The sequence below is a fragment of the Pseudomonas sp. AM4(2022) genome (genome assembly GCF_036346515.1).
In the GTDB taxonomy this organism is placed as follows: domain Bacteria; phylum Pseudomonadota; class Gammaproteobacteria; order Pseudomonadales; family Pseudomonadaceae; genus Aquipseudomonas; species Aquipseudomonas paracarnis.
On sequence record NZ_JAOTNW010000004.1, the window covers coordinates 1 to 56,806 of the forward strand.

Below are 56,806 nucleotides of genomic sequence, written 5' to 3' on the forward strand. Positions count from 1 at the left end.
CCTGTAGGAGCGAGCTTGCTCGCGAAGATCGTCAACGATAACGCAGCGCCATCAGGTGGGACCGTCGTCGCTTATACGTTTTTCGCGAGCAAGCTCGCTCCTACAAGCTCACGGTCCATTTGTGCAATGCACTCATCCATCTGCGTCTGACACGTCAGCAGTAACTGAGGGATGTCATCCACCGTCAATCCACAGGTAGGAATCGGCGGCAAAGATCGTATCAGCACACTGCCGCTGTCCCAACGATTGAGCTTCATCTGCGTCACGTAATTGCTGACACACACCTGCACGATAGGCACACCGGCCGCAATCGCCATATGGAACGCGCCTTTCTTGAACGGCAACAACCCTTTGCCCAGGTTGCGCGTGCCTTCTGGGAACACCCAGATCGACGTGTCCTCATGCTGCAAGGTATGCGTGGTGGTGAGCATCGCACGCCGGGCCTTGTGCGCATTGTCACGGTCGATCAGCACATTGCCCGCCAGCCAGAACAATTGGCCGAACAGTGGTACCCATTTCAGGCTTTTCTTGGCGATGCAGACCGTGCGATGGGGCACCACATTGCCGAACACAAACAGATCGTAGTTGGACTGATGATTAGCGATTACCACGCAGGTACCGGGCTTGTTGCGCAGCGAGTCGACGTCGGTCTTCACGTTCAAGCCCAGGATCCGCATGGCCGGCAACGCATACAGGCGAGCGCAGAGACGGCTGTTGTCCGGATTGAACGGCCGGCACACACCGACCAGCACACCCAGCACGCCAGCGATCATAAAATGCAGGCTCATCAACAACATACGCAACAGAAAAAGCATCGACACGGCCCATCGGGACAAAAGGTGGCGCAGTGTACGGATGTGCACTGTATTCGGCAATTGCCCCTACAGATGTAGGAGATAGCCGATGTTTAAGCGCATGTTTCCACATGGGCCGATACCGGCTAGCTAGAGCGGCTACGGACGTTTCACATTTATAGGTAAGAAAAAGCCCGACTCAAGGTCGGGCTCAGGCACAGCAGGTGTAGGATTTAGCTCAGGCTATGGCCCTGATCCTGGATGATTGCATCGTCCAGAGCTTCGAGCAGTGCGCGACGCACTTTCAACTTGGTGTGCTTGTGCGCGTTCATATTGATCTTCTTCAGCTGCCGTGCCGCTTCCAGTGCGGCGGCGTGCAGTTCTTCCGGTGCCACCACCTTGTCGAGGAAACCGGCGTGCAAGGCGCCTTGTGGATCAAACATCTCGGCATTGATCACCGAACGCTGAAACGCCGACTTACGCAGGCGGTCCCGCGCCAACTCGATACCGGCGTGGTGCATGGTCATGCCAATCGCCACTTCATTGAGGCCAATGCTGAACGGGCCTTCGACGCCAATCCGATAATCGGCCGACAACAACAGGAACGCGCCCTTGGCCACCGCATGCCCAGGGCAGGCCACGATCACCGGGAACGGATGCGCCAACATCCGCCGCGCCAGGGTCGAACCCGAGGTCACCAGGCTGATTGCCTCTTTAGGGCCGGCGGTCATCACCTTCAAATCATAACCACCCGACAAAATCCCCGGCGTACCCGTGATGATCACCACCGCCCGATCCTTCTCGGCTTGATCCAGCGCCGCATTAAACTCACTGACCACCGCCGGAGAAATGGCATTCACCTTGCCGTTGCTCAGGGTCAGGGTCGCGATACCGTCTTCGAAGTGGTAGGCAATCAACTCACTCATGACGCGGTTCCTTGTAGGGCTTGTTATAGAGATAGATGCGCAGACGTTACTCACCACGCCCGTGCGGGTAAAGCGCCGTGACTGACTACCCAGTCAGGCTTTTCCTCCATCCCCAAGGGTAGACGCCCCGGAGCAGGGCGCAGCAAGCGCTCCAGACGCGTGCCGCCGATGCCTGAGAATGGCACAATCACCACCCCTTGCCGGGCGGGGAATGGCATAACGGTCTAACCGCATGAAAATTCTGAAAAAAACCTTTGCCATCAGAAAGGCTTTCGACTACATTAGCGCGCCTCGACAGACTGAACTGGTTTGACGAGATACGGTGAAGTGTCCGAGTGGCTTAAGGAGCACGCCTGGAAAGTGTGTATACAAGAAATTGTATCGAGAGTTCGAATCTCTCCTTCACCGCCACATTAAGTAAACACAAACCCCTGATTTTCCTAGAGAAAGTCGGGGGTTTGTGGTTTCTGGTGTCTGAAAAAGGGCCGTATGGGAACAATTCTGGGAACAGTGGTGGAGGCAGGTGACTTGCAAACGAGCTCCTAAACTATTGATCATTGGGAGCGCCTAGGTCAGTTTGTAGGCCAGATCTGCACCTGAAGATGGTGGGTGCAGCTTGGTTGCTGGGAATTCACGCTCACATTTGAATTGCAAAAAAATGGCGCTTTGAGACCTTGCAAGGAGAGCCCGATGAACGTTGAGTCTATTGAGAAAGACTTTAGAACTTTAGTTGAGGGTGAAACCGATTTATTAAATTTGGTCGTAAAATTACACTTTTCGATAGATAAAGTTCTAGATAAAACTCTTTTTGAAGCTCTTCCTATGGCTAATGTAATGGAGCTAAGAAGAGTTTCTTTCTTGCTGAAGTTTGATTTTCTTTCTGCTTTAGGTGTTTTGAGTTCAGATGTGCGAAAGTTTTTTGACTATTGCAATGGTATAAGGAATACTTTTGCGCATAATCCATATGCGATTTTTTCGGATAAGGATGTAAGTAAAGCTAAAAGTTTATTGCTATCCCATCAGTGTTCGGTGGTGCCTAAATCTTTTCGAACGGAAAAGAATAGTGTTGAAGTGTTGAAGACACTTTTTACGGTTTGCTTTCTTCAAGTAGTGGTGTCTTACGAAGATCTATGCAGGAAGAAGGTTCTTAATCTGATAACTAGCGAGATGACATACGAAGCGGCCGTGGGTAAAGAGAGAAAATTTCAGGGGAAGAAATCGGTGCACGAAGAATTTGAGCACAGATGTGTTGAGCGCTTAGGTGTACTTTATCCTGCAATTAAGTCAGGAGAATATTACAACAAAGCGATCTTTAAGTAATTTCCACAGCGCTTTCGAGTCTCTCCTTCACCGCCAAATTCGATGTAAACAAAACCCCTGGTTTCGAGAGAAACTAGGGGTTTTGTGATTTCTGGGGTTTGAAAAGGCTAGCGTTGTCAGGTCACGCGCTTGGCATATCCATTCGCCTTCTCATGACGTCCAGCAAATCGCAGCCGTCGCGCAAAGGGATTGAACAAAGCAACTCAAAATCACTGAGTACAATCGCATCACTACTGATCTCACTACGTAGTGCGAGGTTCTCAAGGACTTGTGTAACGGCACAAAGCCTGCGTTTGTAGGCGTATGCCCGATCTTAAGTAGTCTATTTCCGAAACATTAACAGAGCTCAAGCGCGCGTCTTACTGCGGTTGTAACGCCTTCTTATAGTCCTGCACCTCAGTCACTTGGAGGTGTGTGCATGCAGGGACCCTATGCATTTATCAATGAGCAACCGCAGCCTTATCCATTGCTCAAAATCAGCCTGAAGCTTGATCCGCATTCACAGACCAAATTCGACATCCTCAACTCGCACATCCGCAACACAGTGGTGTTGCCTGGGCATTTAGTCATCATCGGGGATAGCCGAACCGCATCGTGCACCGCTGAGGAGGCACGGTTGATGCGCTCGGCGCAGAACATAAAACTTGCCCTGCTGGCGCACTCCGCAGCGGACCAGTTCCTGATCAAAAACTATGATCAGCTACAGGCGATCTTGTCTTACACCTCCCTCGGCATGGGGAGCGCGAGCAGTGCCTGGAACAAACATCTGGAGCAAATCGAGAAGACGCTTATGGACATTGAGGATTTGCATAAGCAGTACTTGAGAAAGGGCTCCGTGGAGGCGAAGCAGGCGTTCCTGGTCAAGCGAGCAGCGCTGTTTACACGGCTGGATACCCAACTTTCCGGAGTGGCGCGCTTTGGGACAGGTATGAAAAAGGAAGGGTCAATAAAAAAAATGCTGGGGATTTCCAGTAAAAGCTATTGGCACCATGGAGAAATTCCTGGGTATGAGCAGCGGGTTAAGCGAGTAGCCAAGGCTTCGCAGATTTTGAAGAAGGGTACTTATATTGGTATAGCGCTGGATGTTGGGGCGACGGCTCTGGAGATAACGGAGGCGTGCTCCTCGGGGCGTGAGCAAGCGTGCACGCAGGCGAAGTATGTGGAAGGAGGTAAGTCAGTGCTGGGGGTGGGTGGTGCATTGCTAGGTGGGAGTATGGGGGCCGCTGTAGGAACAGGTGCCTGCATGATTGTTTTTGGCATACCTACAGCAGGCGCCGGAGCCTTGGCATGTGCCATCGTTGGCGGTGCCACAGGTGGGCTCGTTTTAGGCAAAGCCGGAAGCTCTTTCGGAGAAAATATAGGAAAAGTGCTCTATGAGACTGTGAGGGGTTAAATGGTCTTCGAATACATCGGCATGTGCGCGGGCGTCATCATGCTATTTAGCATTCCTCTCACTTTTTGTGCCATGTTCAAAAAACTCGATGCGGCGGAGCGCTTTGTGGAGCACAGCGACTATGTAAACATGCACCGGCGTATTTTTCGTAATACTCCATTTGAAGGCCGGCAGGTGCGCGTATTCGCCATGGCTATCATCATTCTTATGCCTAAAGTGCTCCAATGGAGACGTTTAGTACGGGTTGAGGACGTGGAAAAAATCCCACGACATCTCAAGTACTGGATGGTCATTCCTACACTGATTGCTTTCACATCCGCTACCGTCATGTGTATCAGCTGGCTCTTTATAGAAAACTAATCCGTTCCTTTGACACGGGCGACGCGCTGCCCTCTCAATGCCTATGCCGATGATGCACATCCGGAAAATGCGCATGGCTATGCCTCATCACTCCATGTACATGCACATGGCTATGAGGCACCTTCGAATCCCACTCAAACCCATGCTCATGTTGATGATGCTCATCATGCACATGCCAATGCCCATGTTCCGTTGCCTCATGCACATGCTCATGGGCATGCCGCTCCGTCAGGTGCAGCCACACGCCCACGGCCATCAGCGCCGAGGCAATCCAGAACGCCACGGTCACCGATTCGCCAAATACCAGCAACGCCACTGCGGCACCGAGAAAAGGTGCCGTGGAGAAATAAGCGCCGGTGCGCGCGCTGCCCAGCCCGCGTAGGGCCAGCACGAACATCACCAGGCTGATGCCATAGCCGAGGAACCCAACCAGTAGAATCGGTGCCAATTGCGCCACGCCCGGAATCTGCGCCCCGAGGTAGAGCGCCAGGCTGCAATTGACCAGCCCCGCAATCAAGCCTTTGGCACCTGCGATAAACAATGCGTCAGACGCGGACACTTTGCGCGTGAGGTTGTTATCGATCCCCCAGCACAAACACGCCAGCGCAACGGCGAGCGGTCCGGTCCAGTCCTGGCGGTTGCCGTCAGCACCGGACCCTGACAACACCACGCCGCCCAGCACAATGGCGAGCATGCCGAGGACGATGCGTCGGTCGGCGTTTTCGCGGAACACGACCCAGGCGATCACGGCGGTCAGTACCGACTCAAGGTTGAGCATCAGGGAGGCGCTGGCGCTGGTGGTGCGGGTCAGGCCGAACATTAATGCAACGGGGCCGAGGAGGCCGCCGAAGGCGATGGCGCCAAGTAGCCAGGGCCATTCCGATGGGGTTAGCCCGGTAGGTTTCCAGCCGCGATCACGGATGACGCGCACACCGGCAAGGCCGATGCCGCTGCCCAGGTAGAGCAGCCCGGCGAGCAGGATGGGCGAGAGGCCCAGGCCAAGGCTTTTGGCCAGCGGGGTGCTGGCGCCGAACAGGGCGGCGGCCGCAAGGGCGTAAACGATACTGAGGTTCATGGGCCATCCTCGAAAGTCAGGCCCATGATACGTCGCTTGCCGGGTCAGCGCCCTGGCAGTTTCATACTTATTGCGCGGTTTTCAGCTTGATCACATCACCGGAGATCTTGGTGGTGTAGCCGTTCAATACCCAAGCCCAGAACCACTTTTCCTGTACTTGGGTGTTGATCAGCGCGTCGCCGCCCTTGGCCTTGATGGCTGCATCCTGGGCGCGCACGAAGCGGTTGTTCTGGCCGATGGGGATGACGCCCAACAGCATGATGCCGGTGGCGCTGGCTTCGCTGTGGCCCAGCACGGTGTATTGGCTGGCGTCGTATTGCTGGGTTTTCATGGCGGTGCCGGTGCAACCTGCCAGGGTGAAACCAAGTACGGCTGCTGCAACGACTTTACTGACGTATTTCACTTATAACTCCATAGATTCAATCTCGAGATTCAATTCTCGGGGCGACACTCTAAGCGCTCAGCTGGCAGATTGAAATCAATCAGCGAGGCTGGGATGCAGATGACTCAGTCTGGCGGGTACTGCGCGGTGATCCCATCGCAGCCTCGCTGGGGCTCGACAGCTCCCACATTTGCTCTCCGGCGTTTTCGTGGGGCTGGGGATTTCGAAGGCTTCGGACATGGGGCGACCGCGAACGGATTGAGCTGCGCTGATTCTTCACCAGCGCAGCTGTCTCAAGCCTGTACGTAACGGCGGATAACCCGCCCATACACCGCGAGGTTGATCACCACCACCACGGCTCCCAACAGCAATTGGATATTGGCAGTCAGCCCGGCGGGGTAGATCAGCGTCAGGATGTAGTGCTCGATAAACCCTCCGCCATAACCATCCTGCCCGGCCAAGTGGCGAAACAGGTTTTCCCAGCGGGTAAGCGGGCAGGGCAGGTGCAGCACCTCCACCGTGATGCCCCAGGCAACGGCGGGCAGGTGTAGCCACATTACCCGGGGCCACTTCAGGGTGAGCAGGCCGCCGAGCAGCACGAACAGGATAAAGGCCAGGTGGAACAGCACAAGGCCGTCGGCGGCTAGGCGGTAGAGCATGTTTGAGCTCGATGTGAGGTGAAGGGATACGTGAATTTTTGCAGCGTGCCGTTATAGCTCCAGTTGACTGGCATTGATACCGAACGCCTTCGCTATCTTTTCCCGCGTGGTGCGGCGGGGTTTGCTGACCGCTTCCTGCTGGGCAAATGCCGATTGTGAAATACCCAGGCGCTTGGCGACTTCTTCCTGGGTCAAGCTCAGGTGCTCGCGCCACGCGCGGATAGGTGTTGCGCCATCCACCAGGCGGCTGACTACCGCATGGGGGATCAGGTTTGGATCGTTTTGCTGCGCCACATAGTGTTCATAGGGAATCACCACATAGGCTGGCTTGCCCTGCGTATTGTGGATGATCTGTACGGCAGTAGGTTCGCTCGTCACGTTTTTTAACCTCTTGGATGCTGACGACCTGGAGGCTGCCGTCCCAGTCGAAAAGGACCCGGTAATGACCTACCCGCAAGCGATAGCTGTGAGGATGGTTAACCAGCGCCTTGACGTTGATTGCATCGGGCATGTGTTCAAGAGCGGACACGGCATCGCGTACCTGTTGCTGATGATACGAATGCAACCGAAGCAATTGTTTGACGGCTTTTCGCGTCCATTGGATTGAATTCATTGGAGATTAATAAGTCTTTTATAAGGTTTGCAATCAATATTTTCAGATCCGCGTCAACGGGTCATGACGTTTTCCTCTCAAACCCTAGACGGCCGCCGTCAGCGCCGACGGGTAAAACTGTTGCGTGGTATGAATCAACGGATGGTCCACGAAGGTTGCTTGCAGGCAACGAGGGCCGTTATTGTGCTGAATCCTTTTAGTCCTCGCCCCAAGGTTGTGTTGTGATGAATGCACCGCGTAACGCTGTCCCGATCAAGGCCGTGATTTTCGATATGGACGGGTTGTTGCTGGATACCGAAGGCATCTACACCGAAGTCACGCAGATCATTGCCGAACGCTATGGCCGTACCTACGACTGGGGCATCAAGCAGCACATCATCGGGCGGGGTGCCCAGGATTTGGCCGATTACGTGGTCAAGGCACTGGACCTGCCGATCACGCCCGCCGAGTTTCTGGAAATACGCGAACCGCTGATGAGCGAGCGTTTTCCCAAGGCTCTGGGCATGCCCGGCGCCGAGGCGTTGGTGCGGCACTTGAAGGCGCACAATATTCCGATTGCGGTGGGCACCAGTTCATCGCGTAACTCGTTTGGCCACAAGACCACCCTGCACCGTGAATGGTTTGGCCTGTTCGACACCATCGTCACCGCCGACGACCCGGAAGTCGGCGCCGCCAAGCCAGCGCCGGATATCTTCCTCACCGCCGCGCGCCGGTTGGGTGTAGCGCCTGAGGATTGCCTGGTGTTCGAAGACTCGCCGTTCGGCGTGACGGCCGCGAAGGCTGCGCACATGACCGCTATTGCGGTGCCCGATGAGGCCATGGCTGACAGCAAGTACCAGCATGCTGACCAGATTATTCGCAAGCTCGCCGACTTTGATTTGGCCGCCTACGGCTTGCCTCCCATGGCCTGAACCCGCGCGGTCAAAAATGTGGGAGCTGGCTTGCTCGCGAATGCAGGGTGTCAGTCAGTAGATTTATCAACTGACTCACCGTATTCGCGGGCAAGCCAGCTCCCACATTTGGGTTGCGGTTTTGCAAAATCAGGCGCTGAAACCACCATCGATGGTCAGGCTGGCGCCCGTGATATAGCCGGCTTCCGGCCCGGCCAGATAGGCCACAAAACTGGCAATCTCCTCCACATGCCCATACCGACCTACCGCCATCAACCCGATCAGACTTTCGGCAAAATCACTGTTCGCCGGGTTCATGTCGGTGTCCACCGGTCCAGGCTGCACGTTGTTGATGGTGATGCCCCGCGGCCCCAGATCCCGCGCCAATCCCTTGGTCAACCCCACCAGCGCCGCCTTGCTCATGGCGTAGGGCCCGCCACCGCCAAAGGGCATGCGTTCGGCGTTGGTGCTGCCGATATTGATCACCCGGCCACCTTCGCCCATATGCTTGGCGGCTTCCTGGGTGGCGATAAATACGCTGCGCACATTGATCGCCAAGGTCTGGTCGAAGTCTTCCAGCTTGAATGCTTCCAGCGGCGCGATGGCCAGCACGCCAGCGTTATTCACCAGGATATCCAGGCGTCCAAACGCCTCGACGGTGGCGTTGACCGCAGCGCGAATCGCCGCGGCATCGGCGCTGTCGGCGTGAATCGCCAGAGCCTGACCCCCTGCGCTGATCACCTCGTTCTGCAGTGTTTCAGCCTTGGCGGCCGAGCTGACGTAGGTAAAGGCAACCGCTGCCCCCTGGGCGGCGAGGCGCTTGACGATGGCGGCGCCGATACCGCGGGAACCGCCTTGAATCAAGGCGACTTTGCCGGTGAGGTTATGTGTGCTCATGTCGATCTCCGAGGTAGTTGATGGAGCGAGTATCGACCTCACCCGCGCAGCTCGGTAGCCCGTGGTTGCTATAGTCTGTGTAAACCAAAAGTTTAGAGTGGGGCGATATGGAAAGCTTTGGCAGTATCGAATGCTTTGTGCGCAGCGCCGAGGGTGGCAGCTTTGCCGAGGCTGCACGGCACCTGAGCCTCACTCCCGCCGCGGTGGGTAAAAGCGTTGCCAAGTTGGAGGCGCGCCTCGGGGTGCGGCTGTTTCAGCGCAGCACTCGGCGCCTGGCGCTGACCGAAGCCGGCAAGATGTTCCTGGCGGAAGTCAGTGGCAGCCTCACCACCATCCAGAATGCGGTCGCCAACCTGGCCAGTGCCGAAGGGCGGCCGGTGGGCACGCTCAAGGTCAGCATGGGGCCAGTGTTCGGCAATCGGTACGTGGTGCCGTTGTTGGGCGAATTCATGCAGCGCTTTCCGGATATCAGCCCGGACTGGCACTTCGATAACCGCCAGGTCGACCTGATCGGGCAAGGCTTCGATGCGGCCATCGGTGGCGGGTTTGAGCTGCCCCAAGGCGTGGTGGCGCGCAAGTTGACCCCGGCGCACCGGGTGCTGGTGGCATCGCCGGATTACCTGGCTCGACGCTTGCCGGTGCGGGCGCCCGAGGATCTGTCGCACTGCCTCGGCATCTTGATTCGCTCGCCGCAGACAGGCCGGGTGCGTTCATGGCAACTGACCCACCGTGAGCGCGAGCACAGCCCACTGGTGCTGAAGCCGGCCATGACCATGAGCGACTCCGAAGCCGCTTGCTGCGCCAGTGCCCAGGGCCTTGGTATCGCGCTGGTGAGTATGCCGATGGCCGTGCCGTTCCTGGACAGCGGTGCGTTGGTGCGAGTGTTACCTGATTGGTATGTGGACGACGGCAATATTTCCATCTACTACGCCGAGCATAAATTGCTGCCGGGCAAGACACGGGCGTTTGTGGATTTCGTTATTGAGCAGTTTGCCGAGCAGAAACTGGCTCAACGCTTCAGTGCTATCTGAGCACGGCCTTACATCGAGTCGTGGCCATCGCGGGCAAGCCCGGCTCCCACATTGGATGGCGATCGCTGTGGGAGCCGGGCTTGCCCGCGATGCAGGCGCATCGGTCTACCGCCCGAACTTGCCCGGCCAGCCGATGACCTTCTTCGGCCGCGGTGTCGCATAAGTCCTGACCTTCGACGTCGACAACCCCAACCGCACCAACGACTCGGCCACCATCACCGCCGCCGTCACCCCGTCCACCACTGGCACCCCGGTGCGCTGGCGAATCTGCTCGTCCAGCCCGGCCATGCCGCCGCAGCCCAGGCAGATCACCTCGGCCTTGTCGTCGCGAATAGCCAGTTCCGCCTGGTGCACGATGGCTTCCATGGCGCCCAGCGGGTCTTCTTCCAGCTCCAGCACTGCCATGCCGCTGGCGCGCACCGAAGCGCAACGCTGGTAGAGGCCGGCGAGTTTCAGCCGGTCTTCAATCAGCGGCACAGTGCGGTCCAGGGTCGTCACCACCGAGTAGGCATGCCCCAGGAACATCGCGGTGCTGGCCGCCGCCTCGGTGATATCCACCACCGGTACATTGAGCAGTTCCTGCAGGCCTTCGCGGCCATGTTCGCCATAGCCGGCCTGGATCACCGCATCAAAGGGCTGGTCGTAGGCCATTACCCGATCCATCACGGCGATGGCTGCCAGATAGCTTTCAAAATTGCCTTCCACCGATTCTGCGCCGAAGTACGGGGTGAGCCCGACAATCTCGGTGCCCGGTGAAGCCACGGCCCGTGCTTGCTGGGCAATGGTGTCGGTAATGGATTCGGTGGTGTTGACGTTGACCACGAGGATACGCATGGAGAGTCCTTGTTTAATGACTGACGTTATCGACGGCAATGCTTTCGCCGCTGACATCGGCGTAGTGCGGTTGACGCTTGGCAATCAGCAGGTACAGCAACCCGGCAATGCCGGCGCCAAACAACCAGGAAAACGGCGAGACGCTGGCAAACCCCGGCAGCAGCGCCAGCAGGATGGCGATCACCGCCGCCGGAATGAACGCCGCCACCGCACGCATATTTACCCCCCGGCTGTAGTAATAAATGCCTTGGGGGTCTTCGCTGTACAACTGCGGCACATCCACCTGGCTTTTACGGATCAGCCAGTAATCGACCATGATCACCCCGTACAACGGCCCCAGCAGCGCGCCGAGGCCAGAGAGGAAGTACACGATCACCAACGGGCTGTTATAGAGGTTCCACGGCAGGATCAGCACGGCAACGAAGGCGCTGATCAACCCGGCGCGGCGGAAGTTCAGGTACTTGGGCGCCAGGTTGCTCAGTACAAAGGCCGGGGCGACGAAGTTGGCCATGATGTTCACCGCCACGGTGACAATCAGGAAAGCCAGGCAGCCGAGCACTAGAAAGAAGGTGTTGGGGATCGCCGCGATGATTTCGGTCGGGCTTTCGATCACGCGGCCATTGAGCTGGAACTGCCCGCCGCACAGCAGCACGGTAATCGCGGCGAACACCAGAATATTCACCGGCAGCCCCCAGAAGTTGCCGACCTGGATGGTCTTGCGGCACGGCGACGAACGCGCGAAGTCGCAGAAGTTGAGGATCAGGGTGCCGTAGATGGCCAGCCACAGCGCGCCGCCGGCAAAGATATTGCGCCACATCTCGCCGCCACTCAGGGGCTCGCGGATCGACCAGGCAATCTGCCCGTTCGCCTGGAAGTACATCCACCCGGCCAGCGCAGCCACGGTCAACAGAATCACCGGCCCGGCGAAGCCTTCATAGCGACGTACCATTTCCATGCCGTAGGCGAGGATCACCAACTGCACCAGCCAGATCGCCACAAAGCACGCCCAACCCAGGGTCGACAGGCCGAGAATCGAGTTGTGGTCATAATCGGCAAAGCCTGGATGAATGGCCGTCAGCAGTACACGGAAAACCACCGAGGCCAGGTAGGTCTGGATCCCAAACCAGGCAATCGCAATTACCGCCCGAATCAACGCCGGAATCTGCGCCCCGTGAATGCCAAAACTGATGCGGCTGATAACCGGAAATGGCACACCGGTCTTCTGCCCCATGTAGCCCGACAAATTCATGAAGAAGTACACCAGTGCTGCGCCAATCCCCAGGGACAGCAATATTTGCCAGCCGCCCAGGCCCAATGCATAGAGGCCGATGGCGAATGAATAGTTGGCGATGTTGTGCACGTCGTTGGTCCACAACGCAAAGATGCTATAGCGCCCCCAGCGCCGACCTTCGATCTTGGTGGGCGCCAGGTCCTTGTTGTGCAGGCGCGGGCTGAGTACCAGCGGGCCGGGGCCTGTGGCAGCAGGGCTTAATGGGGAGGAGGGCAGATCCAGTGCGAGGGTGTTCGAGAGGCTTGTACGCATTCCGGCAGGCTCCAGCGCATCTGCAGCAAAGCGGCGGATGGCAAAGTGTATGTAGGTTTTGTATTGATTGTATACAAAGCGTACTTCTGCCTAAGCCATATGCGTGCCAGTTCTCGATATATAAAAATCTCGGCTAATTTCGTTTTTATATAGGTTGCGAATAACTCACTGAATTACGGTCACTATAAGTTGACCGTTTGAACAGGTATTTATTTTTTCGTTAATTGCAGGGTTATTTAGATGCAGCGCCATTGGCGCAGGGAGATGTTACGTTTTGGTGCGCTGTAGATTAAGTTGCACACAAAAATGGCACCTATGGTTACAAGGTTGTGTACAGGTTTTGCCCGACCCCAAAGCAAATATCGCTTTATGTAGGAGCGAGCTTGCTCGCGAAAAATTCACAGGCGCCGCGTTTATTCTGGAAGCACGCGTTATCGTTGACGTTTTTCGCGAGCAAGCTCGCTCCTACAGGTTTTTTAACCGTGTCAGAGGCTCAAGCCTTGCTGATGATATTCCCCGCATGCAGCCCGCATTCCTTCTGCGTGGCTTCTTCCCACCACCAGCGGCCTTCGCGCTCATGCTGGCGGGGCAATACCGGCCGGGTGCAGGGCTCGCAGCCGATGCTGATAAACCCGCGCTCATGCAGGCTGTTGTACGGCAGCTCCAGCATGCGGATGTAGCCCCACACCTCTTCGCTGGTCATCTGCGCCAGCGGGTTGAACTTGTACAGGGTGCGTTCCGGCGTGGAGAACGCCGTGTCGATTTCCAGCGCCGCTACCTGGCTGCGGGTGCCGGGGCTCTGGTCGCGGCGCTGGCCGGTGGCCCAGGCGCGTACACCGGCAAGTTTGCGGCGCAGCGGTTCGATCTTGCGGATGCCGCAGCATTCGCCATGGCCGTCCTTATAGAAGCTGAACAGGCCTTTCTCTTTCACGAAGGGCTCCAGCTTGCTCGGGTCTGGCGAGATCAGCTCGATGTCGATCTTGTAGAACTCACGCACCTGCTCGATAAACCGGTAGGTCTCCGGGTGCAGGCGGCCAGTGTCGAGGCTGAACACCTTGACGTTCTTGTTCAGCTTCCAGGCCATGTCCACCAGCACCACATCCTCGGCACCGCTGAAGGAAATCCACAGATCATCGCCGAACTGGCTGAACGCCAGCTTGAGAATGTCCTGGGCAGACTTGTTGGCATAAGTCGTGGCGAGTTCAACGACGTCGAAGGCTTGGTTCATCAGGACGGTTCCTACAGGTCAGTGGCGCTGAGCGCTCTATAGGCGGCGATGGTATCAAAATCTGCCGTGCGTTGCGGCGGCGGGCTTGAGTCGCTAGAGTTCGGCAGTCCTTTTGCTCGCTCGACTAACAACATCTAACAGGAGTGTCGTGTGGAAATTGCCTGCCTTGACCTGGAAGGGGTACTGGTTCCGGAAATCTGGATCGCCTTTGCCGAGAAAACCGGCATTGAGTCCCTGCGGGCCACCACCCGTGACATCCCCGACTACGACGTGCTGATGCAACAGCGCCTGCGCATCCTCGACGAGCATGGGCTCAAGCTGGCCGATATCCAGGCCGTGATCGCCACACTCAAGCCACTGGACGGCGCCATCGAGTTCGTCAACTGGCTGCGCGAGCGCTTCCAGGTGGTGATCCTGTCCGACACCTTCTACGAATTCTCCCAGCCGCTGATGCGTCAGCTGGGGTTCCCGACCTTGCTTTGCCACCGCTTGATCACCGATGAAAACGACCGGGTGGTCAGCTACAAACTGCGCCAGAAAGACCCCAAGCGCCAATCAGTGCTGGCATTCAAGACCCTCTACTACCGCGTGATCGCTGCCGGTGATTCCTACAACGACACCAGCATGCTGGGTGAAGCAGACCGTGGGATCCTGTTCCATGCGCCAGACAATGTGATCCGCGAATTCCCGCAGTTCCCGGCGGTGCATACGTTTGAAGACTTGAAGAAAGAGTTTATCAAGGCGTCGAATCGGCAGTTGAGCCTGTAAGTTATGCGGCGCGGCTGATCGCCCCATCGCAGGCAAGCCAGCTCCCACCTTCGACCCTGTAACGTCAAAGGACGCGGTCAACTGGGGGAGCCGGGGTTGCCCGCGATGGCGTCGGCTCCGTCACCGCCTAACCCTCGGCCAGCAAGCGCTCATAAGGAATACGCAAGCCTTCATGCAGGCGTTTGATCATCGCCAGGCTCAGCTTGCGCTTGTGGTTCAGCACCTCTGACACCCGCCCACTGGTGCCGATAAACGGCTCCAGATCGCGTGCGGTCATGCCCAATTGCTCCATGCGAAACTTGATAGCCTCTACCGGATCCGAAGGGGGCATGGGGTAATGCTCGGCTTCGTACTTCTCGATGAGGATTGCCAGGATTTCCAGCTCATCACCTTCAGGCGAGCCGGGTAGTGCTCCCCATATCTGCTCGACTCGTACGATTGCCGCAGTCAGGTCTTCCTGGGAGTGAATAGGTTTGATGTTCATCACGCAGTCTCCGCGTTGATCTGGTCGTACTGAGCGTGGGTCCCCACGAACCGTATAAACCCAAGTTGTCGCTGGTAGTCGATGGCCATGATCACTCGATACTTGTTGCCGCCGACGTTGAACACGACCCTGCCGCCCTTAAGAATGTTCGCCGTTCTGAGCTCGGCCTTGAGTGCTTGCAGTGTTGGATAATCGGCCTTTTCCATGTGCCGATACCACTCGACCAGCGGTGTTCTGGCGTCGCTATAAGCTGAATGGCTTTCCCAGAATATTCGTAGGGTAGATAGAGCGATTATCCGCATCGCTTCAACCTCCCATTTTGGGAGATCATAGGTGCGATTGCGTGGATAGGCAATCTCGGAAATATTTCCAGACGAGGAGGTAGTCGCTTCATGTGATCCTTCACAGGTGGCGGGTGGACGGTCGATCCGGACGCTATCTGCAAGCGTCTATCCCGTCCACAGCGGTTCTGATTCAGGCTTTTTCTATCGCATGGCGTTCTACTCCAACGCTAGGAAGGGGCTGTGCCCTACAGATTTTCCAACGTTTGTAACAACACCCGCACCTTCGTCAACGATTCCTGATACTCCGCCTGCCACTCTGAATCCGCCACAATCCCACCGCCACCCCAGCAACACACCTGCCCGTCCTTGACCAGCAAGCTGCGAATCGCGATGGAGCTGTCCATCTCGCCGCGCACGTCCAGGTACACCAGCGAGCCGCAATAGAGCCCGCGACGGGTGGGTTCAAGCTCGTCGATGATTTGCATGGCGCGAATCTTCGGCGCGCCGGTGATGGAGCCGCCGGGGAAGCTGCCGGCGATCAGGTCGAGGGCGTCTTTGTCGTCGGCCAATACGCCGGTGACGCTGCTCACCAAGTGGTGCACGTTGGGGTAGCTTTCCAGGCTGAACAGCTCCGGCACTTTCACTGAGCCGATTCGGCAACTGCGGCCGAGATCGTTGCGCAGCAGGTCAACGATCATCAGGTTTTCTGCGCGGTCCTTGGGGCTGGCGAGCAACTCAGCGGCGTTGGCAGCGTCCTCTTGCGGTGTTAAACCGCGAGGGCGGGTGCCCTTGATCGGGCGGGTTTCCACCTGACGCTCGCTGATGCGCACAAAGCGTTCCGGCGACAGGCTCAGCACCGCGCCGTCATCGGGCAAACTCTGGAACCCGGAAAACGGCGTCGGGCAGGCTTCGCGCAGCGCGCAGTAGGCTGCCCATGGATCGCCGATGCACGGCGCGCGAAAGCGTTGGGCAAAGTTGACCTGGTAGCAGTCGCCGGCCTGGATGTAATCCTGGATGCGAATGATGGCCTGGTGATAAGCCTCGGCGCTGAGGTCCGGGACCATGGGGGCGCGGAGCTTGAAGTTCGTCGGTGTATCGCTTTGTGCCTGACTGAACACGCTGATCAAGCGTTGCCGCTCGCTGTCGGCCAGCGCAGGGTGAAAGACCAACTGGCTGGTTTGCACTTGGTGATCGCTGACCAGCGCCCAGGCATAGAGCCCGAAGCGTGCATCCGGCAGATGCAAATCATCCGCGGCCAGGTGTGAAACCTGCTCCAGGTGCCGACCAAAGTCATAGCTCAGGTAACCGATCAAACCACCGGCAAACGGTAATTCATAGCCGTCAGGCAATGTCGCTTGACCCAACTGAGTCAGGTTCTTGCGCAAGCGTTGCAGGAAATCACCGCCACTTTCGTCCGGCCCTACCGTCAGGGTCGCTTCGGGCCAGGCACTGAGCAGGTCATACCGGCCGCGAACAGCCATCGGGCGGCCGCTGTCGAGCAGCACCGCACCAGGGGCGTGGCGAATGACCGCAAAGAACTCGGCGGGATTGGCCCGGTAGGGCAACGGGTATACGGAACAGGTCGACATGCGGGGGTGGATCAGCCAGTGGCGCGGGGGAGGGGGATTGTAGTCCCCTGTAGGATTTGCTCCTAGAGGGGATGTCGGGGATAGACAGCTCGAAGACCGGATCAGCCTTCCACGGGCGGTATATGCCCGAACATTTCCTGCACGAACTTCACACGCTCTTCCGGCGTTTCTGTCACGCCGGCAGCCTTCAGCTCTTCCAACCGTGCCTCCACCGCATGGGTGCGCAACGTCAGGCCGCAGTCGTTGGCAATCTGGATGTTCAGCCCAGGCCGTGCGTTCAGCTCAAGGATCAGCGGGCCTTTTTCCTGGTCCAGCACCATGTCCACGCCGATATAACCCAGCCCACACAGCTCATAGCAGCCGGCGGCGAGCTTCATGAAACCGTCCCAGTTGGGCAGTTGCACGCCATCCACCGCGTTGGTGGTGTCGGGGTGCTTGGTGATGATGTTGTTCAGCCAGGTGCCGCGCAGGGTCAGGCCGGTGGCCAGGTCTACACCCACGCCGATCGCGCCCTGGTGCAGGTTGGCCTTGCCGCCGGACTGGCGGGTGGGCAAGCGCAGCATCGCCATCACCGGGTAGCCCATCAGCACGATGATGCGGATGTCCGGCACGCCTTCATAACTGATGCTCTTGAAGATCTGGTCGGGCACCACGCGGTACTCGATCAGCGCGCGGTCGCGGTGGCCTCCGAGGGAATACAGGCCGGTGAGGATGCTGGAAATCTGGTGCTCGATCTCCTCATGGCTGATGATTTTGCCGGACACCGTGCGGTAGCGCCCTTCAAACCGGTCGGCCACCACCAGGATGCCGTCGCCGCCGGCGCCCTGGGCGGGCTTGATCACGAAGTCGCTGCGCCCACCGATAATCTCGTCGAGCTTGTCGATTTCCTTTTCGGTGGAGATCACCCCGTACATTTCCGGCACGTGAATGCCTGCCGCCAGCGCCCGTTCCTTGGTGATGATCTTGTCATCCACGATGGGGTACAGGCTGCGCTTGTTGTACTTGAGCACGTAGTCGGCATTACGCCGGTTAATGCCCATGATCCCCCGCGCTTCCAGGGCCTTCCAGGTCTTCCAGAAGCCAAACATCAAGAATCAGCCTTCAGGAACGCCTTGAAACGCACCAGCTCGGTAAGGCGATAGCCGCGGTAGCGACCCATGGCCAGCATGAAGCCCACCAGAATCAGCAGAATCGCCGGGAAGGTGAACACGAAGTAGACCAACTCCGGCACGCTCATGATCAGGTGCGCCAGGGACGCGGCGAACAGCGTGCCAATCGCCACTTTCAGTGCATGGTTGGCACCACGCTCCTCCCAGGTGATCGACAGGCGTTCGATGGTCATGGTCAGGATCACCATCGGGAACAGCGCCACCGACAAGCCGCGCTCCAGCCCCAGCTTGTGGCTGAACAGGCTGATGGCGGCAATCAACACCACCACGAAGGTCAGCACCACCGACAGCCTCGGCAGCATCTGCAGTTTCAGGTGTTCAAGGTACGACCTGAGCGACAGGCCCAGGGCCGTGATGATCGTGAACAGCACAATCCCGAAGCCCAGTTGGGTCTCACGGAACGCCAGGGCGATCAGCACGGGGGTGAAGGTGCCCAAGGTTTGCAGGCCGATCAGGTTGCGCAGGATCAAGATCACCAGCACGCCAATCGGGATCATCACCATGATCATGAAGGTCTGCTGGGTTTGCAGCGGCAGGCCGTACAGCGAGTATTCGAGGAAGTTGGCGTCGGTGTTTTCGTCCGTCAGCTTGGCCAGGCGGATGGCGTTCATCTCGCTGTTGTTCAGGCTGAAGGTCACCATGGCTTTCTTGCCGCCATCGACGGTGATCAGGTTTTCATCGCCGGTCCACCACAGCAGGCGGTCGGCGGGCAGGCCCTGTTCGCCAGTCTCCGGGTTGAAGTACAGCCAGTCGTTGCCGTTGAAACTGCGCAGCCACAGCTCCGGGGTTTGCGGCTGGTCGGCCACCAGGCGGATGGTGTGGACTTTCTCTACTGGCACGTGGGCGATGGACAGCAGCAGTTCGACGATCTTGGCTTTGTGCGGCGTCGAGGGGTCGCCGGCCAGCAGCAACTTCACATTGTCGTCGTTGAGGTTGTTGGTGCGCTTGATGGCTTCACTGATAAAGGTTTCGACGTCGGCCGAGTGCTGGCGGATCGGGGCCAGCAAGGCTTCGGCGGCGATTTTCTCGGGGCCTTCCACGGCGATGCTGTCGCGGAAGGTCGGGCCTTTGATCTTGACCTTTTCGCCGCTGTAGCGCTTGGTCAGCACCAGGCGGTAATAGAGGGTCTGGTTGCCCTTGGCCCGGCGCGCCGACCAGGTGACCTTGCGGTTGCCGTCGATGCGGTTGACGCTCACCCCGTAGTTGTTGGAGATAAAGCTCTCATTGAGGCTGACGAAGTCGCGGCTCAGGGGCGGCACGAACATCTGGATCTTGACCGGGTCTTTCGGGTTGGCGACGAACTCGACCTTGGCGTCGATGTTCCACAAGTCGTCGGTAGCATCTTCGGTGACGGGAATTCCCAGCACGAAGATCTGATAGGCGGTGACCGAAATGCCCAGCACCACCAGCAAGGTGATCAGGATTTTCAGGTGCAGGGTCAGAGAGCGCATTCGGTTTACTCGGCGGTATTAAGCGTCGGCGGCGCAGGCGGGTTTGCCTGCTGCATATTTAAGACTGGGGTCGACCAGCGCATCAAAGCGTTTCAAGGCTTCGGAGCCAATCAGCAGCGGGTATTGGAATGCGCTGCGGTCAGTCAAGTTCACTTCGATGCTGCGTAAAGCACTGCCCATGCAGATATCCAGCGCAATCACTGGGCGGGCGGTGTAGTTCTTGTCCTCATCGGGGTCGTAGTCGCCGGCGCGGCGCTTGATCTTGCTGACACGCGCCAGGGGCAGTTCGATGGGGTGGGAATGGGCGGTGTCGATGGCCAGGTAGAAGCGTACCCAGGATTCGCCATTGCGCTTGAAGCGCTTGATATCGCGGGCACTCAACGAGGCGGTCTTGGCGCCGGTGTCGAGTTTGGCCGCCACTTCCAGGTCGATACCTGCAAGCTTGGCGTATTCATTCAGGCCGTACACGGTCTTCTCGGCGCCAGCGCCAAGGCTCGGTATGCACAGCAGGCACATCACTAGTAGGTAAGGCTTGAGTCTCATAAATCCTGAGGCAGGGCAGTGCACTGTTCATTTCATGGCGACTGGCATTGCTGCGCAATCTCGGGTGCGCCCTTTCATCATCTGATGTCAGGCAAAAGCGGCGGGCATTCTAACATGATGCTTTTTTGGCGCCAGCGCTGGCAGGCGGCCATGCCTTGGCAAGTGAATGATGGGGTTATTAGACGATTGTCGACAATGTGTATTTATTCTTTGACTGTTAGGGGGATATTGGCTAGTTTTTGCGGAATTGATTTTAAAGGTGTCGACAATATGTTGGAGCAACTGGAAAAACCAGCGGTGGCACCAGACGATTCCCAGACCATGTCGGAGAACGTCTTCCGGCGTATCCAGGCCGCCATCGTCAAAGGCGAAATCGCCCCCGGCAGCAAGATTTCCGAGCCGGAGCTGGCGCGCACCTACGGCATCAGTCGCGGCCCGCTGCGCGAAGCGATCCATCGCCTGGAAGGCCAGCGCCTGCTGGTGCGGGTGCCTCATGTCGGCGCACGCGTGGTGTCTTTGAGTCACGCCGAGCTGGTCGAACTGTATGAGATTCGCGAGTCCCTGGAGGGCATGGCCTGTCGCTTGGCCGCCGAGCGCATGACTGACGCAGAGATCGAGGAACTGCGCCAGGTGTTGCACACCCACGAACGGGACGCGGCGTTCCAGGCCGGTGTCGGCTATTACCAGCAGGAAGGCGACTTCGATTTTCACTACCGCATCATTCAAGGTGCCGGTAACCGCACCCTCACCCAAATGCTCTGCGGCGAGCTGTATCAACTGGTGCGCATGTACCGCATCCAGTTCTCCGCTACCCCCAATCGTCCACGCCAGGCCTTTGCCGAGCATCACCGCATTCTCGACGCGATTGCCGATCGCGACGGTGAACTGGCCGAACTGTTGATGCGCCGGCATATCGGCGCCTCCAAACGCAACATTGCCCGTCACTTCCCGGACGGTGCGCCTTCATCACGAGGTGAGTCATGAGTTCCAACAACAACAGCACTCCCGGCCAGCGTTTCCGTGACGCCGTCGCCAGTGAACAGCCCTTGCAAGTGGTGGGCGCCATCAACGCCAACCATGCGCTTTTGGCCAAGCGCGCCGGCTTCAAGGCGATTTATCTGTCAGGGGGCGGTGTAGCCGCCGGCTCCCTTGGCGTGCCGGACCTGGGCATCACCGGCCTGGATGACGTGCTCACCGACGTGCGCCGCATTACCGACGTGTGCGACCTGCCGCTGCTGGTGGACGTGGACACCGGTTTCGGCTCCTCGGCGTTTAACGTGGCGCGTACCGTCAAGTCGATGATCAAGTTCGGTGCCGCCGCCATCCATATCGAAGACCAGGTCGGCGCCAAGCGCTGCGGTCATCGCCCCAACAAAGAAATCGTGTCCCAGCAGGAAATGGTCGACCGCATCAAGGCCGCCGTGGATGCGCGCACCGATGACAGCTTCGTGATCATGGCGCGTACCGACGCTCTGGCAGTCGAGGGCCTGGAATCCGCCCTGGAGCGTGCAGCCGCGTGCATCGAGGCCGGTGCCGACATGGTGTTCCCGGAAGCCATCACTGAACTGGAGATGTACAAGCTGTTCGCCTCCCGCGTGAAGGCGCCGATCCTGGCGAACATCACCGAGTTCGGCGCCACACCGCTGTACACCACCGAACAGTTGAAATCTGCGGATGTTTCCATTGTGCTGTACCCGCTCTCGGCTTTCCGTGCCATGAACAAGGCCGCCGAGAATGTCTACACCGCGATCCGTCGCGACGGTACCCAGCAGAACGTGATCGACACCATGCAAACGCGCATGGAGCTTTACGATCGCATCGACTACCACACCTTCGAGCAGAAGCTCGACGCGCTGTTCGCCGCAAAAAAGTAATTGCACTGTAGGAGCGAGCTTGCTCGCGAAGATCGCCAACGATAACGCGAGAAACCTGGAGAAACGCGGTGCCCTTGCGTTTTTCGCGAGCAAGCTTGCTCCTACAGGGTGTGAGCTGGACGGCTCCCTGAATAATTACAAAATTGGAGAAGAACCATGGCTGAAGCAAAAGTATTGAGTGGTGCTGGCCTGCGTGGCCAGGTCGCCGGGCAGACTGCACTGTCCACCGTGGGCCAGGCCGGCGCCGGCCTGACCTACCGTGGCTACGACGTACGCGAACTGGCCGCCGACGCCCAGTTTGAAGAAGTTGCCTACCTGCTGCTGTACGGCGAACTGCCAACCCAGGCCGAGCTGGCCGCGTATAGCAACAAGCTGAGCAAACTGCGTGACTTGCCCCAGGCTCTGAAAGAAGTGCTCGAACGCATCCCCGCCGACGCCCACCCGATGGACGTGATGCGCACGGGTTGCTCGTTCCTGGGCAATATCGAGCCGGAGAAAGACTTCAGCGTGCAGCGCGATGTCACCGACCGCCTGCTCGCCGCGTTCCCGGCGATCATGTGCTACTGGTATCGCTTCAGCCACGACGGCCAGCGCATCGACTGCGTGACCGACGAGCCGAGCATCGGTGGCCACTTCCTGCACCTGCTGCATGGCAAGAAACCGAGCGAGCTGCACGTCAAAGTGATGAACGTGTCGCTGATCCTCTACGCTGAACACGAATTCAACGCTTCGACCTTCACCGCACGGGTGTGTGCATCGACATTGTCCGACCTGTATTCCTGCGTCACCGCTGCCATCGGCTCTCTGCGCGGCCCGCTGCACGGCGGTGCCAACGAAGCGGCGATGGAAATGATCGAGCGTTTCTCCTCGGCCCAGGAAGCGGTTGAAGGCACCCTTGGCATGTTGGCGCGCAAAGACAAGATCATGGGCTTTGGCCACGCGATCTATAAAGACAGCGATCCGCGCAATGAAGTGATCAAGGGCTGGTCGAAAAAACTCGCTGACGAAGTGGGCGACACCGTGTTGTTCCCGGTCTCCGAAGCTATCGACAAGACCATGTGGGAACAGAAGAAGCTGTTTCCCAACGCCGATTTCTACCATGCGTCGGCGTACCACTTCATGGGCATCCCGACCAAGCTGTTCACGCCGATCTTCGTATGCTCGCGCCTGACTGGCTGGGCCGCGCATGTGTTCGAGCAGCGGGCCAACAACCGCATCATTCGTCCAAGCGCCGAGTACACCGGCGTTGAACAGCGCAAGTTCGTGCCAATCGAACGTCGCTGAATGGGATGGGCTGTGTTCGCTGGCTAATGTGCTTTTTTGTGGGAGCTGGCTTGCCTGCGATGGCATCACCTTGGTGTACCTGTCACACCGCAGTGATGCCATCGCAGGCAAGCCAGCTCCCACAGGAAACAAAGCCAGTGTCGACAGTTCACCTTTCGAACTTACCGTGACCGAGTCCTGACGATGAACACTGAATTTCGCAAACCGCTCCCCGGCAGCCGCCTGGATTTTTTCGACGCCCGTGCGGCTGTCGAAGCAATCACCCCCGGCGCCTACGCCACGTTGCCCTATACCTCGCGCGTGCTCGCCGAGAACCTGGTGCGCCGTTGCGACCCGGCCACCCTCGACGCGTCCCTGAGCCAACTGATCGAGCGCAAGCGCGACCTCGACTTCCCGTGGTTCCCGGCCCGCGTGGTGTGCCATGACATCCTCGGCCAGACCGCCCTGGTCGACCTCGCCGGCTTGCGTGATGCCATTGCCCAGCAAGGCGGCGACCCGGCGCAGGTCAACCCGGTGGTGCCCACCCAGTTGATCGTCGACCATTCCCTGGCCGTCGAGGCCGGTGGTTTTGACCCGCAAGCGTTCGAAAAAAACCGCGCCATTGAGGACCGTCGCAACGAAGACCGTTTCCACTTTATCGAGTGGACCAAAAAGGCCTTCAAGAACGTCGATGTGATCCCGCCGGGCAACGGCATCATGCACCAGATCAACCTGGAGAAAATGTCCCCGGTGATTCAAGTGCGTGACGGCGTGGCCTTCCCGGATACCTGTGTCGGCACCGACAGCCATACGCCCCACGTGGATGCCCTGGGTGTGATCGCCATCGGCGTTGGCGGCCTGGAAGCCGAAAGCGTGATGCTCGGCCGTGCGTCGTGGATGCGCCTGCCGGAAAGCGTGGGCGTGGAATTGACCGGCAAGCTGCAACCGGGCATCACCGCCACCGATATGGTGCTGGCGCTCACCGAATTCCTGCGCCAGCAAAAGGTGGTCGGCGCCTGGCTGGAGTTCTTCGGCGAAGGGGCATCGGCACTGACCTTGGGTGACCGTGCCACCATCTCCAACATGGCCCCGGAGTACGGCGCCACCGCCGCGATGTTCTACATCGACGCGCAAACCATTGCCTACCTCAAACTCACCGGCCGCGAAGACGAACAAGTCGCCCTGGTCGAGCAATATGCACGCCACACTGGCCTGTGGGCGGACGACCTGAAAGGCGCGCAGTACGAGCGCAGCCTGAGCTTCGACCTCTCCAGCGTCGTGCGCAACATGGCCGGCCCGAGCAACCCCCACGCCCGCCTGGCCACCCGCGACCTGGCGTCAAAAGGTATTGCCGGCCAATGGGATGACGTGCCGGGGCAAATGCCCGACGGCGCAGTGATCATCGCCGCCATCACCAGTTGCACCAACACCAGCAACCCGCGCAACGTGATCGCCGCCGGCCTGTTGGCACGCAACGCCAACAAGCTTGGGCTGACCCGCAAGCCGTGGGTCAAGTCGTCCCTGGCGCCGGGCTCGAAAACCGTGGCCATGTACCTGGAAGAAGCGGGACTTGGCCATGAGCTGGAAAAACTCGGCTTTGGCGTGGTGGCGTTTGCCTGCACCACCTGCAACGGCATGTCCGGCGCGCTCGACCCGGTGATCCAGCAAGAGATCATCGACCGCGACCTGTACGCCACCGCGGTGTTGTCGGGTAACCGCAACTTTGACGGGCGCATTCACCCTTACGCCAAGCAAGCGTTCCTGGCGTCGCCGCCGCTGGTGGTGGCCTATGCGATTGCCGGTACCATCCGTTTCGACATCGAAAAGGACGTGCTCGGCCTGGACGCCGACGGCAAGGAAATCCGCCTGCAAGACATCTGGCCGAGCGATGAAGAGATCGACGCGGTGGTCAAGGCTTCGGTGAAACCCGAGCAATTCCGTGCGGTGTATATCCCGATGTTCGCCATCCACGAAGACACCGGGCCCAAGGTCACGCCGCTGTACGACTGGCGCCCACAAAGCACCTATATCCGCCGTCCGCCGTATTGGGAAGGCGCGCTGGCCGGTGCACGGCCGCTCAAAGGCATGCGCCCGCTGGCGGTGCTGCCGGACAACATCACCACCGACCACTTGTCGCCGTCCAACGCGATCATGCTGGACAGCGCCGCCGGTGAATACCTGGCGAAAATGGGCTTGCCGGAAGTCGACTTCAACTCCTACGCAACCCACAGGGGCGACCATTTGACGGCGCAGCGCGCCACCTTCGCCAACCCGAAACTGTTCAACGAAATGGTGCAGGAAAACGGCAAGGTCAAGCAGGGCTCTCTTGCGCGTATCGAGCCGGAAGGCAAGGTCACGCGCATGTGGGAAGCCATCGAGACTTACATGGAACGTAAGCAACCGCTGATCATCATCGCCGGTGCCGACTATGGCCAAGGTTCGTCCCGTGACTGGGCGGCCAAGGGCGTACGCCTGGCCGGTGTGGAAGCGATTGCCGCCGAAGGCTTCGAGCGTATCCACCGCACCAACCTGGTGGGCATGGGCGTGTTGCCCCTGGAGTTCCTGCCGGGCACCGACCGCCACACCCTCAAGATCGACGGCAGCGAAACCTATGACGTGGTCGGCGAGCGCACCCCGCGTGCGCAACTGACCCTGGTGATCAACCGCAAGAATGGCGAACGTGTCGAGGTGCCAGTGACCTGCCGCCTGGACACCGCCGAAGAAGTGTCGATCTACGAGGCCGGTGGCGTGTTGCAACGTTTCGCCCAGGACTTCCTGGAATCAAAGGCGACCGCCTGAAGAGGATTACCATGGCACACGTAGCGCAAATCAAGATCCCCGCCACCTACATGCGTGGCGGCACCAGCAAGGGCGTGTTCTTCAGCCTTAAGGACCTGCCCGCAGCGGCGCAGGTGCCGGGCCCTGCACGTGACGCCTTGTTGCTGCGGGTGATTGGCAGCCCTGACCCCTATGACAAGCAGATCGACGGCATGGGTGGTGCCACGTCGAGCACCAGCAAGACCGTGATCCTGGCCAAAAGCAGCCGCGCCGATCACGACGTGGATTACCTGTTCGGCCAGGTCTCCATCGACAAGCCATTTGTCGATTGGAGCGGCAACTGCGGCAACCTGTCGGCGGCGGTGGGCTCGTTCGCCATCAGTGCCGGCCTGGTCGATGCGGCCCGCGTACCCCATAACGGCGTGGCCGTGGTGCGGGTGTGGCAGGCCAATATCGGCAAGACCATCATCGCCCACGTGCAGATCACCGACGGCGCGGTGCAGGAAACCGGCGACTTTGAACTGGACGGCGTGACCTTTCCGGCCGCCGAAGTGCAGTTGGAGTTCATGGACCCGGCGGCGGAAGAAGAGGGCGGTGGGGGTTCGATGTTCCCGACCGGCAACCTCGTTGACGACTTGGAGGTACCCGGCGTCGGTACCTTCAAGGCCACGTTGATCAACGCCGGTATCCCGACGATTTTCATCAATGCCCAAGACCTGGGCTACACGGGTACTGAGCTGCAAGGCGCGATCAACAGCGACCCCAAGGCCCTGGCGATGTTCGAGACCGTGCGGGCGTATGGCGCGCTGCGCATGGGCCTGATCAAACACCTGGACGAAGCCGCCCAGCGCCAGCACACGCCCAAAGTGGCGTTCGTCGCCAAGCCTGCCGATTACGTGGCCTCCAGCGGCAAGGCGATCAAGGCCGGCGATGTGGATCTGCTGGTGCGCGCCTTGTCGATGGGCAAACTGCACCACGCGATGATGGGCACTGCGGCGGTGGCGATTGGCACGGCGGCGGCGATTTCCGGCACTTTGGTTAACCTGGCGGCAGGCGGCGTGGAGCGCAATGCCGTGCGCTTCGGGCACCCGTCCGGCACCTTGCGCGTGGGGGCCGAGGCCAGCCAGGTGGACGGTGAGTGGGTGGTGAAGAAAGCCATCATGAGCCGCAGCGCGCGGGTGTTAATGGAAGGCTACGTACGCATCCCAGGCGACGCTTTCTAAAGGTCTACGCAGAGCCCCTGTGGGAGCGGGCTTGCTCGCGAAGGCGGTGTGTCAGGCACTGAAATGCTACTGAACCACCGCCTTCGCGAGCAAGCCCGCTCCCACAGGGGGCGCTATTTCAAGGCTGGCAATCAGACCGGCCATCACACCATTAATCGTAAGCCCGAGGATTATCACCCACCTTTTAGGAGAACTGCCATGAGCGCTAACGTCGACCAGAACAACCGCCCCGACTACGACCAGGTTTTGCAGGACATCGCCGACTACGTCTTCAACTACCGCATTGACTCTGAGGACGCCCTGGATACCGCCCGCAACTGCCTGATGGACACCCTCGGCTGTGGCCTGCTGGCCCTGCGCTTCCCCGAGTGCACCAAGCACCTGGGGCCGATGGTGGAGGGCACCGTGGTGCCGTTCGGTGCACGGGTTCCGGGCACTTCGTTTCGCCTGGACCCGGTCAAGGCCGCCTGGGATATCGGTTGCATCGTGCGCTGGCTCGACTACAACGACACCTGGCTCGCCGCTGAATGGGGTCACCCTTCGGACAACCTTGGCGGCATCCTCGCCGTGGCCGATCACCTGTCGCAAAAGCGCCTGGCCAATGGCGACGCGCCCCTGACCGTGCGTGCAGTGCTGGAAGCGATGATCATGGCCCACGAAATCCAAGGTGTGATTGCTCTGGAAAACTCCTTCAACCGTGTAGGTCTCGACCATGTGTTGCTGGTGAAAGTCGCTACCACGGCGGTCACCGCCAAGCTGATGGGTGCCAACCGCGAGCAGCTGCTATCGGCGTTGTCCCACGCCTTTGTCGATGGCCAGGCGCTGCGCACCTATCGCCATGCGCCGAATGCCGGTTCGCGCAAATCCTGGGCCGCAGGCGATGCATCGAGCCGCGGCGTGCGCCTGGCAGACATCGCCCTGCGTGGCGAAATGGGCATCCCCGGCGTGTTGAGTGCGCCGCAATGGGGCTTCTACGACGTGCTGTTCAGCCACACCAACAAGGACCTGGCGCTCAAGCCCGAGGACAAGCGCGCCTTCAGCCTGCCCCAACCCTACGGCACCTATGTGATGGAAAACGTGCTGTTCAAGATCAGTTTCCCGGCCGAGTTTCACGCGCAAACTGCCTGTGAAGCGGCAGTCGCCCTGCACCCGCAGGTCAAGCATCGTTTGCATGAAATCGACCGTATCGTGATCACTACTCACGAGTCGGCGATTCGCATTATTTCCAAGGTCGGCCCATTGGCCAACGCCGCTGATCGCGACCACTGCCTGCAATACATGACCGCCGTGCCGTTGGCGTTCGGCAACTTGGTGGCCGAGCAGTATGAAGATGATTTCCACGCGGCCCACCCGATCATCGATCAGTTGCGCGACAAGATGGTCATCGTCGAAGACCCGCGCTACAGCCGCGAATACCTGGAGGCCGACAAGCGCTCCATTGCCAACGCGGTGCAGGTGTTTTTCACGGATGGCACCTGCACCGAGCAGGTGGCGGTGGAGTACCCGATTGGCCATCGTCGCCGTCGGGTGGACGGCATTCCACTGCTGGAAGACAAGTTCAAGGCCAACCTGGCCACGCGCTTCACTGCACAACGCAGCGCCGAAATCTTTGCGTTGTGCAAGGATCAGGCACGGCTTGAGGCTACCCCAGTCAACCGTTTCATGGACCTGCTCACGATCTGAAAAACAACACAGTCACTGTAGGAGCGAGCTTGCTCGCGAAAAACGTCAACGATAACGCGTGCTTCCTGAGTAAGCGCGGCGCCTATGGGTTTTTCGCGAGCAAGCTCGCTCCTACAGAGGCAATGACGCAGGCTCAAGCCTGTCCAAACCGCAGTATCACCCGGCGGTTGTGCTTGCTCTTTTTCTCGATCTTCTCGCAGAACACCCGGCCGATTTCCTCGGTATTGAGCACATGGGTACCGCCGCAGGGCTGGATATCAATGCCGGGGATTTCAATCACCCGCACCGAACCCGAGATTACCGGCGGCGCAACCGCCTGGGTGCGAGTGATCTGCAGTAGGGTCGCGTACTCGGTGGCGGGCATCGACAGAGTTTTGACCGCGTGGGCTTGTTCGATAAGGGCGTTGAGGTCTTGGGTGAGGCGGTCTTTATCCAGGGTCATTTCTGGCAGATCGAAATCCAGGCGGCCTTTATCTGCGCTGATGCTGCAACCGGTCACGGGTGCGTCGATGAGCGAACACAGCAAGTGCAGGCAAGTGTGCATCTTCATGTGCTGGTAGCGCCGCTCCCAATCCAGCCCGGCGTCGACCTGAACGCCAGCGGCCAACTGTTCGGGGCAGTGGTCCACCTGGTGCCAGATGATCGAGCGCAACACCGGGTCGCGCACCGTGCCGGTCACTTGCACCCGTGTGCCATCGGCCAGGGTGAGGTGACCGGTATCGCCCGGTTGACCGCCGCCGGTGGGGTAGAACAGGGTGTGCTCCAGGGCGATACCCTGTTCGCTGACGGCAATCACCCGGGCGCTGAAGGCGTTCTGGTAGGGCGCGCTGTCAAACAGCGCCAGGGTTTCCATGGTATGCACAGACATGTTCAACCTCCGACGATCAATGGGGTGGCTTGCAAGAGGTGGCGCACCAGTGCGCTCAAGCCAGGGGGGGAGAGCAGGGTGATTTCAAATTCCGGCCCGCACACCTTCAGGTTCAGCGGCAGGCGTGGCAGTTGTTCGTCGTTGTCGAGGCGACGCAGGCGAAACTGCAGGTGGTGCCGCTCTTTCACCGTGGGTTCGAGCATCAGCCCTTGCAGCGGATGAAAGTCGGCGTCCAGCACGGTGACCTTGTGGCCGACACTCACTTCGCCCACCACGTGCAAGCGCTCATCCAAGGCAAAGGCGCCGAGGTAGTTGCTGTGGTCCGATTCATCGTTTTTTTGCAGTTGGATCTGGTTGACCACCTTGACCTTGGTGCCTGCCGGCACGTCCTGGGTAATCACGCAGGAGGGGCTGATAAACACGTTATCGCCGATCGACACGTAGCCCAGCACCCGGGCGCCGGCGCCGACTTCGACGTTGTTGCCCAGGCGCGGGTGGCGCTTGCCGTCCGGGTTGTTGGCAATGCCGCGAGCGCCCAGGGTCACGCCGCAGAGGATGTAGCAGTCGTTGCCGATCACGCAGGTTTCGCCGATGACCGTGCCGTAGCCATGGTCCAGCACAAAGCGCCGGCCAATGCGCGCTGCCGGGTGAATCTCGGCGCCGGAGAGGATCTTGCCCTGGTTACTCAGCTTGAGGGCCATGCGCGAAAAATCGCCGTGGTCAGCGCTCTGGAAATGCCACACCAGGTGCGCAAGGCGGTAGAACAGCACGGCCTTGAACGAGGCGTAGGATTCCAGGATCAACTCACCGCGCCCACGGGACGCGGGGTCGCGATAGGCATAGGCAATCAGGTCCTCGGCCACCGCCTGGGCGGCGTTCTGGATCAACGGCGCCAGGTGCGGCTCCAGCTGCTTCATCTGTCTGGGCGTCAAGGTGGTGATGAGGTGGGTGAGCAACTCATCGTGCAGCTGTTGCATGTCGATAAAGCCCCCCATGGAGACACCCCCGTATGTTGAATGGTTAAAAGCCCCGTTATTCGAAACTGGGCAGGTAGCTGTCAGCATTGTCGTAGACCATGGTCAACACCACCGTTTCAGGCGGCAGTTCGGGGGCAAGTTGGGCGATGGCAACCATGTTGGCGGCCGAAGACAGCCCCAGGCTTATGGCATCGGTGCGCATGATGCGTTTGATCATGTCCAGGCAATCGGCGTGCGACACCTTGAGCATGCCGTCGATCACGTCCAGGTTGAGGATGCTGGGGATCAGTCCGATCGACAGGCCCTGGATCCTGTGCGCCGCGTGCCGGTCTTTGAGCAGGTCGCATTCTTCCGGTTCTACGCCCATCACTCGCAGCGCGGGCCAGGCGGCCTTGAGGGTTTCGCCGATACCGGTGATATGGCCCCCGGTGCCAATGCCGCTGACGAAGTAGTCCACGCGCTGTTCACCGAAGGCGCGAAGGATTTCCGGGGCGGTGGTGTCGCGGTGGGTTTGGGGGTTGGCGCCGTTGCGTTGCTGGTTGAGCATCACGTAGTTGGGGTTCTCCAACTGCAGCTCCATGCACTTTTCACCGTGGGAGTTATTGCCCAGGCGACTGTCGGACAGTACTACCCTGGCGCCGTACAGACGCAGCAGCTTCTGTTTTTCCGGGCTGTAGTTGTCAGGGATCACCAGCACCACTTTGTAGCCCAGCACATTGCCGGCCATTACCAGGCCAATCCCGGTGTTGCCGCCACTGGGTTCGATGATGGTCTGCCCGGAATCACGGATCAGCACACCGCGGCGCTCGGCATCCAGGATCATGCCCAGGGCGATGCGCGCCTTGTGGCTGCCGCCGGGGTTGAGGGACTCCAGCTTGGCGTAGACCTCGATGCCGAGGTCTTCGGAAAACTGGGTCAGACGCACAATCGGCGTTTGGCCGATGACGTCGAGAATGGAGTTATGCAGCATCAGCACGTCCCCGCTCTCAGTACAACGGCATGTCAGGTTCGACGTCGCGAACCCAATGTTTCATGCCGCCCTGCAGGACTTTGGTGTTGGCAAAACCGGCTGCCAACAGGGTGCTGGCGGCTTGCTCGGCGCGGGTGCCTGCGTAGCAGATCAGGTAGTGAGTGTTGTCGCGGCTCAGGCTGGCGAGCTGCCCATCCAGCTCCGCCAGCGGGATATGTACCACGCCCGGTAATTTGCACACTTCCAGTTCGCTGGCGTCACGCACGTCCAGCAATACATCGGCGCTGCTGGGGTGTTCGAGCACTTGCTTGAGCACCTGGGGCTTGATGTAGCGTTCCGCGGCCAGGGAGGGCTGGCTCGGTACGGCATCGGCGCAGGTGGCCGGCGCAACGGTTTCGCTACGGCGCAGGTCCGAGCAGCAGGGGCAGTCAGCGCGGCGCTTGAAGCGGATCTCACTGAACTTCATCGCCAGCGCGTCGAAGCGCATCAAGCGGCCGGACAAGGGTTCGCCAATGCCGATCAGTAATTTGATCGCCTCGGTGGCCTGGATCATACCGACCACGCCCGGCAACACGCCGATCACACCGCCCGCGCTGCAATTGGGCGCCAGCTCAGCGGGCGGGGCCTTGGGGAACAGGCAGCGATAGCACGGCCCACCTTTATAGTTGAGCACGCTGATCTGCCCGTCGAAACGGTAGATGGCGCCGTACACCAGGGGTTTACCCAACTGCACACAGGCGTCGTTGACCAGGTAGCGGGTGTCGAAATTGTCGGTGCCGTCGATCACCAGGTCATAGGCGCCCACCAGTTCCAGGGCGTTGTCGCTGTTGAGTGCGGTGTTGTACGCGTTGATCTGGATATGCGGATTGAGGTCCAGCAGGCGCTGCTTGGCTGACTCGACCTTGGGCATGCCCAGGGTGCTGTTGCCATGCACAATCTGGCGTTGCAGGTTGCTGCTTTCCACCACGTCAAAGTCCACCAGGCCCAGGGTGCCGATGCCGGCCGCCGCCAGGTAGAGGCTGATGGGCGAGCCCAGCCCGCCGGTACCGATGACCAGTACCTTGGCTTTCTTCAGGTTCAATTGGCCTTCGCGTCCGACGCCCGGCAGGGTGATGTGACGTACATAGCGCTGCACTTCTTCGTTGCTCAGGGTGTCGATGTCCATGCCGCCTGAGGTGGCGAGCAACACTTCAATCCGGGATTTCGGCGGCAGGGCTTCATCGGCTTCGATCAGCGCCTCCTCGGCGGTAAACAGGAAGTGTTCCTTGAGCTGGTTGTTCTTTTCATGGAACAGGTGCTGACGCAATTGGGGGTGATGGGTGCAGAGATTTTCAATGACTTCGCGCAATGTCGATCCGGCGCCCTCAAGGGTCGATTCCGGCAGCTTGGCCACGCGAACCAGAATGTCGGGGAAAGAGACAGCGTTCATGGACAACTCCGTGTGCAGGTCGTTGAAAGGTTGAAGGGAGAAATGCTTGCCATCCCAGGCAAACAGCTTGGAGCCCAGGGCCTGGCCCTGACGGACATCCACCACCAAGTAGCTGACGGGGAAGATCGGCTCGCCCAGGAACAGTGCCTTGTCCTGGTCTTCGTCACTGAAATAGGCGCCCACATCCGGGTGTGAGTGGTAGATCACCACCACCGGGTTGTCGCTGCGAAACGCCTTGTTCATCAGCAGGGTGTCGGCCACCGAAAAGGTGTAGCCGTTGGCCGCGCTGCGTGGGTACATCTGGGGGTTCTTGCGGTGCAGCTCATTCTGGATATTGCTGCCCAGGTACACGCTGCCGTCGGCGAAGACGAAACCACAGCACTCCTCGGGGTAGCTGCGGCTGGCGTGGGCGTAGATCTGTTCCAGGGCGGTGGGGCGGAGGACGTCCATGTTTCTCTCGCGTTGGTTGAGGGTCACTTTTTCTTGGCCATGAGTTTTTCGATCGGCAACTTGGTGATCGCAAAGCCGACCAGCAGGATCGCCGAGTACAGCATCAGGTCGCGGGAAATTTCCACGCCTTCGTACCAGGCACCGATGATGACCGCGAACACCGGGAAGATGATGAAAACGAACGACAGGATGATCGGGCTCAGGCGCTTGAGCAGCATGAAATACACAATGAACCCACCCACCGAGGCCACCAGCCCCAGGTAGAACAGCGCGCTCCAGGAGCGCAGGGTGATGGCGTCGAACGTCGGTGTTTCAAACCACAGGCCGGCCAGGAACAGCATCAGCCCGGCAATGCCGATGGGCAGGGTGTTGTAGGTGATGACGCTGATGGCGCTGCCTTTTTGCTTGGTAATGACATAGCACAAGGCGTGCATGATCGCGGCGCTCAGAATGGCCAGCACCCCGAAGAACTCGGCGTGGTCCAGGTGCAGGCCCTGGCTCTTGATGATCATGTAAAGGCTGCCAAAACCGATGCCGATGCCGACCACCTGGGAGAAATAGATGCGCTCGCGCAGGAACAGCGCGGAGAAGATCAGGATGAACACCGGCATGCAGCTGAACAGCAGGGCGGTGAGGCCCGACGACACATGCATTTCGCCGTAGTTGAGCAAATAGTAGGGAATGCTGAAGTAGGACAGGGTCACGAATACGAAGAACCAGCGGCTTTCCCGGGGAAACAGGATCGGCTCACGGCGCACCATGGCAAAACACAGGAACAGCGGAAACGCGATGAGAAAGCGCAGGCCGGCGGATGTCAGCGGCGGCACGCTCTCGACGGCGATCTTGATGCCCAGCCACGTGGTGCCCCAACTCAGGCACACGATCAGGAACATCACGCTGGTCACCAGCCCGGCGAGCCACTGTTTTTGCGTTTTTGTTTTTGCAGTGTTTTCGAGAACGGCGGACATTGGCATCGTTTATTGCTTCCCTGAGCCGGAATTGAACTCTATATTGAACTTGTAATGAGTTATGTTTATCGGCGATTGAACCCGTAAAAGCACACTATTAGGGCGAAAGATGGCTGTCAAAACAAATATTGACATGGTGTCAATTATGCGTGAGGGCTTGTCCAACGGGCAGGGCGTGAAGTACAAGCGCCTGTCCGATGTGATGGAACGGGGCATCCTCGAAGGCTTGATTGAACCGGGACGAAAACTGCCGCCCCATCGGGTGCTTTCCGACAATTTAGGCGTGACCATCGGCACCATCAGCCGGGCCTACGGTGAACTGGAGCGCCTGGGCCTGGTGGTTGCACGGGTCGGTGACGGCACCTTCGTGCGTAAGCGTGGGATGGAGCGCCAGCGTGATGAGGGCTTTCGCAATTTCAGCGAGGAGCCGCGCCAGTACTTCGACATGAGCCGTAACATGCACATTCCCGGGCAAGAGACGGTATTTCTCGCCCAGAGCTTCCAAACGCTGTCGACCAACGCCAAGTTCCTCCAGGACATCAGCGCCTACACCCCGGACGCCGGCCTGCCGCGTTACCGTGAAGCGGGCGCGCAATGGCTGGTGCAGCGCGAGTTTCATCCGATTCCCGAGCAGGTCATCTGCGTCAACGGCGGCCAGCACGGCTTGCTGTGCGCCATGATGGCGCTGCTGCGCGCTGGCGATACGGTGGTGACCGAGCAACTGACTTACCCAGGGCTGATTACCGCCGCGCGCATGTTGGGGGTGCGGCTGATCGGCCTGGAGATGGACGAGGAAGGTGTGCTGCCCACGGCGCTGGATGAGGTCTGTCGTAATCACCGGATTTCGGCGCTGTACTGCACGCCGACTATCCAGAATCCGACCACCGCCGTGTTGTCGATTGCGCGCCGCGAAGCCTTGGCCAGGGTGTGTCGCGAACATAACCTGCTGATTCTGGAGGACGAAGCCCACGGTGTGCTGGTGGAGGACCGTCCGCCGCCGCTCAGCTATTTCGCGCCTGAGCGTACGATCTTGATCAGCAGCCTGAGCAAGGCGGTGTCGGCTGGTTTGCGGGTGGGCTACGTGCATGCGCCGCCGGCGCTGGTCAGCCGTATTTCTGCGGCGCTGCGTTCGACCTGCTGGATGGCCACACCTGTGACCCTGGAGCTGGCAACCCAATGGATTGAAAACGGCACGGCGGAATATTTGTTGCGTCAGCAGATCAACGAGATCAGCCGCCGCAAGACCTTGGTCGAGGATTTATTGACCGGCCTGGCTTATCGCACCCACCTCAACAGCCCGCACTTCTGGATCGAAGTACCGGAGCCCTGGCGGGCCTCGGAAATCGAGGCGGAGCTCAAGCAGAACAACTACCTGATCGCCACTGCCGAGGCGTTTGCCGTGGGGCAGACAGCGGTGCCGCAGTTTATTCGGGCGAGTATCTGCAACACGTCGGGCGATGATCAGTTATTGCGCGAGGGGTTTGATGCGCTGGCGACGGCGTTGGGGCAGGGAGGCGGGCGGTTTCATCTGTAAATTCGCGTTACCGTTCATCGCAGGCAAGCCAGCTCCCACAGGGGAACGCATTCCAACTGTGGGAGCTGGCTTGCCTGCGATAGCGTCAGATCAGGCGACAGAGATCACTTGAAGCGCCGCTCCACACCCTTCTCCACCAAAATCTTCGCCGAAATCTCTTCCACCGAAAAATGCGTGGAATTGATGTGCGCAATATTCTCTCTGCGGAACAGATTTTCTACTTCGCGTACTTCAAATTCACACTGGGCATAGCTGGAGTAGCGGCTGTTGGGCTTGCGTTCGTTGCGGATGGCGGTCAGCCGGTCCGGGTCGATAGTCAGGCCGAACAGCTTGTGTGAATGCGCGCGCAAGGCGGCGGGCAGGGTCAGGTGTTCCATGTCATCTTCGGTCAGCGGGTAGTTGGCCGCACGAATACCGAACTGCATGGCCATGTACAGGCAGGTGGGGGTCTTGCCGCAACGCGACACGCCCACCAGGATCAGATCGGCTTTGTCGTAATAGTGGGTGCGGGCGCCGTCGTCGTTATCGAGGGCGAAGTTCACCGCCTCGATGCGCTCCATATAGTTGGAGTTATGCCCGATGGAATGGGACTTTCCGACGGAATAGGACGAATGCTCACTCAACTCCTGTTCCAGCGGCGCCAGGAAGGTAGAGAAAATGTCGATCATGAAACCATTCGACGTTGCGAGAATCTCACGAATGTCTTGATTGACGATGGTGTCGAAAATGATCGGGCGAAAACCGTCTTTTTCAGCCGCCAGATTGATTTGTTGTACCATGGCCCGCGCTTTATCCACGCTGTCTATATAAGGCCGGGTGAATTTGGCGAAGGTAATGTTTTCGAACTGCGCGAGCAGGCTCTGGCCCAATGTTTCGGCTGTGATGCCGGTGCCGTCGGAAATAAAGAAAGCAGATCGTTTCATTTGAGCCCTGGGCCTTAAGCTGATGGCGAATCTTGGATATGATAGGCGCGATTTTGCCGTCCCGCAGTGGGCCGCATTCTCACTTATTTTCCAGGTCCAGGCCACAAGCGCTGGCGTTAGCTCCTACTGAGCAACCCGCGTCCTGAGCTTTTCCAACACAGAAAGTGGAGAGATCACCTTGGTAGAGTACGTAGTTTCCCTCGATAAGCTCGGCGTCCATGATGTAGAGCATGTGGGGGGCAAGAACGCATCCCTCGGCGAGATGATCAGTAATCTTGCAGGCGCTGGTGTCTCGGTGCCCGGTGGTTTCGCCACCACGGCCCAGGCTTACCGCGACTTCCTCGAGCTGAGCGGCCTCAACGCCCAGATCCACGCCGCGCTGGACGCTCTGGACGTCGATGACGTCAACGCCCTGGCCAAGACCGGCGCCCAGATCCGCCAGTGGATCATGGAAGCCGAGTTCCCCGAGAAGCTCAACGAAGAAATTCGCACCGCCTTCGCCACCCTGTCGGCCGGTAACCCGGACATGGCCGTCGCCGTGCGTTCCTCGGCCACCGCCGAAGACTTGCCGGACGCCTCCTTTGCCGGCCAGCAGGAAACCTTCCTCAACATTCGCGGCGTCGAAAACGTGATCCGCGCGGCCAAGGAAGTGTTTGCCTCCCTCTTTAACGACCGTGCGATTTCCTACCGCGTACACCAGGGGTTCGACCACAAGCTGGTGGCCCTGTCTGCCGGCGTGCAGCGCATGGTGCGTTCGGAAACCGGTACTGCTGGCGTGATGTTCACCCTGGATACCGAATCCGGTTTCCGTGATGTGGTGTTTATCACCGGCGCCTACGGCCTGGGCGAAACCGTCGTACAAGGCGCGGTCAACCCGGACGAATTCTACGTACACAAGGGCACCCTCGAAGCGGGCCGCCCGGCCATCCTGCGCCGTAACCTGGGCAGCAAGGCCATCAAGATGATCTACGGCGACGAGGCCAAGGCCGGTCGCTCGGTCAAAACCGTTGAAGTCGACAAGGCCGAGCGCGCGCGTTTCTGCCTGACCGACGCTGAAGTCAGCGAGTTGGCCAAGCAAGCGATGATCATCGAAAAGCACTACAAGTGCCCGATGGACATCGAGTGGGCCAAGGACGGTGACGACGGCAAGCTCTACATCGTGCAGGCGCGCCCCGAAACCGTGAAGAGCCGTACTTCGGCCAATGTCATGGAGCGCTACCTGCTCAAGGAAACCGGCACCGTGCTGGTGGAAGGCCGTGCCATTGGCCAGCGCATTGGCGCAGGCAAGGTGCGGATCATCAAGGACGTGTCCGAGATGGACAAGGTCCAGCCAGGTGATGTACTGGTTTCCGACATGACCGACCCAGACTGGGAACCGGTGATGAAGCGCGCCAGTGCCATTGTCACCAACCGTGGCGGGCGTACCTGCCACGCGGCGATCATTGCCCGTGAGCTGGGGATTCCGGCAGTCGTGGGTTGCGGCAACGCCACTCAACTGCTCAAGGATGGCCAGGGCGTGACCGTCTCCTGCGCCGAAGGCGATACCGGCTTTATCTTCGAAGGTGAGCTGGGCTTCGATATCAAGCAAAACTCCATCGACGCCATGCCCGACCTGCCGTTCAAGATCATGATGAACGTCGGCAACCCGGACCGCGCCTTTGATTTCGCGCAGTTGCCGAACGCCGGCGTGGGCCTGGCCCGCCTGGAATTCATCATTAACCGCATGATCGGCGTGCACCCCAAGGCACTCCTGAACTATGACGGCCTGCCGCTGGACATCAAGGAAAGCGTCGACAAGCGCATCGCCGGCTACAACGACCCGGTAGGTTTCTACGTCGAGAAACTGGTTGAAGGCATCAGCACCCTGGCTGCGGCGTTCTACCCGAAAAAGGTCATCGTGCGCCTGTCGGACTTCAAGTCCAATGAATACGCGAACCTGATCGGCGGTAAGCTCTACGAGCCGGAAGAAGAAAACCCGATGCTGGGTTTCCGCGGCGCCTCGCGTTACATCAGCGAAGCCTTCCGTGACTGCTTCGAGCTCGAATGCCGTGCGCTCAAGCGTGTACGCAACGAGATGGGCCTGACCAACGTCGAGATCATGGTGCCGTTCGTGCGCACCCTGGGCGAAGCGAGCCAAGTGGTGGACCTGCTGGCCGAAAACGGTCTGACCCGTGGCGAGAACGGCCTGCGCGTCATCATGATGTGCGAATTGCCGTCCAACGCCATCCTGGCTGAAGAGTTCCTGGAGTTCTTCGACGGTTTCTCCATCGGCTCCAACGACCTGACCCAGTTGACCCTGGGCCTGGACCGCGACTCGGGGATCATCGCCCACCTGTTCGACGAGCGTAACCCAGCGGTCAAGAAGCTGTTGGCCAACGCCATCCAGGCCTGTAACAAGGCTGGCAAGTACATCGGTATCTGCGGCCAAGGCCCTTCGGACCACCCTGACCTGGCCAAATGGCTGATGGAACAGGGGATCGAGAGCGTTTCGTTGAACCCCGATTCCGTGCTGGAAACCTGGTTCTTCCTGGCTGAAGGCCAAGCGCCCGCTTAAGATCGCCTGGTCAAAAGTGCCGGTCACTCGTTGCGGGTGACCGGCATTCTTATCTGTACAGGGCGGGAATCCTTGCGGACGCCGCCCTTTTTTGTGCAAGAGCATTATGCAAAGCAGCAGCAATCTGTTTCCCGTCGCCCTGATCAGCGCTGAACGTCGGGGCGACCTGAGTGAAGACGTCTACCGACTCAAACCCGGTAACAGTCCAGACGGCACCGTCGAGCTGGCAGTTACCCGTTTGGGCCTGGCCGATGTCCCGGTAAACCGGGGCACGCCGATTATTTTATTGCATGGCAGTTTTTCCAATCGGCGTTTCTGGTATTCGCCAAAAGGCATCGGTCTGGGGGCTTACCTGGCGCGTCGCGGATTCGATGTGTGGATCCCGGAAATGCGCGGCCATGGCTTGTCCAAGCGCAATCACGACTACGCCAGAAACCGTGTCGCCGATTACGCGCGCTACGATTTGCCGGCCGTGGGGGCGTTTGTGTCTGAGCAAAGCGGGCAGATTCCGCACTGGATCGGGCATTCCCTCGGCGCCACCACCTTGGCTGCGGCCTTGGGCGGGCAGCACTTGGATGCCTCTGCGGTGGCGTCGGTGGCGTTGTTCGGCTGCCAGGTCAGTCGTACCCACTGGCCGTTGAAAATTCCACCGGTGGAGTGGGGCGGTCGCTTTATCCTCAAGCGCCTTGCCCACCTGTCGGGCCCACGCTTCAAGCGTGGGCCCGAGGACGAACCGGCCGGCGTGATGATCGAAGCGATGCGTTGGAACGGCCTGTTCGGCCGGTTTGGCGACGCCGAGCATGACTGGTGGAAAGGCTTGGCGCAGGTCGATGTGCCGCTGTTGGCGGTGAGCGCAGCGGGCGACCGGCAAGACCCGGACTGGGCCTGTCGCAAGCTCTTCGAGCAAGTGGGCAGCGAGCATCGCCAGTACCTGTGCCTGGGACGTCAGCAAGGGTTCAGCGAGGATTTCGGCCATGTGCAGATGCTGGTCAGCAAATCCGCACAGGCCCAAGTGTGGCCTTTGGTCGAGCGCTGGTTGAACGACCCGCTGACCCCGTTATTCGGCACGCAGCCAGAGGTGTCCGCAGCGGTTTGACGAAACGCTCTACCGAGGGCGTTTCACTCTTGAATGGTTGCGGCTAAGATATGACGCGCCACGCGGTTCTGGTCATATTCAGTCGCGCAACGTGTATTGCGTTGCGCTGATCGTGGTTTGATCATGGCCGCCGCCAACGTGCAGGCGCTTAAAGAATGCCTGTCGCCGGGCGTTTTCTTGATGTACACCGTGGATGTTCGACCTCTTCTTTGATGACAGGAGTTTCTCGATGAACCATTACGTGACCCCCGACCTGTGTGACGCCTACCCGGAGCTGGTGCAGGTAGTGGAGCCGATGTTCAGCAACTTCGGTGGCCGAGACTCCTTTGGCGGCGAGATTGTCACCCTCAAGTGCTTCGAGGATAACTCCCTGGTCAAGGCGCAGGCTGACCTGCCGGGTGCTGGCAAAGTGCTGGTGGTCGACGGTGGTGGTTCCCTGCGCTGCGCGTTGCTGGGTGACATGATTGCCGAGAAAGCCGCGAAAAATGGTTGGGAAGGGCTGGTGATCTACGGGTGCATCCGTGATGTCGACGTCATCGCCCAGACCGACTTGGGCGTGCAGGCTCTGGCCTCTCATCCGAAAAAAACCGACAAGCGCGGCCTTGGCGACCTGAACGTCCCGGTGACATTCGCAGGCGTGACGTTCCGCCCCGGTGAGTACATTTATGCCGACAACAACGGGGTGATCGTGTCACCCAGCCCGCTGAAAATGCCTGAATAAACTGAAGCAACCGATCGGGGTGAGGATGTTCGAAGAAGAAAACGCGCAATGGGGGCTGGTGCATGCCCTGGTGCTGGACGGTAAAGGCGGTGCGCGTTCGATTGCCCGGACTGAGCTCGATGATTTGCAGTTGCAGCCCCAGGAAAGCCTGTGGCTGCACTGGGATCGCAGCCATCCTCAAACCCAGACCTGGCTGCGCAAAGCCAGCGGCCTGAGCGAGTTTGCCTGTGACCTGCTGCTGGAGGAGAACACCCGCCCACGCTTGTTGCCGCTGCCGGACGCCGAATTGCTGTTGTTTTTGCGCGGGATCAATCTCAACCCAGGCGCGGAGCCAGAAGACATGGTGTCGGTGCGCATCTTCGCCGCCGCCAACCGAGTGATCTCCCTGCGTTTGCGCCCCTTGCGCGCTACCGATGAGTTGCTGGTGCAACTGGCAGACGGCAAAGGCCCCAAGACGGCGTCTGAACTCATCCTTTATATGGCTCAGTACCTGACCAACAAAGTGCAGGATCTGGTCGCTGGCTTGTCTGAAATCGTCGATTCCGAGGAAGAAAAACTCGATGCCGACGAACGGTATACCCCGGAGCACGGCAGCGTTCTGCAGATCCGTCGAAGAGCCGCCGGACTCAAGCGCTTCCTGGCCCCCCAGCGGGATATTTTCGCCCAGCTGACACGAATCAAATTGGCGTGGTTCTGCGACGACGATGCCGACTATTGGAACGAACTGCACAACAGCCTGACCCGTTACCTGGAAGAGCTTGAATTGGCCAGAGAGCGCGTGGGGCTTGTGCTGGAGGCTGAAGACCGGCGCTTGAGCCTGCGCATGAGCCGCACCATGTACCGCTTCGGGATCATCACCGGGATCTTCTTGCCGATGAGTTTTCTTACCGGTTTGCTCGGTATAAATGTGGGCGGCATCCCGTTCTCTGCCAGCCCTTATGGATTCATGATTGCGTGCCTGTTGATGGTGTCTGTGGCACTGGGGCAATGGTGGCTGTTTCGACGATTGCGCTGGGTTTGACCTGAATATGACCTGAACGTAAGAAAGGGCCGATGTGACCCGATGAATTTTACCCTCGTCTTTTAAATCACTTGCGAGAGGTCTCTATGCACGATCCGTTCGAACAGTCTTTGCGTGACATGCTCAATGCTTCGCCATCCAACCGTGATGACGATGCCTGCCTGGGCCGCGTACTGAAAACCGCCAACCGTCAGGTAGGGGCGGGGGACCTGTTCGGTCTGCTCGGGCGTTGGTTGCCGGCGTTGATGATGGCCCTGAACAACGGTTCGGCCCATGTGTCACCGGTTTCCCGTCGTAAACCTCTTGCTAGCACTGCTGATAAGGCTGATTGAATATGGAACTTGATCTCTGGACCCAGAGCCTGGTCACCGCGATGACCGCATTGTGGACCAAGGTGGCGAATTTCATTCCCAACCTGTTTGGTGCCCTGGTCCTGGTATTGCTGGGTTTTGTCGTGGCCAAGTTGCTCGATACCCTGCTGTCCAAATTGCTCGCCAAACTGGGCCTCGATCGTCTGATGGCCGGCACTGGCCTGACCAAATTGCTCGGCCGCGCGGGGTTGCAGGTTCCGATTTCGACCCTGATCGGCAAGATCGTCTATTGGTTCGTTCTACTTATTTTTCTGGTTTCTGCAGCGCAGTCCCTTGGACTTGAGCGAGTTTCAGCTACGCTCGACATGCTGGCACTGTATTTGCCGAAAGTTTTCGGCGGCGCGCTGGTGCTGCTGGTGGGGGTTTTACTCGCGCAACTGGCCAACGGGCTGGTGCGTGGGGCCGCCGAAGGCGTGGGGTTGGACTACGCGGCAGGCCTGGGGCGAATCGCCCAGGGACTGGTGATCATCATCAGTATTTCTGTCGCGATCAGCCAGTTGGAGGTCAAGACTGACCTGCTCAACCACGTGATTGTGATTGTTTTGATTACCGTTGGTCTGGCAGTTGCGCTGGCCATGGGGTTGGGAAGCCGGGAAATTGCCGGTCAGATTCTTGCGGGAATCTATGTGCGTGAGCTGTATCAAGTTGGGCAACAGGTGCGTGTGGGCGAGGTCGAAGGGCAAATCGAGGAGATCGGCACAGTCAAGACGACCGTGCTGACCGATGACGGGGAACTGGTGTCGCTGTCCAACCGGATTCTCCTGGAGCAGCAGGTCAGTAGCCGCTAATCCGGCAAATCCTGCTAATGTACGCCGCCGCAAACCCGGGTGACCGGGTTGCAGCGGACATTGACCTGACTGTCGGCACGACTTGTTTTGAATAAAGCCCAAACGCTGTCCACGCGCTATGACCCCCGTGAGCTCTCTGATGAGGAGTTGGTCGCGCGCTCGCACACGGAGCTGTTTCACGTAACACGCGCGTACGAAGAATTGATGCGCAGGTATCAACGCACTCTGTTCAACGTTTGTTCAAGGTATTTGGGGAACGATAGAGACGCGGATGATGTCTGTCAGGAAGTGATGCTCAAGGTGCTATACGGCCTGAAGAACTTCGAGGGCAAATCGAAGTTCAAGACCTGGCTGTACAGCATCACGTACAACGAGTGCATCACGCAGTATCGGAAGGAACGGCGAAAGCGTCGCTTGATGGACGCTTTGAGTCTGGACCCCCTTGAGGAGGCGTCTGAAGAGAAGGCGCCGGCACCCGAGGAAAAGGGCGGACTTGATCGCTGGTTGGTGCATGTGAACCCGATTGACCGCGAAATTCTGGTGCTTCGATTTGTCGCAGAGCTGGAATTTCAGGAAATCGCTGACATCATGCATATGGGTTTGAGTGCTACAAAAATGCGGTACAAGCGTGCTCTTGATAAATTACGTGAGAAATTTGCGGGCGAGACTGAAACTTAGTGCGTAGCAAATATCTCTTACGTGTAGGCAAGTTCTGTTAGACTTGTCGCCGAGTTGTCCCCCGGTTTGTGGGACTGCTTTACAATCACCAGATGGGGATTTAACGGATGAAACTGAAAAACACCTTGGGCTTGGCCATTGGTTCTCTTATTGCCGCTACTTCTTTCGGCGTTCTGGCACAAGGCCAAGGCGCAGTTGAAGGCGAGCTGTTCTACAAGAAGCAGTACAACGATAGCGTTAAGCACATCGAAGACGGCTTCAACCCAGGCGCTCGCATTGGTTACTTCCTGACCGACGATCTGTCGTTGAATCTGTCGTACGACAAGACCAACCACACCCGTTCGAACGACGGCACTGGCAACCAGAAGATCAAAGGTGACACTGGCAGCCTCGTTGCTCAGTACCACTTCGGTCAGGCTGGCGTTGATAGCCTGCGTCCATACGTTGAAGGCGGTTTCGGCCACCAGAGCCGTGGCAACGTGCGCGCTGACGGCCACACCGGTCGCGATCAGACCACTTTCGCTACCATCGGTACCGGCGTGAAGTACTACTTCACCAACAACCTGTACGCTCGTGCTGGTGTTGAAGCTGACTACGGTCTGGACAACGGCAAGTGGGACTACTCCGCACTGGTCGGCCTGGGCGTGAACTTCGGCGGTAACGCTGGCGCAGCTGCTCCAGCTCCTACCCCAGCACCAGCTCCAGAGCCAGTTCCAGAGCCAGAAGCTCCGGTTGCTCAGGTTGTTCGTGTTGAGCTGGACGTTAAGTTCGACTTCGACAAGGCCGTTGTTAAGCCTAACAGCTACGGCGACGTTAAAAACCTGGCCGACTTCATGGCTCAGTACCCAGCTACCAACGTAGAAGTTGCTGGTCACACTGACTCCGTAGGTCCAGACGCTTACAACCAGAAGCTGTCCCAGCGTCGTGCTGACGCTGTTAAGCAAGTCCTGGTTAAAGACGGCGTTGCTCCTAGCCGTGTAACTGCTGTAGGTTACGGCGAATCCCGCCCAGTTGCTGACAACGCAACTGAAGCTGGTCGCGCTGTTAACCGTCGCGTAGAAGCGTCGGTTGAAGCTACCGCTCAGTAATTACTGAGTAGTAAAGAAAAGCCCGGCTCAGGCCGGGCTTTTTTTCGCCTGCGATTTGCTTCAGGCGCTTACCGCAGTGGCGATGCTAGCCATCTGTGCGGCTCCGGCAACCTGGCCAATCACCAGGATGGCCGGGCTCTTCAGTGCAAAGGTTTTTGCCGCTTCATGCATGGCCGTCAGGGAGCTGCGGCATTCGCGTTGTTGGGGCAATGAAGCGTTTTCGATCATTGCCACCGGCATATCCGCAGCCATGCCACCGTTGAGTAACTGCTCGCGGATTTCTTCCAGCTTCGCCACGCCCATATACACCACCAGCGTGGTCCCACCTTCAGCCAGTGCGCGCCAATTCAGACTGCTGTCATCCTGGGTATGCGCCGTGACCAAGGTCACTCCACGGCTCACGCCACGCAAGGTCAACGGGATATCGCACTGGGTCGCCCCGGCCAGCCCGGAGGTGATGCCATTGACCAATTCCACCTCGACTCCACGCTCGCGCAGCCAGGTTGCCTCCTCGCCACCGCGGCCAAAAATACACGGGTCACCGCCTTTAAGGCGTACAACGCACTTGCCCTGGCGTGCATAACGCAACATCAGGCGGTGAATGAAATCCTGCGGGGTAGAGCGACATCCCCCGCGCTTGCCGACGGTAATCACCCGAGCGCTGGCGCAATGTTCCAGTACTGCCGGGTTGACCAGATCATCAATCAGCACGACGTCCGCTGCCTGCAGAGCCCGGACCGCTTTCAGGGTCAGCAACTCCGGGTCACCCGGTCCTGCGCCTACCAGCCACACTTTTGCGCTCATGTTGTTCCCCTTACACACTGATGGCGATTGGCTGCGGGTTGCTGGCCAAAAGACGTTTGATTTCCGGCACGCAGGAGCCGCATTGGGTGCCGCAGCCTAGGGCCTGTTTGAGGCCATCCAGGTCCAGGCCGCTGCCGATACCGGCACACACGGCGCTTTCGCTGACGTTCTTGCAGTTGCACACAATCTTGTTGCTGGCCGTGGTACCGCCCGGTGGCGCGCTCAAGGGCGCCAGCAACCAGCGCCGCAGTTGCTCGTCGGCCCGGCCTTCCAGCCATAGGCTTTGCAGCCAGTGACGGGCCAGGGTTTCGCCGGCCAGGCGCAGGGCGGTGATGCGACCTTTCTCGATTTTTACGCGCTTGCCGATTGAGCGGCGTGGGTCGTCATAGGCCATTACCGGGCCGTCGTTGAGGCCCAGAAGGTGGTCGATACGGGTCAACAGTTGCAGGTCGGGCGCCTCGGTATGCGCGGCGCGCACCAGCAGCGCGGGGCGTTCACGGCCAGCCAGGCTCAGGCTGACATAGGCAAAGGTTTCACACAGTGGACGCAGGGCTTCGAAGTGCTGCTGCACATCGCCTTCGATCAGCGCAAACAGCTGCCATGGCAGTTGCACTGCTTCCAGGCGCACGCCGCTGTGCTTGAGCTCCGGCTGCTTGGACAAAGGGTCGAACGCCGGTTGAGTGACGGTATTAACGCCGCCCTTGAGAAAGCGGTCGCCCCAGTGCATGGGCAGGAACGCTTGGCCGGGGCGCACACTGTCATCGCTGTCGACGGCGACGATCACACTGCCGCGACGGCTTTTCAGGCTGACCAGGTCACCCTCTTTGAAGCGGTGGCGGCGCAGCTCATCCGGATGCAGGCTCAACAGCGCCTCACTGACGTGCCCGAACAACTGCGCGGCGGTGCCAGTGCGGCTCATGCCGTGCCATTGATCCCGCAGGCGACCGGTGATCAGGGTCAGGGGAAATCGCGCATCGCGCTGTTCCTTGGCGGCGCGATAAGGCTCGGCGACAAACTGCGCCCGGCCAGTGTCAGTAGGGAAAATGCCGTCGGTGTACAAGCGCGACGTACCCGCTTGCGCACCCTCGGGAAACGGCCACTGCTGCGGGCCGAGCTGGTCGAGCAGGGCGTGGTTGATGCCGGACATATCCAGGTCACGGCCTTGAGTCAGTGGTTTGAATTCATCAAACAGCTGCGCCGCTTGCTCAAAGGCGAACAGGCTCGGCAATCCTGGACGCAGACGGCGCTCCAGGCGCTGTGCGAAATCCACCGTGATCGCCCAGTCCGCGCGTGCTTCTCCGGGTGGGTTGATGGCGCGGCGCACGTGGGAAATACGCCGCTCGGAGTTGGTCACCGTGCCGTCTTTTTCACCCCAACTGGCGGCGGGCAGTAGCAGGTCGGCATAGGCGGCGGTTTCGGTGGTCCGAAACGCTTCCTGCAACACCACGAACGGGCACGCGGCCAAGGCGGCGCGCACTGAGTTCTGGTCGGGCAAGGATTGTGCGGGGTTGGTACAGGCGATCCACAGTGCCTTGATCTTGCCAGCCTGCACCTGTTCAAACAGTTCGATGGCGGTAAGGCCGGTGGTCGCCGGCAGTTGCTCCACGCCCCAGTAGGCCGCCACTTCAGCGCGGTGTTCAGGGTTGGCCGCGTCGCGGTGGCCCGGCAGCAAGTTGGATAGGCTGCCGGTTTCGCGCCCACCCATGGCGTTCGGTTGGCCGGTCAGGGAAAACGGCCCGCAGCCCGGCCGGCCAATGGTCCCCGTGGCTAAATGCAGGTTGATCAAGGCACTGTTTTTGGCGCTGCCAGCGGTGGATTGGTTAAGCCCCATGCACCACAGCGACAAAAAGCTGCTGGAGGTGCCGACCCACTGCGCGCACAGGCGCAACTGTTCGACGCTGATGCCGCACAGCTGCGTGACCATCTGCGGCGTGTAGTCATGCACCAGGCGCTTGAGTTCGGCCAAGCCGTCGGTGTGGGCCTGGATAAACGCGCGGTCGATCCAGTCTTCCCACAGCAGTAAATGCAAAATCCCGTGGAACAACGCCACATCCGTTCCCGGCAAGATGGCCAAGTGCAGGTCGGCCAAGTCGCAAGTGTCGGTACGCCGAGGGTCAATCACCAGCACTTTCATCTGCGGACGTTGCGCCTTGGCTTGCTCCAGGCGTCGGAACAATACCGGATGGGCGTAAGCCATATTGCTGCCGACGATCATCACGCAGTCGCTGTTTTCCAAGTCCTCATAACTGCACGGCGGCGCATCGGCGCCCAGGCTGCGCTTGTAGCCGACCACCGCCGAAGACATGCACAGCCTAGAGTTGCTATCGATATTGTTAGTGCCCACCAACGCCCGCGCCAGCTTGTTGAAGCTGTAGTAGTCCTCGGTCAACAGTTGCCCGGAAATATAGAACGCCACACTGTCGGGCCCGTGTTCGGCAATGGTATCGGCGAATACGTTGGCCGCGTGTTCCAGGGCGGTGTCCCAGTCAGTGCGGGTGCGTGCCAGCTCTTTGCCCAAGCGTAGTTGCGGGTAAAGAGCACGGGCGCTCAAGTCGCCGGTCAGGTGCAGGCTCGCGCCTTTGCTGCACAACTTGCCGAAGTTGGCCGGATGGTTGGGGTCGCCTTGCACCCCCAGGATCTGCTCGCCGTCATGCTCGATCAGCACGCCGCAGCCCACCCCGCAATAACAGCAGGTGGACGCGGTGGTCTGGCGGTTCATCAACCCGCGTCCCGCAGGGCCAGCATCACCCGACCGTTTTCGACACGGGCCTGATGATGGTGGGCGCAGCCGACATCCGGGGCCTGGGCTTGGCCAGTCGCCAGGTCGATCTGCCAGTTATGCAGCGGGCAGGCCACCCGCTTGCCGTAGATCAAGCCTTGGGACAGCGGCCCGCCTTTGTGTGGGCAGCGGTCGTCGAGGGCAAAGACGTCATCGTCACTGGTGCGAAAAATCGCGATGTCACCTTTGGGCCCGCTGATGATGCGCGAGCCCAGGGTATTGATTTCATCGAGGGCGCAGATATCCAGCCAGTTCATAGCGAGACCTCCAGTTGTTTGACGGGGATCACGTCGAATTCCTTTTTCAGCAGCGGCTGTTCCAGGCGTTCCTTCCACGGGTCCTGCTCGAATGACAACGAGAACTGCAAACGCTCATTGAGGGCCTGGCGGCGCGCCGGGTCTTCCAGCACAGCCTTCTTGATATGCTCCATGCCCACCCGCTGCAGGTAGTGCACGGTGCGCTCCAGATAGAAGGCTTCTTCGCGGTATAGCTGCAGGAAGGCGCCGTTGTATTCGCGCACTTGCTCGGCGGTTTTCACCTTGACGAAGAACTCCGCGACTTCAGTCTTGATCCCGCCGTTGCCGCCGATGTACATCTCCCAGCCCGAGTCGACCCCGATAATGCCTACGTCCTTGATGCCCGCTTCCGAGCAGTTGCGTGGGCAACCGGAAACCGCCAACTTGACCTTGTGGGGCGACCACATGTTGAACAGGTCATGCTCCAGCTCGATGCCCAGTTGCGTCGAGTTCTGCGTGCCGAAGCGGCAGAACTCGCTGCCCACACAGGTTTTGACGGTGCGGATGGATTTGCCATAGGCATGCCCGGACGGCATATCCAGGTCCTTCCATACCCCTGGCAAGTCCTGCTTCTTGATACCGAGCAAGTCAATGCGCTGGCCGCCGGTGACCTTGACCATCGGCACGTTGTACTTGTCGGCCACATCGGCGATGCGGCGCAGCTCCGAAGGGTTGGTCACACCGCCCCACATCCGTGGGACTACAGAGTAGGTGCCGTCTTTCTGAATATTGGCGTGGGCCCGTTCGTTGATCAGTCGCGATTGCGGGTCGTCCTTGGCCTCGCCCGGCCAAGTCGAAATCAGGTAATAGTTGAGCGCGGGGCGGCAGGTGGCGCAGCCATTGGGGGTGCGCCAGTTCAGGTAGCGCATGGTGCTGTCGATGGTCAGCAGGTGCTGCTCGCGGATGGCCTGGCGGATCTGCCCGTGATTGAGGTCGCTGCAGCCGCAGATGGCTTTTTCGCTTTTGGGTTTGACGTCCGCCGCGCCGCCCACGGTGTTGATCAGGATCTGCTCAACCAGCCCGGCACAGGAACCGCAGGAACTGGCGGCCTTGGTGTGTTTTTTCACCTCATCGACACTGAACAACCCTTGTTCCTGGATCGCCTTGACGATGGTGCCCTTGCACACGCCATTGCAGCCGCAGACTTCGGCGTTGTCGGCCATGCTCATGGCTTTGTCCTGGCCTTGGTGGCCGACATCGCCGAGTGCATTTTCACCAAACATCAGGTGATCGCGGATTTCACCGATGGCGTGGTTCTCACGGATCTGGCGGAAATACCAGCCGCCATCGGCGGTATCGCCGTACAGGCAGGCACCGACCAGGATGTCGTCCTTGATCACCAGCTTCTTGTACACGCCGCCAATCGGGTCAGAGAGGGTGATGGTCTCGGTGCCTTCGCCGCCCATGAAGTCGCCAGCGGAGAACAGGTCGATGCCGGTGACTTTCAGCTTGGTCGAGGTTACCGAGCCCTTGTAAGTGGCAAAACCCAATTGGGCCAGGTGGTTGGCGCAGACCTTGGCCTGTTCGAACAAGGGCGCCACCAGGCCATAGGCGATGCCGCGATGGCTGGCGCATTCACCGATCGCATAGATGCGCGGGTCGTAGGTTTGCATCGTGTCGTTGACCAGGATCCCACGGTTGCAGGGGATGCCGGACTTTTCCGCGAGTTCGGTGTTGGGGCGGATGCCGGCAGCCATCACCACCAGGTCGGCGGGGATGATGTCGCCATTCTTGAACTGCACCGAGCCGACGCGGCCATTGCCGGCGTCGTGCAGGGCCTGGGTGTGCTCGCACAGGCGGAACACCAGGCCGCGGCTCTCCAGTTCGGTTTGCAGTAGCTGGCCGCTGGTCTTGTCCAGTTGCCGCTCCAGCAGCCATTCACCGATGTGCACCACCGTCACGTGCATGCCGCGCAGCATCAGGCCGTTGGCCGCTTCCAGGCCGAGCAGGCCGCCGCCGATCACCACCGCATGCTTGTGGGTCTTGGCGGTGTCGATCATCGCTTGGGTGTCGGCAATGTCACGGTAGCCAATCACGCCCTGCAACGTGTTGCCGGGAATCGGCAGGATAAACGGCGTGGACCCGGTGGCGATCAGCAGGCGGTCGTATTCGGCCTCGGTGCCGTCTTCGGCGATGACTTTGCGCTTGACCCGGTCGATCTGCACCACCTTGCGGTTGAGCAGCAGCTTGACGTTGTTGTTCAGGTACCAATCCAGGTCGTTGAGCACGATCTCTTCGAAGGTTTGCTCGCCAGCCAGTACCGGCGACAGCAGGATGCGGTTGTAGTTGGTGTGAGGCTCGGCGCCGAACACGGTAATGTCGTACAGCTCGTTGCTCAGCTTGAGCAGTTCTTCAAGGGTGCGAACCCCGGCCATGCCGTTGCCGATCATCACCAGTTTGAGTTTTTTCATGTCGTTCTCCGCAATGGCTCGACAAATCGTGCGCAAACAAAAAAGGCGTCCCCGCTAGTCAGCTAGCGAGGACGCCTTTGTCCTGGTCCCGTTCTCTCGGGAAGCTCGACCCTTCGTCGTTGAAGGAGCGGCTATATGTGGGGTGTTGAGAACGTTAATGCAGCAGCTGTGCCAAGTCCCTATAGCCCAGGATTACTGGGCGTTTACACAGAGAATCGGCGGATTCTGCCCGTTAGTGGTGCATCAGCCAGTACAGCAGCACCAGATTGAGTAGCAGCGACGCCATCGCCAGGGTCTGCCAGACTTTCAAGGGTTCGCGTTCGAGCAAGGGGCGTGGGCGTACGCTCAATTCGCGGCGATCGGCCTGCTCCAGCACCAACAGCCATTCTTCGGCGGTTTCATAACGCTGGGCCGGGACAGCGGTCACCGCTCGTTCCAGGCTGTGTGGCAACCACTCCGGCAAGTCGGGGCGATAACGGCTGGCGCTGACGGGCTGGGAAAACCTGGGTCGTTGGAAGGCCTCGATTTCACCGTAGGGGTAATGCCCGGTCAGCAGGTAATACAAGGTCACGCCGACGCTATACAAATCCTGTTGTGCCGTAGGCTGCTCGCCAGCGAATGCCTCGGGCGCGATAAAACTCGGGGTGCCGGGCAGCAGGTGGGCACGGTCCTCGGAGAGCCCGGGACAATAGGCCAGACCGAAGTCCAGCACTCGCAGTTCGCCATCTTCTCCCAGCAGCAGGTTTTCCGGCTTGATGTCGCGGTGCAGGATCTGCCGGCGATGCAGCAGGCCCACGGCGCGCAGCAAGCGTTCTGCAATGGACTGCCATTGTGCCAACGGCAGCGGGCCCTGTTGTTGGAACAGTTGGGCCAGGGTTTGCCCGGCGTATTCGCGCATCACGTAGTACAAATGCTGACGGCCACTGGCGGCATGCACTTCGGGAAAGGCACGGCCGGCGACTCGACGCAGAAACCATTCCTCCGATAACAACGCCTGGGCCGCATTGGTATCGTCGCAACGTAACGGCAAGGTCTTGAGCAGCCAGGGTTGCCCCTGGGCGTCGTGCACGCGGTACAGCAACGACTGGCGACTCTGCGCCAGCACGCTTTGCACCTGCCAGCCTTCAAAGGTTTGCCCGACTTTCAGCGGTGGCGGCAGTGGCCATTGCTGCAACTGCACCAGGGCGTCGCCGAGGGTGGCCGCGCCGAGGTGGTCGATGCGCACCAGCAAGGCGCTGGCGTTGTCTTGGCTACCCGCCAGGTGGGCGGCGCTGACCAGTGTGTTGACGGCCAGCTCGAGGTCGCTTTGTTCGCGCAGGATCGCGCCGATGCTGTGATCGCCCAGCGTGGCCCACACCCCATCGCTGAGCAATAGGAAACTCTCGCCCTCGCGCAGTTGGCCATCGAGGAAGTCCAGCACCAGATGTTGATCCAGCCCGAGGGCGCGCTTGAGCACATGCTGCATGCCCGGTTGTTCCCACACATGGTCTTCGCTGATGCGTTGCAACTCGCCGTCAAACCAACGATACGCCCGGCAATCACCGACATGGGCCAGGGTGAAGCGCTGGCCACGAAACACCAGGGCGCTCAGGGTGGTGAGCAACGGCTGCCCGCCGCCGTTGGCTTGCAACCAGCGATTCTGCGCCAGCAACAGACGCTCCAGGGCCTGGGCCACGCCCCAGGTCTGTGGCGTGGCGTAGTAGTCCAGGGCCAGGGCCTGCACGGTCGAGCGTGCGGCCAGGCCACCGTCGGCGCACTGGCTGACGCCATCGGCCAGTGCGCACAGGTAGCCTTTGCTCGCGGCCAGTTCCGCCATGGGCGTGACCACCCGCAGCGCGTCCTGGTTTTCGCTGCGCGGGCCGATGGCACTGGCCTGGGCGACGCTCAGTCGTAGGCTCATCAGACGCGGGCGGCAGTCACGGCGGCCGAACCCCAAGTGGTTCTCCAGCGCCGCTTCACCCCATGCAGGCCGAACCAGGCCAGCACACCGAGGCTGGCGAACATCCATAGGGCCAGTTGATAGCTGCCAGTGCTCTGCTTGATGGCGCCCATGCCCGCCGCGAGGGCGAAGCCGCCGATGCCACCGGCCATGCCGATCAGGCCGGTCATGACGCCGATCTCACTGCGAAAACGCTGCGGCACCAATTGGAATACCGCGCCATTGCCGGCGCCCAGGCCGAGCATGGTGCAGACAAAAAGCGCCAAGGCTGCGTAGGAGCTGGGCAAGTTGAACCCCACTGCCGCAATGCAAATCACCGCCACGCTGTACATGCCGAGCAGGGTCTTGATCCCGCCGAACCGGTCTGCCAGGGCGCCACCCAATGGGCGCATCAGGCTGCCGCCGAACACACAGGCGGCGGTGTAGTAGCCGGCGGTCACCGGGCTCAGGCCATATTGGTCGTTGAAGTAGCCGGGCAGGGCGCTGGCCAGGCCGATAAACCCGCCGAAGGTCACGCTGTAGAAGAACATGAACCACCAGCTGTCGCGGTCGCCCAGGGCCTTGAAATAGTCGGCCATGGATTTGGCTTTCGGCCGTTCAGGCGCATTGCGCGCAAGCCAGGCGAATACGATCAGGGTCAGCACCAGTGGGATCAGCGCAAAGCCGAACACATTGCTCCAGCCGAACGCAGCCGCCAGCACCGGTGCCAGCAAGGCGGCAAACACGGTGCCGGAGTTACCGGCGCCGGCGATGCCCATGGCTTTGCCCTGGTGCTCCGCCGGATACCACTGTGACGCCAAGGGCAGGGCGACCGCGAAGGACGCACCGGCCATGCCCAGGAACATGCCCAGCAGCAGCGCTTGTTCGTAGCTGTGGATCCCCAGTTTCCAGGCGCAGAACAGCGCCACGATCACAATCACCTGGCCAATCAGCCCGGCAGTCTTGGGCGACAGCTTGTCGGCCAGCATCCCCATCAAAAAGCGCAGCACCGCGCCCGCCAGGATCGGGGTGGCCACCACCAGGCCGCGCTGCTGGGTGGTCAAGTGCAAGTCAGCGGCAATTTGCACCGCCAGGGGGCCCAGCAGGTACCAGACCATGAAGCTCAGGTCGAAATACAGGAACGCGGCAAACAGGGTCGGGGTGTGCCCGGATTTCCAGAAGCTTGATTTCATCACGCACCTCAACGGTTGGGGGTCTAGAAACGAAAAAACGCCGCCACCGGGTTCGCGAGGGCAAACCGGGTGGGCGACGTCTTTGTCGTGAAGGGGCAACCGCCGTTGGCTACCTGTGATAATTCTTTAGCAAGAGCTGAGCCACATCAGCCGAGCAACTCGCTCATGGCAATAATCTGCTCCGCCACCTGGATCAGTTTCTGTTGACGGCTCATGGCCTGGCGGCGCATCAGGGTGTAGGCCTCTTCTTCGTTACAGCTCTTCATCTTCATCAGCAGGCCCTTGGCCAACTCGATGCGCTTGCGTTCGGCCAGTTGCTGGTCGCGGGCATGAAGCTGGGCGCGCAGGGCCTGGTCACTCTCGAAGCGCGCCATGGCCACATCGAGGATCGGTTGCAGGCGCTGGGCCTGGATGCCTTCGACGATATAGGCACTGACGCCGGACTTGATGGCCTGGCGCATCACATTCGGGTCGTGCTCGTCGGTGAACATCACGATGGGCCTTGGCTGATCGCGGCTGACCAGCACCACTTGCTCCATCACATCGCGCCCGGGTGACTCGGTATCGATCAGGATCACATCAGGGCGCACTGTTTCGACGCGTGCAGGCAGGTCGATGGTCAAGCCGGACTCATCGATCACCTCGAAGCCGGCCTCGGTCAATGCGGCCTTGAGGCGCCCGACTTTGCGCGGGGTGTCGTTGATCAACAGGATTCGCAGCATCGTCGGGCTCCTGTCAGCGCAGCGCTTGGCGATTGGCATCATCGGCCAAGGCGTGAAGGTGGAAGCTGCGGGCGTAGCCAGCGGGGTCGCTGCCGTCCCAGGTCTTGCCGTCGAGCAACTGGCTGCGGCGCATGTCCGAGTTGCCTGCGGTAATGCCCAGCGCGGCGGCTGCCTCACGATACAGCGCCAGTTGCTGCACCTGCCGGGCGACGCCTTGATAGTCCGGGTCTTCACGCAGCAAGCCCCAGCGCCGGAACTGGGTCATGAACCACATGCCATCGCTGAGGTAAGGCAGGTTCACCTCGCCGTCGGCGAAAAAGCGCAGTGCATGGGGATCCTGCCAGTGGTTGCCCAGGCCGTCGTCATAGTGCCCCAGCAAGCGCGGTTCGATGCAAGCCACAGGCGCATCGAGGTATTCAGGGGCACTGAGCAACTGGGCGGTAGAGCGGCGGTTTTCAAGGCTCTGCTCGATAAACCGGCTGGCTTCGAGGATCGTCATGACCAGCATGCGCGCGGTATTGGGGTACGCGTCCACGAAGGCTTGGGTACAGCCCAGGACTTTTTCCGGATGGTCCGGCCAGATCGCCTGGCTGGTCGCCAGAGTAAAGCCCTGGTTCTGTTGCACTGCGCTGGCGCACCAGGGTTCGCCCACGCAAAGTCCGTCGATACGTCCGGCTTGCAGGTGCGCGACCATTTGCGGCGGCGGCACTACCACACTGTTCACATCCTGCAATGGATGAATGCCTTGGCTCGCCAGCCAGTAATACAGCCACATGGCGTGGGTGCCGGTGGGAAACGTCTGCGCGAAGGTCAGTTTTGTCCGGCTTTGGTGCACATGGCGCTTCAACGCCTCAGGAGTGATCACCCCTTGCTGTTGCAGTCCGTGGGACAGGTTGATGCCCTGGCCATTCTGGTTCAGCCCCATCAGCACCGCCATGGGGCTGGGGGCGACGCCGCCGATGCCCAGGTGTACGGCATAAATAAGACCATAGAGACTGTGGGCGGCGTCCAGTTCACCGCTGACCAGCTTATCGCGCAGGTTGGCCCAGGACGCCTGGCGCTTGAGGTTGAGTGTGAGGCCGTAGGGTTGGGCGAAGCCCTGGGTGGCGGCGACCACCAACGAGGCGCAATCGGTCAGGGCCATGAACCCAAGGTCCAGGCTGCTCTTTTCCGGGGCATCGCTGCCGTTTACC

General features: G+C 59.8%; 52 protein-coding genes, 1 tRNA gene and 2 pseudogenes (1 of these 55 cut by a window edge). 22 read left to right on the forward strand and 33 right to left on the reverse strand.

Going from position 1 to position 56,806, the window contains the following annotated elements; genetic code table 11:
* Window positions 1-71: 71 nt before the first annotated feature.
* The 3 genes from ODQ19_RS06660 to ODQ19_RS06670 all read right to left on the reverse strand — a co-directional run bounded on the left by ODQ19_RS06660 (window position 72) and on the right by ODQ19_RS06670 (window position 1,938).
* Window positions 72-815, reverse strand: coding sequence for a 1-acylglycerol-3-phosphate O-acyltransferase (locus tag ODQ19_RS06660; protein WP_330209634.1), 744 nt, complete (start codon window positions 813-815; stop codon window positions 72-74).
* Window positions 816-1,027: 212 nt separating this feature from the next.
* Window positions 1,028-1,720: a crotonase/enoyl-CoA hydratase family protein gene (locus ODQ19_RS06665; RefSeq protein ID WP_014719521.1), complete on the reverse strand. Its 693-nt coding sequence runs from the start codon at window positions 1,718-1,720 to the stop codon at window positions 1,028-1,030.
* 50 nt (window positions 1,721-1,770) lie between these two features.
* Window positions 1,771-1,938: a hypothetical protein gene (locus ODQ19_RS06670; RefSeq protein ID WP_330209635.1), complete on the reverse strand. Its 168-nt coding sequence runs from the start codon at window positions 1,936-1,938 to the stop codon at window positions 1,771-1,773.
* Window positions 1,939-2,041: 103 nt separating this feature from the next.
* Here ODQ19_RS06670 and ODQ19_RS06675 point away from each other — a divergent pair.
* Both ODQ19_RS06675 and ODQ19_RS06680 read left to right on the forward strand, forming a co-directional pair.
* Window positions 2,042-2,131, forward strand: a tRNA-Ser gene (locus ODQ19_RS06675).
* A 279-nt stretch (window positions 2,132-2,410) separates the two neighbouring features.
* Window positions 2,411-3,040, forward strand: a complete 630-nt coding sequence (locus ODQ19_RS06680; protein ID WP_116667107.1) for a hypothetical protein — start codon at window positions 2,411-2,413, stop codon at window positions 3,038-3,040.
* A gap of 121 nt (window positions 3,041-3,161) precedes the next feature.
* On the opposite strand, the pseudogene ODQ19_RS06685 reads toward ODQ19_RS06680, so the two are convergent.
* A pseudogene (locus ODQ19_RS06685) lies at window positions 3,162-3,329 on the reverse strand (short-chain dehydrogenase); the annotation flags it as partial.
* Between the two features lie 129 nt (window positions 3,330-3,458).
* Between ODQ19_RS06685 and ODQ19_RS06690 the strand changes: the two are divergent.
* Both ODQ19_RS06690 and ODQ19_RS06695 read left to right on the forward strand, forming a co-directional pair.
* Complete coding sequence (locus ODQ19_RS06690) at window positions 3,459-4,433, forward strand: hypothetical protein (RefSeq protein WP_330209636.1); 975 nt, start codon at window positions 3,459-3,461, stop codon at window positions 4,431-4,433.
* Complete coding sequence (locus tag ODQ19_RS06695; RefSeq protein WP_116667105.1) at window positions 4,434-4,793, forward strand: hypothetical protein; 360 nt, start codon at window positions 4,434-4,436, stop codon at window positions 4,791-4,793.
* Window positions 4,794-4,827: 34 nt separating this feature from the next.
* On the opposite strand, the gene ODQ19_RS06700 is transcribed toward ODQ19_RS06695, so the two are convergent.
* From ODQ19_RS06700 to ODQ19_RS06720, 5 genes and pseudogenes are all read right to left on the reverse strand, one after another.
* Complete coding sequence (locus ODQ19_RS06700; protein WP_330209637.1) at window positions 4,828-5,868, reverse strand: DMT family transporter; 1,041 nt, start codon at window positions 5,866-5,868, stop codon at window positions 4,828-4,830.
* A gap of 67 nt (window positions 5,869-5,935) precedes the next feature.
* The gene (locus ODQ19_RS06705; RefSeq protein ID WP_003193349.1) at window positions 5,936-6,271 is read right to left on the reverse strand and encodes a hypothetical protein; all 336 of its coding nucleotides are present in this window, start codon (window positions 6,269-6,271) and stop codon (window positions 5,936-5,938) included.
* A gap of 272 nt (window positions 6,272-6,543) precedes the next feature.
* On the reverse strand, window positions 6,544-6,909 hold the full coding sequence (locus tag ODQ19_RS06710) for a DUF2784 domain-containing protein (RefSeq protein ID WP_330209638.1): 366 nt from the start codon (window positions 6,907-6,909) through the stop codon (window positions 6,544-6,546).
* Window positions 6,910-6,960: 51 nt separating this feature from the next.
* On the reverse strand, window positions 6,961-7,287 hold the full coding sequence (locus ODQ19_RS06715) for a helix-turn-helix domain-containing protein (RefSeq protein ID WP_094774077.1): 327 nt from the start codon (window positions 7,285-7,287) through the stop codon (window positions 6,961-6,963).
* A pseudogene (locus tag ODQ19_RS06720) lies at window positions 7,271-7,522 on the reverse strand (type II toxin-antitoxin system RelE family toxin); the annotation flags it as partial. The pseudogene ODQ19_RS06720 and the gene ODQ19_RS06715, both read right to left, overlap by 17 nt.
* 224 nt (window positions 7,523-7,746) lie before the next feature.
* On the opposite strand from ODQ19_RS06720, the gene ODQ19_RS06725 reads away from it, so the two are divergent.
* Complete coding sequence (locus ODQ19_RS06725) at window positions 7,747-8,433, forward strand: HAD-IA family hydrolase (RefSeq protein WP_054897203.1); 687 nt, start codon at window positions 7,747-7,749, stop codon at window positions 8,431-8,433.
* Window positions 8,434-8,562: 129 nt separating this feature from the next.
* Here the strand turns inward: ODQ19_RS06725 and ODQ19_RS06730 are convergent, their stop codons facing one another.
* Window positions 8,563-9,309 (reverse strand): 3-oxoacyl-ACP reductase family protein, encoded by a 747-nt coding sequence (locus ODQ19_RS06730; protein ID WP_330209639.1) that lies wholly within the window; start codon window positions 9,307-9,309, stop codon window positions 8,563-8,565.
* Between the two features lie 107 nt (window positions 9,310-9,416).
* On the opposite strand from ODQ19_RS06730, the gene ODQ19_RS06735 reads away from it, so the two are divergent.
* Window positions 9,417-10,340, forward strand: coding sequence for a LysR family transcriptional regulator (locus ODQ19_RS06735; RefSeq protein ID WP_330209640.1), 924 nt, complete (start codon window positions 9,417-9,419; stop codon window positions 10,338-10,340).
* A 105-nt stretch (window positions 10,341-10,445) separates the two neighbouring features.
* On the opposite strand, the gene ODQ19_RS06740 is transcribed toward ODQ19_RS06735, so the two are convergent.
* The 3 genes from ODQ19_RS06740 to ODQ19_RS06750 form a co-directional block, all read right to left on the reverse strand.
* Window positions 10,446-11,174: an aspartate/glutamate racemase family protein gene (locus ODQ19_RS06740; RefSeq protein ID WP_034126767.1), complete on the reverse strand. Its 729-nt coding sequence runs from the start codon at window positions 11,172-11,174 to the stop codon at window positions 10,446-10,448.
* A 13-nt stretch (window positions 11,175-11,187) separates the two neighbouring features.
* The gene (locus ODQ19_RS06745; protein ID WP_330209641.1) at window positions 11,188-12,717 is read right to left on the reverse strand and encodes an NCS1 family nucleobase:cation symporter-1; all 1,530 of its coding nucleotides are present in this window, start codon (window positions 12,715-12,717) and stop codon (window positions 11,188-11,190) included.
* Between the two features lie 493 nt (window positions 12,718-13,210).
* Window positions 13,211-13,945 (reverse strand): phosphoadenylyl-sulfate reductase, encoded by a 735-nt coding sequence (locus ODQ19_RS06750; RefSeq protein WP_034136191.1) that lies wholly within the window; start codon window positions 13,943-13,945, stop codon window positions 13,211-13,213.
* A 150-nt stretch (window positions 13,946-14,095) separates the two neighbouring features.
* On the opposite strand from ODQ19_RS06750, the gene thrH reads away from it, so the two are divergent.
* A complete protein-coding gene (gene thrH / locus ODQ19_RS06755) occupies window positions 14,096-14,713 on the forward strand; it encodes a bifunctional phosphoserine phosphatase/homoserine phosphotransferase ThrH (RefSeq protein WP_330209642.1) in 618 nt (205 codons plus the stop codon).
* Window positions 14,714-14,840: 127 nt separating this feature from the next.
* Here the strand turns inward: thrH and ODQ19_RS06760 are convergent, their stop codons facing one another.
* The 6 genes from ODQ19_RS06760 to rloA form a co-directional block, all read right to left on the reverse strand.
* On the reverse strand, window positions 14,841-15,197 hold the full coding sequence (locus tag ODQ19_RS06760; protein ID WP_330209643.1) for a helix-turn-helix domain-containing protein: 357 nt from the start codon (window positions 15,195-15,197) through the stop codon (window positions 14,841-14,843).
* Window positions 15,197-15,499, reverse strand: coding sequence for a type II toxin-antitoxin system HigB family toxin (locus ODQ19_RS06765; protein WP_330209644.1), 303 nt, complete (start codon window positions 15,497-15,499; stop codon window positions 15,197-15,199). Before ODQ19_RS06765 ends, ODQ19_RS06760 begins: the two co-directional genes overlap by 1 nt.
* Window positions 15,500-15,726: 227 nt before the next feature.
* Entirely contained in the window at window positions 15,727-17,070 is a 1,344-nt protein-coding gene (pabB, locus tag ODQ19_RS06770; protein WP_330209645.1) for an aminodeoxychorismate synthase component I, read from the reverse strand.
* A gap of 101 nt (window positions 17,071-17,171) precedes the next feature.
* Complete coding sequence (locus tag ODQ19_RS06775; protein WP_003193326.1) at window positions 17,172-18,158, reverse strand: alpha-L-glutamate ligase-like protein; 987 nt, start codon at window positions 18,156-18,158, stop codon at window positions 17,172-17,174.
* Window positions 18,158-19,690, reverse strand: a complete 1,533-nt coding sequence (gene rloB, locus ODQ19_RS06780) for an osmotic stress tolerance membrane protein RloB (RefSeq protein ID WP_003193324.1) — start codon at window positions 19,688-19,690, stop codon at window positions 18,158-18,160. The genes ODQ19_RS06775 and rloB overlap by 1 nt, the downstream gene beginning before the upstream one ends.
* Before the next feature lie 18 nt (window positions 19,691-19,708).
* Window positions 19,709-20,233: a retropepsin-like aspartic peptidase RloA gene (gene rloA, locus ODQ19_RS06785; RefSeq protein WP_014719501.1), complete on the reverse strand. Its 525-nt coding sequence runs from the start codon at window positions 20,231-20,233 to the stop codon at window positions 19,709-19,711.
* A 270-nt stretch (window positions 20,234-20,503) separates the two neighbouring features.
* Here rloA and ODQ19_RS06790 point away from each other — a divergent pair, with 270 nt between their 5' ends.
* From ODQ19_RS06790 to prpD, 6 genes are all read left to right on the forward strand, one after another.
* Window positions 20,504-21,217, forward strand: a complete 714-nt coding sequence (locus ODQ19_RS06790) for a GntR family transcriptional regulator (protein ID WP_003193321.1) — start codon at window positions 20,504-20,506, stop codon at window positions 21,215-21,217.
* Entirely contained in the window at window positions 21,214-22,107 is an 894-nt protein-coding gene (gene prpB, locus ODQ19_RS06795; protein ID WP_003193320.1) for a methylisocitrate lyase, read from the forward strand. Before ODQ19_RS06790 ends, prpB begins: the two co-directional genes overlap by 4 nt.
* A 156-nt stretch (window positions 22,108-22,263) precedes the next feature.
* Complete coding sequence (gene prpC, locus ODQ19_RS06805; RefSeq protein WP_014719499.1) at window positions 22,264-23,391, forward strand: bifunctional 2-methylcitrate synthase/citrate synthase; 1,128 nt, start codon at window positions 22,264-22,266, stop codon at window positions 23,389-23,391.
* A gap of 183 nt (window positions 23,392-23,574) precedes the next feature.
* Complete coding sequence (gene acnD, locus ODQ19_RS06810; RefSeq protein ID WP_116667089.1) at window positions 23,575-26,169, forward strand: Fe/S-dependent 2-methylisocitrate dehydratase AcnD; 2,595 nt, start codon at window positions 23,575-23,577, stop codon at window positions 26,167-26,169.
* 11 nt (window positions 26,170-26,180) lie between these two features.
* Window positions 26,181-27,371: a 2-methylaconitate cis-trans isomerase PrpF gene (prpF, locus tag ODQ19_RS06815; RefSeq protein ID WP_330209646.1), complete on the forward strand. Its 1,191-nt coding sequence runs from the start codon at window positions 26,181-26,183 to the stop codon at window positions 27,369-27,371.
* Window positions 27,372-27,569: 198 nt separating this feature from the next.
* Window positions 27,570-29,054 carry a 2-methylcitrate dehydratase gene (gene prpD / locus ODQ19_RS06820; protein ID WP_330209647.1) on the forward strand — a complete coding sequence of 495 codons (1,485 nt, stop codon included), beginning with the start codon at window positions 27,570-27,572 and terminating at the stop codon, window positions 29,052-29,054.
* Window positions 29,055-29,187: 133 nt separating this feature from the next.
* On the opposite strand, the gene ODQ19_RS06825 is transcribed toward prpD, so the two are convergent.
* Genes ODQ19_RS06825 through ODQ19_RS06845 form a run of 5 tightly spaced genes read right to left on the reverse strand, consistent with a single transcriptional unit; the run spans window position 29,188 to window position 34,716 of the window.
* Window positions 29,188-29,922, reverse strand: a complete 735-nt coding sequence (locus ODQ19_RS06825) for an alanyl-tRNA editing protein (protein ID WP_330209648.1) — start codon at window positions 29,920-29,922, stop codon at window positions 29,188-29,190.
* A 2-nt stretch (window positions 29,923-29,924) separates the two neighbouring features.
* On the reverse strand, window positions 29,925-30,917 hold the full coding sequence (locus ODQ19_RS06830) for a serine O-acetyltransferase (RefSeq protein ID WP_116667084.1): 993 nt from the start codon (window positions 30,915-30,917) through the stop codon (window positions 29,925-29,927).
* 37 nt (window positions 30,918-30,954) lie between these two features.
* On the reverse strand, window positions 30,955-31,869 hold the full coding sequence (locus ODQ19_RS06835; protein ID WP_330209649.1) for a PLP-dependent cysteine synthase family protein: 915 nt from the start codon (window positions 31,867-31,869) through the stop codon (window positions 30,955-30,957).
* Window positions 31,870-31,885: 16 nt separating this feature from the next.
* Window positions 31,886-33,748 (reverse strand): molybdopterin-synthase adenylyltransferase MoeB, encoded by a 1,863-nt coding sequence (gene moeB / locus ODQ19_RS06840; protein ID WP_330209650.1) that lies wholly within the window; start codon window positions 33,746-33,748, stop codon window positions 31,886-31,888.
* Window positions 33,749-33,771: 23 nt separating this feature from the next.
* The gene (locus ODQ19_RS06845; protein ID WP_330209651.1) at window positions 33,772-34,716 is read right to left on the reverse strand and encodes a DMT family transporter; all 945 of its coding nucleotides are present in this window, start codon (window positions 34,714-34,716) and stop codon (window positions 33,772-33,774) included.
* A gap of 109 nt (window positions 34,717-34,825) precedes the next feature.
* Between ODQ19_RS06845 and ODQ19_RS06850 the strand changes: the two genes are divergently transcribed.
* Window positions 34,826-36,250 carry an aminotransferase-like domain-containing protein gene (locus tag ODQ19_RS06850; protein WP_330209652.1) on the forward strand — a complete coding sequence of 475 codons (1,425 nt, stop codon included), beginning with the start codon at window positions 34,826-34,828 and terminating at the stop codon, window positions 36,248-36,250.
* Window positions 36,251-36,354: 104 nt separating this feature from the next.
* Here ODQ19_RS06850 and ppsR read toward each other — a convergent pair whose 3' ends face one another.
* Window positions 36,355-37,173, reverse strand: coding sequence for a posphoenolpyruvate synthetase regulatory kinase/phosphorylase PpsR (gene ppsR, locus ODQ19_RS06855; RefSeq protein WP_003193298.1), 819 nt, complete (start codon window positions 37,171-37,173; stop codon window positions 36,355-36,357).
* Between the two features lie 178 nt (window positions 37,174-37,351).
* Between ppsR and ppsA the strand changes: the two genes are divergently transcribed.
* The 8 genes from ppsA to ODQ19_RS06895 all read left to right on the forward strand — a co-directional run bounded on the left by ppsA (window position 37,352) and on the right by ODQ19_RS06895 (window position 45,490).
* Window positions 37,352-39,727, forward strand: coding sequence for a phosphoenolpyruvate synthase (gene ppsA / locus ODQ19_RS06860; RefSeq protein WP_330209653.1), 2,376 nt, complete (start codon window positions 37,352-37,354; stop codon window positions 39,725-39,727).
* Window positions 39,728-39,833: 106 nt separating this feature from the next.
* On the forward strand, window positions 39,834-40,823 hold the full coding sequence (locus ODQ19_RS06865; protein ID WP_116667080.1) for an alpha/beta fold hydrolase: 990 nt from the start codon (window positions 39,834-39,836) through the stop codon (window positions 40,821-40,823).
* A 229-nt stretch (window positions 40,824-41,052) separates the two neighbouring features.
* Window positions 41,053-41,544, forward strand: a complete 492-nt coding sequence (gene rraA / locus ODQ19_RS06870) for a ribonuclease E activity regulator RraA (RefSeq protein WP_014719488.1) — start codon at window positions 41,053-41,055, stop codon at window positions 41,542-41,544.
* 25 nt (window positions 41,545-41,569) lie between these two features.
* A complete protein-coding gene (locus ODQ19_RS06875; protein WP_330209654.1) occupies window positions 41,570-42,565 on the forward strand; it encodes a zinc transporter ZntB in 996 nt (331 codons plus the stop codon).
* A gap of 86 nt (window positions 42,566-42,651) precedes the next feature.
* Complete coding sequence (locus tag ODQ19_RS06880) at window positions 42,652-42,897, forward strand: hypothetical protein (RefSeq protein WP_014719486.1); 246 nt, start codon at window positions 42,652-42,654, stop codon at window positions 42,895-42,897.
* 2 nt (window positions 42,898-42,899) lie between these two features.
* Window positions 42,900-43,724 (forward strand): mechanosensitive ion channel family protein, encoded by an 825-nt coding sequence (locus tag ODQ19_RS06885; protein ID WP_003193288.1) that lies wholly within the window; start codon window positions 42,900-42,902, stop codon window positions 43,722-43,724.
* 87 nt (window positions 43,725-43,811) lie between these two features.
* A complete protein-coding gene (gene sigX, locus ODQ19_RS06890) occupies window positions 43,812-44,402 on the forward strand; it encodes an RNA polymerase sigma factor SigX (protein ID WP_003193286.1) in 591 nt (196 codons plus the stop codon).
* A 107-nt stretch (window positions 44,403-44,509) separates the two neighbouring features.
* Window positions 44,510-45,490: an OmpA family protein gene (locus tag ODQ19_RS06895; RefSeq protein WP_003193285.1), complete on the forward strand. Its 981-nt coding sequence runs from the start codon at window positions 44,510-44,512 to the stop codon at window positions 45,488-45,490.
* Between the two features lie 60 nt (window positions 45,491-45,550).
* Here the strand turns inward: ODQ19_RS06895 and cobA are convergent, their stop codons facing one another.
* From cobA to ODQ19_RS06935, 8 genes are all read right to left on the reverse strand, one after another.
* Window positions 45,551-46,294 (reverse strand): uroporphyrinogen-III C-methyltransferase, encoded by a 744-nt coding sequence (gene cobA / locus ODQ19_RS06900; RefSeq protein WP_330209655.1) that lies wholly within the window; start codon window positions 46,292-46,294, stop codon window positions 45,551-45,553.
* 10 nt (window positions 46,295-46,304) lie between these two features.
* Window positions 46,305-49,013 (reverse strand): nitrate reductase, encoded by a 2,709-nt coding sequence (locus ODQ19_RS06905; protein ID WP_330209656.1) that lies wholly within the window; start codon window positions 49,011-49,013, stop codon window positions 46,305-46,307.
* Window positions 49,013-49,330 carry a nitrite reductase small subunit NirD gene (gene nirD, locus ODQ19_RS06910; RefSeq protein ID WP_116667076.1) on the reverse strand — a complete coding sequence of 106 codons (318 nt, stop codon included), beginning with the start codon at window positions 49,328-49,330 and terminating at the stop codon, window positions 49,013-49,015. The genes ODQ19_RS06905 and nirD overlap by 1 nt, the downstream gene beginning before the upstream one ends.
* On the reverse strand, window positions 49,327-51,780 hold the full coding sequence (gene nirB, locus ODQ19_RS06915; protein ID WP_330209657.1) for a nitrite reductase large subunit NirB: 2,454 nt from the start codon (window positions 51,778-51,780) through the stop codon (window positions 49,327-49,329). Before nirB ends, nirD begins: the two co-directional genes overlap by 4 nt.
* A gap of 232 nt (window positions 51,781-52,012) precedes the next feature.
* Complete coding sequence (locus tag ODQ19_RS06920; RefSeq protein ID WP_330209781.1) at window positions 52,013-53,680, reverse strand: bifunctional protein-serine/threonine kinase/phosphatase; 1,668 nt, start codon at window positions 53,678-53,680, stop codon at window positions 52,013-52,015.
* Entirely contained in the window at window positions 53,680-54,891 is a 1,212-nt protein-coding gene (locus ODQ19_RS06925) for a nitrate/nitrite transporter (protein ID WP_330209658.1), read from the reverse strand. Before ODQ19_RS06925 ends, ODQ19_RS06920 begins: the two co-directional genes overlap by 1 nt.
* A 146-nt stretch (window positions 54,892-55,037) precedes the next feature.
* Complete coding sequence (locus ODQ19_RS06930) at window positions 55,038-55,613, reverse strand: ANTAR domain-containing response regulator (protein WP_003193274.1); 576 nt, start codon at window positions 55,611-55,613, stop codon at window positions 55,038-55,040.
* 13 nt (window positions 55,614-55,626) lie between these two features.
* Window positions 55,627-56,806 carry the 3' portion of a CmpA/NrtA family ABC transporter substrate-binding protein gene (locus ODQ19_RS06935; RefSeq protein ID WP_330209659.1) on the reverse strand. 20 nt of this gene lie beyond the right edge of the window, so 1,180 of the gene's 1,200 nt are visible here — the last part of the coding sequence; its start codon lies off the right edge, out of view; its stop codon occupies window positions 55,627-55,629.

Coding starts and splice junctions, on each gene's coding strand:
- ODQ19_RS06660 (WP_330209634.1), bottom strand. CDS start 815: ATGCTTTTTCTGTTGCGTATGTTGTTGATGAGCCTGCATTTTATGATC.
- ODQ19_RS06665 (WP_014719521.1), bottom strand. CDS start 1,720: ATGAGTGAGTTGATTGCCTACCACTTCGAAGACGGTATCGCGACCCTG.
- ODQ19_RS06670 (WP_330209635.1), bottom strand. CDS start 1,938: ATGCCATTCCCCGCCCGGCAAGGGGTGGTGATTGTGCCATTCTCAGGC.
- ODQ19_RS06680 (WP_116667107.1), top strand. CDS start 2,411: ATGAACGTTGAGTCTATTGAGAAAGACTTTAGAACTTTAGTTGAGGGT.
- ODQ19_RS06690 (WP_330209636.1), top strand. CDS start 3,459: ATGCAGGGACCCTATGCATTTATCAATGAGCAACCGCAGCCTTATCCA.
- ODQ19_RS06695 (WP_116667105.1), top strand. CDS start 4,434: ATGGTCTTCGAATACATCGGCATGTGCGCGGGCGTCATCATGCTATTT.
- ODQ19_RS06700 (WP_330209637.1), bottom strand. CDS start 5,868: ATGAACCTCAGTATCGTTTACGCCCTTGCGGCCGCCGCCCTGTTCGGC.
- ODQ19_RS06710 (WP_330209638.1), bottom strand. CDS start 6,909: ATGCTCTACCGCCTAGCCGCCGACGGCCTTGTGCTGTTCCACCTGGCC.
- ODQ19_RS06725 (WP_054897203.1), top strand. CDS start 7,747: ATGAATGCACCGCGTAACGCTGTCCCGATCAAGGCCGTGATTTTCGAT.
- ODQ19_RS06730 (WP_330209639.1), bottom strand. CDS start 9,309: ATGAGCACACATAACCTCACCGGCAAAGTCGCCTTGATTCAAGGCGGT.
- ODQ19_RS06735 (WP_330209640.1), top strand. CDS start 9,417: ATGGAAAGCTTTGGCAGTATCGAATGCTTTGTGCGCAGCGCCGAGGGT.
- ODQ19_RS06740 (WP_034126767.1), bottom strand. CDS start 11,174: ATGCGTATCCTCGTGGTCAACGTCAACACCACCGAATCCATTACCGAC.
- ODQ19_RS06745 (WP_330209641.1), bottom strand. CDS start 12,717: ATGCGTACAAGCCTCTCGAACACCCTCGCACTGGATCTGCCCTCCTCC.
- ODQ19_RS06750 (WP_034136191.1), bottom strand. CDS start 13,945: ATGAACCAAGCCTTCGACGTCGTTGAACTCGCCACGACTTATGCCAAC.
- ODQ19_RS06760 (WP_330209643.1), bottom strand. CDS start 15,197: ATGAACATCAAACCTATTCACTCCCAGGAAGACCTGACTGCGGCAATC.
- ODQ19_RS06765 (WP_330209644.1), bottom strand. CDS start 15,499: ATGCGGATAATCGCTCTATCTACCCTACGAATATTCTGGGAAAGCCAT.
- pabB (WP_330209645.1), bottom strand. CDS start 17,070: ATGTCGACCTGTTCCGTATACCCGTTGCCCTACCGGGCCAATCCCGCC.
- ODQ19_RS06775 (WP_003193326.1), bottom strand. CDS start 18,158: ATGTTTGGCTTCTGGAAGACCTGGAAGGCCCTGGAAGCGCGGGGGATC.
- rloB (WP_003193324.1), bottom strand. CDS start 19,690: ATGCGCTCTCTGACCCTGCACCTGAAAATCCTGATCACCTTGCTGGTG.
- rloA (WP_014719501.1), bottom strand. CDS start 20,233: ATGAGACTCAAGCCTTACCTACTAGTGATGTGCCTGCTGTGCATACCG.
- ODQ19_RS06790 (WP_003193321.1), top strand. CDS start 20,504: ATGTTGGAGCAACTGGAAAAACCAGCGGTGGCACCAGACGATTCCCAG.
- prpB (WP_003193320.1), top strand. CDS start 21,214: ATGAGTTCCAACAACAACAGCACTCCCGGCCAGCGTTTCCGTGACGCC.
- prpC (WP_014719499.1), top strand. CDS start 22,264: ATGGCTGAAGCAAAAGTATTGAGTGGTGCTGGCCTGCGTGGCCAGGTC.
- acnD (WP_116667089.1), top strand. CDS start 23,575: ATGAACACTGAATTTCGCAAACCGCTCCCCGGCAGCCGCCTGGATTTT.
- prpF (WP_330209646.1), top strand. CDS start 26,181: ATGGCACACGTAGCGCAAATCAAGATCCCCGCCACCTACATGCGTGGC.
- prpD (WP_330209647.1), top strand. CDS start 27,570: ATGAGCGCTAACGTCGACCAGAACAACCGCCCCGACTACGACCAGGTT.
- ODQ19_RS06825 (WP_330209648.1), bottom strand. CDS start 29,922: ATGTCTGTGCATACCATGGAAACCCTGGCGCTGTTTGACAGCGCGCCC.
- ODQ19_RS06830 (WP_116667084.1), bottom strand. CDS start 30,917: ATGGGGGGCTTTATCGACATGCAACAGCTGCACGATGAGTTGCTCACC.
- ODQ19_RS06835 (WP_330209649.1), bottom strand. CDS start 31,869: ATGCTGCATAACTCCATTCTCGACGTCATCGGCCAAACGCCGATTGTG.
- moeB (WP_330209650.1), bottom strand. CDS start 33,748: ATGGACGTCCTCCGCCCCACCGCCCTGGAACAGATCTACGCCCACGCC.
- ODQ19_RS06845 (WP_330209651.1), bottom strand. CDS start 34,716: ATGTCCGCCGTTCTCGAAAACACTGCAAAAACAAAAACGCAAAAACAG.
- ODQ19_RS06850 (WP_330209652.1), top strand. CDS start 34,826: ATGGCTGTCAAAACAAATATTGACATGGTGTCAATTATGCGTGAGGGC.
- ppsR (WP_003193298.1), bottom strand. CDS start 37,173: ATGAAACGATCTGCTTTCTTTATTTCCGACGGCACCGGCATCACAGCC.
- ODQ19_RS06865 (WP_116667080.1), top strand. CDS start 39,834: ATGCAAAGCAGCAGCAATCTGTTTCCCGTCGCCCTGATCAGCGCTGAA.
- rraA (WP_014719488.1), top strand. CDS start 41,053: ATGAACCATTACGTGACCCCCGACCTGTGTGACGCCTACCCGGAGCTG.
- ODQ19_RS06875 (WP_330209654.1), top strand. CDS start 41,570: ATGTTCGAAGAAGAAAACGCGCAATGGGGGCTGGTGCATGCCCTGGTG.
- ODQ19_RS06880 (WP_014719486.1), top strand. CDS start 42,652: ATGCACGATCCGTTCGAACAGTCTTTGCGTGACATGCTCAATGCTTCG.
- ODQ19_RS06885 (WP_003193288.1), top strand. CDS start 42,900: ATGGAACTTGATCTCTGGACCCAGAGCCTGGTCACCGCGATGACCGCA.
- ODQ19_RS06895 (WP_003193285.1), top strand. CDS start 44,510: ATGAAACTGAAAAACACCTTGGGCTTGGCCATTGGTTCTCTTATTGCC.
- cobA (WP_330209655.1), bottom strand. CDS start 46,294: ATGAGCGCAAAAGTGTGGCTGGTAGGCGCAGGACCGGGTGACCCGGAG.
- ODQ19_RS06905 (WP_330209656.1), bottom strand. CDS start 49,013: ATGAACCGCCAGACCACCGCGTCCACCTGCTGTTATTGCGGGGTGGGC.
- nirD (WP_116667076.1), bottom strand. CDS start 49,330: ATGAACTGGCTGGATATCTGCGCCCTCGATGAAATCAATACCCTGGGC.
- nirB (WP_330209657.1), bottom strand. CDS start 51,780: ATGAAAAAACTCAAACTGGTGATGATCGGCAACGGCATGGCCGGGGTT.
- ODQ19_RS06920 (WP_330209781.1), bottom strand. CDS start 53,680: ATGAGCCTACGACTGAGCGTCGCCCAGGCCAGTGCCATCGGCCCGCGC.
- ODQ19_RS06925 (WP_330209658.1), bottom strand. CDS start 54,891: ATGAAATCAAGCTTCTGGAAATCCGGGCACACCCCGACCCTGTTTGCC.
- ODQ19_RS06930 (WP_003193274.1), bottom strand. CDS start 55,613: ATGCTGCGAATCCTGTTGATCAACGACACCCCGCGCAAAGTCGGGCGC.